General features: G+C 70.2%; 49 protein-coding genes and 4 pseudogenes (2 of these 53 only partly in view). 23 read left to right on the top strand and 30 right to left on the bottom strand.

Going from position 1 to position 57226, the window contains the following annotated elements; translation table 11 throughout:
* Both AC3WRT_RS11075 and AC3WRT_RS11070 read left to right on the top strand, forming a co-directional pair.
* On the top strand, positions 1-1141 hold the 3' portion of the coding sequence (locus AC3WRT_RS11075; protein ID WP_492721839.1) for a protein phosphatase 2C domain-containing protein. It extends 200 nt beyond the left edge of the window; the window shows 1141 of its 1341 coding nt (coding positions 201-1341); the start codon falls outside the window, past its left edge; it ends in the stop codon at positions 1139-1141.
* A gap of 32 nt (positions 1142-1173) precedes the next feature.
* A complete protein-coding gene (locus tag AC3WRT_RS11070; protein WP_492721838.1) occupies positions 1174-2367 on the top strand; it encodes a protein kinase domain-containing protein in 1194 nt (397 codons plus the stop codon).
* On the opposite strand, the gene AC3WRT_RS11065 is transcribed toward AC3WRT_RS11070, so the two are convergent.
* Together AC3WRT_RS11065 and AC3WRT_RS11060 are read right to left on the bottom strand one after the other, a co-directional pair.
* Entirely contained in the window at positions 2283-3245 is a 963-nt protein-coding gene (locus AC3WRT_RS11065) for an STAS domain-containing protein (RefSeq protein WP_492721837.1), read from the bottom strand. The two genes, AC3WRT_RS11070 and AC3WRT_RS11065, sit on opposite strands and share 85 nt — an antisense overlap.
* Positions 3246-3428: 183 nt before the next feature.
* Positions 3429-4139 (bottom strand): ANTAR domain-containing response regulator, encoded by a 711-nt coding sequence (locus tag AC3WRT_RS11060; protein ID WP_492721835.1) that lies wholly within the window; start codon positions 4137-4139, stop codon positions 3429-3431.
* 535 nt (positions 4140-4674) lie between these two features.
* On the opposite strand from AC3WRT_RS11060, the gene AC3WRT_RS11055 reads away from it, so the two are divergent.
* From AC3WRT_RS11055 to AC3WRT_RS11045, 3 genes are all read left to right on the top strand, one after another.
* Positions 4675-5376: a GAF domain-containing protein gene (locus tag AC3WRT_RS11055; RefSeq protein WP_492721833.1), complete on the top strand. Its 702-nt coding sequence runs from the start codon at positions 4675-4677 to the stop codon at positions 5374-5376.
* 156 nt (positions 5377-5532) lie between these two features.
* Positions 5533-6867: a carboxylate-amine ligase gene (locus tag AC3WRT_RS11050; RefSeq protein WP_492721831.1), complete on the top strand. Its 1335-nt coding sequence runs from the start codon at positions 5533-5535 to the stop codon at positions 6865-6867.
* A gap of 4 nt (positions 6868-6871) precedes the next feature.
* Positions 6872-7987, top strand: coding sequence for an amidohydrolase family protein (locus AC3WRT_RS11045; RefSeq protein ID WP_492721829.1), 1116 nt, complete (start codon positions 6872-6874; stop codon positions 7985-7987).
* Positions 7988-8722: 735 nt separating this feature from the next.
* Here AC3WRT_RS11045 and AC3WRT_RS11040 read toward each other — a convergent pair.
* The 5 genes from AC3WRT_RS11040 to AC3WRT_RS11020 all read right to left on the bottom strand — a co-directional run bounded on the left by AC3WRT_RS11040 (position 8723) and on the right by AC3WRT_RS11020 (position 12480).
* Positions 8723-9070: a YtxH domain-containing protein gene (locus tag AC3WRT_RS11040; RefSeq protein ID WP_492721827.1), complete on the bottom strand. Its 348-nt coding sequence runs from the start codon at positions 9068-9070 to the stop codon at positions 8723-8725.
* 456 nt (positions 9071-9526) lie between these two features.
* A complete protein-coding gene (locus AC3WRT_RS11035) occupies positions 9527-9895 on the bottom strand; it encodes a DUF1622 domain-containing protein (RefSeq protein ID WP_492721825.1) in 369 nt (122 codons plus the stop codon).
* 333 nt (positions 9896-10228) lie between these two features.
* Positions 10229-10711, bottom strand: coding sequence for a nucleotidyltransferase domain-containing protein (locus tag AC3WRT_RS11030; protein ID WP_492721824.1), 483 nt, complete (start codon positions 10709-10711; stop codon positions 10229-10231).
* 182 nt (positions 10712-10893) lie between these two features.
* Positions 10894-11469 carry a GNAT family N-acetyltransferase gene (locus AC3WRT_RS11025; RefSeq protein WP_492721821.1) on the bottom strand — a complete coding sequence of 192 codons (576 nt, stop codon included), beginning with the start codon at positions 11467-11469 and terminating at the stop codon, positions 10894-10896.
* Between the two features lie 27 nt (positions 11470-11496).
* The gene (locus AC3WRT_RS11020) at positions 11497-12480 is read right to left on the bottom strand and encodes a TIGR03621 family F420-dependent LLM class oxidoreductase (RefSeq protein WP_492721819.1); all 984 of its coding nucleotides are present in this window, start codon (positions 12478-12480) and stop codon (positions 11497-11499) included.
* Between the two features lie 143 nt (positions 12481-12623).
* On the opposite strand from AC3WRT_RS11020, the gene AC3WRT_RS11015 reads away from it, so the two are divergent.
* The 3 genes from AC3WRT_RS11015 to AC3WRT_RS11005 all read left to right on the top strand — a co-directional run bounded on the left by AC3WRT_RS11015 (position 12624) and on the right by AC3WRT_RS11005 (position 14126).
* Positions 12624-12860 carry a BrnT family toxin gene (locus tag AC3WRT_RS11015; protein WP_492721817.1) on the top strand — a complete coding sequence of 79 codons (237 nt, stop codon included), beginning with the start codon at positions 12624-12626 and terminating at the stop codon, positions 12858-12860.
* A gap of 10 nt (positions 12861-12870) precedes the next feature.
* Positions 12871-13116, top strand: a complete 246-nt coding sequence (locus tag AC3WRT_RS11010; protein ID WP_492721815.1) for a hypothetical protein — start codon at positions 12871-12873, stop codon at positions 13114-13116.
* Positions 13117-13886: 770 nt separating this feature from the next.
* The gene (locus AC3WRT_RS11005) at positions 13887-14126 is read left to right on the top strand and encodes a hypothetical protein (protein ID WP_492721813.1); all 240 of its coding nucleotides are present in this window, start codon (positions 13887-13889) and stop codon (positions 14124-14126) included.
* A 295-nt stretch (positions 14127-14421) separates the two neighbouring features.
* Here AC3WRT_RS11005 and AC3WRT_RS11000 read toward each other — a convergent pair whose 3' ends face one another.
* Positions 14422-15060 (bottom strand): hypothetical protein, encoded by a 639-nt coding sequence (locus AC3WRT_RS11000; RefSeq protein WP_492721810.1) that lies wholly within the window; start codon positions 15058-15060, stop codon positions 14422-14424.
* 264 nt (positions 15061-15324) lie between these two features.
* Between AC3WRT_RS11000 and AC3WRT_RS10995 the strand changes: the two genes are divergently transcribed.
* Complete coding sequence (locus tag AC3WRT_RS10995) at positions 15325-15852, top strand: hypothetical protein (protein ID WP_492721808.1); 528 nt, start codon at positions 15325-15327, stop codon at positions 15850-15852.
* Positions 15853-16079: 227 nt separating this feature from the next.
* Here the strand turns inward: AC3WRT_RS10995 and AC3WRT_RS10990 are convergent, their stop codons facing one another.
* The 3 genes and pseudogenes from AC3WRT_RS10990 to AC3WRT_RS10980 form a co-directional block, all read right to left on the bottom strand.
* Complete coding sequence (locus tag AC3WRT_RS10990; protein WP_492721804.1) at positions 16080-17039, bottom strand: NmrA family NAD(P)-binding protein; 960 nt, start codon at positions 17037-17039, stop codon at positions 16080-16082.
* A 43-nt stretch (positions 17040-17082) separates the two neighbouring features.
* Positions 17083-19284, bottom strand: coding sequence for a helix-turn-helix transcriptional regulator (locus tag AC3WRT_RS10985; RefSeq protein ID WP_492721863.1), 2202 nt, complete (start codon positions 19282-19284; stop codon positions 17083-17085).
* 168 nt (positions 19285-19452) lie between these two features.
* Positions 19453-19908: pseudogene (locus tag AC3WRT_RS10980) on the bottom strand (ATP-binding protein); the annotation flags it as partial.
* A 501-nt stretch (positions 19909-20409) separates the two neighbouring features.
* Between AC3WRT_RS10980 and AC3WRT_RS10975 the strand changes: the two are divergent.
* Positions 20410-21540: an alpha/beta fold hydrolase gene (locus tag AC3WRT_RS10975; protein WP_492721802.1), complete on the top strand. Its 1131-nt coding sequence runs from the start codon at positions 20410-20412 to the stop codon at positions 21538-21540.
* 244 nt (positions 21541-21784) lie between these two features.
* On the top strand, positions 21785-22048 hold the full coding sequence (locus AC3WRT_RS10970) for a hypothetical protein (RefSeq protein WP_492721800.1): 264 nt from the start codon (positions 21785-21787) through the stop codon (positions 22046-22048).
* A 6-nt stretch (positions 22049-22054) separates the two neighbouring features.
* Here the strand turns inward: AC3WRT_RS10970 and AC3WRT_RS10965 are convergent, their stop codons facing one another.
* The 10 genes and pseudogenes from AC3WRT_RS10965 to AC3WRT_RS10920 all read right to left on the bottom strand — a co-directional run bounded on the left by AC3WRT_RS10965 (position 22055) and on the right by AC3WRT_RS10920 (position 33188).
* Complete coding sequence (locus AC3WRT_RS10965; protein ID WP_492721865.1) at positions 22055-22282, bottom strand: hypothetical protein; 228 nt, start codon at positions 22280-22282, stop codon at positions 22055-22057.
* Positions 22283-22462: 180 nt separating this feature from the next.
* Positions 22463-22696, bottom strand: a pseudogene (locus AC3WRT_RS10960) (SprT-like domain-containing protein); the annotation flags it as partial.
* 135 nt (positions 22697-22831) lie between these two features.
* Positions 22832-23498, bottom strand: a pseudogene (locus AC3WRT_RS10955) (cobaltochelatase subunit CobN); the annotation flags it as partial.
* 714 nt (positions 23499-24212) lie between these two features.
* Entirely contained in the window at positions 24213-24692 is a 480-nt protein-coding gene (locus AC3WRT_RS10950) for a MarR family winged helix-turn-helix transcriptional regulator (protein ID WP_492721798.1), read from the bottom strand.
* Positions 24685-25611: an LLM class flavin-dependent oxidoreductase gene (locus tag AC3WRT_RS10945; RefSeq protein WP_492721795.1), complete on the bottom strand. Its 927-nt coding sequence runs from the start codon at positions 25609-25611 to the stop codon at positions 24685-24687. The genes AC3WRT_RS10950 and AC3WRT_RS10945 overlap by 8 nt, the downstream gene beginning before the upstream one ends.
* Positions 25608-27812 carry an LLM class flavin-dependent oxidoreductase gene (locus AC3WRT_RS10940; protein ID WP_492721793.1) on the bottom strand — a complete coding sequence of 735 codons (2205 nt, stop codon included), beginning with the start codon at positions 27810-27812 and terminating at the stop codon, positions 25608-25610. Before AC3WRT_RS10940 ends, AC3WRT_RS10945 begins: the two co-directional genes overlap by 4 nt.
* A 239-nt stretch (positions 27813-28051) precedes the next feature.
* Positions 28052-28180, bottom strand: a complete 129-nt coding sequence (locus AC3WRT_RS10935) for a hypothetical protein (protein WP_492721790.1) — start codon at positions 28178-28180, stop codon at positions 28052-28054.
* Between the two features lie 411 nt (positions 28181-28591).
* The gene (locus AC3WRT_RS10930; protein ID WP_492721787.1) at positions 28592-29575 is read right to left on the bottom strand and encodes an NAD-dependent epimerase/dehydratase family protein; all 984 of its coding nucleotides are present in this window, start codon (positions 29573-29575) and stop codon (positions 28592-28594) included.
* Complete coding sequence (locus tag AC3WRT_RS10925) at positions 29572-32169, bottom strand: alpha/beta fold hydrolase (protein WP_492721785.1); 2598 nt, start codon at positions 32167-32169, stop codon at positions 29572-29574. The genes AC3WRT_RS10930 and AC3WRT_RS10925 overlap by 4 nt, the downstream gene beginning before the upstream one ends.
* Complete coding sequence (locus AC3WRT_RS10920) at positions 32166-33188, bottom strand: 3-oxoacyl-ACP synthase III (RefSeq protein WP_492721783.1); 1023 nt, start codon at positions 33186-33188, stop codon at positions 32166-32168. Before AC3WRT_RS10920 ends, AC3WRT_RS10925 begins: the two co-directional genes overlap by 4 nt.
* A 596-nt stretch (positions 33189-33784) precedes the next feature.
* Here AC3WRT_RS10920 and AC3WRT_RS10915 point away from each other — a divergent pair.
* A pseudogene (locus AC3WRT_RS10915) lies at positions 33785-34051 on the top strand (integrase core domain-containing protein); the annotation flags it as partial.
* A 1084-nt stretch (positions 34052-35135) separates the two neighbouring features.
* Positions 35136-35798 carry a GNAT family N-acetyltransferase gene (locus tag AC3WRT_RS10910; protein WP_492721781.1) on the top strand — a complete coding sequence of 221 codons (663 nt, stop codon included), beginning with the start codon at positions 35136-35138 and terminating at the stop codon, positions 35796-35798.
* Between the two features lie 74 nt (positions 35799-35872).
* Here AC3WRT_RS10910 and AC3WRT_RS10905 read toward each other — a convergent pair whose 3' ends face one another.
* Entirely contained in the window at positions 35873-36478 is a 606-nt protein-coding gene (locus AC3WRT_RS10905; protein ID WP_492721779.1) for a hypothetical protein, read from the bottom strand.
* Positions 36479-36954: 476 nt separating this feature from the next.
* On the opposite strand from AC3WRT_RS10905, the gene AC3WRT_RS10900 reads away from it, so the two are divergent.
* The 3 genes from AC3WRT_RS10900 to AC3WRT_RS10890 all read left to right on the top strand — a co-directional run bounded on the left by AC3WRT_RS10900 (position 36955) and on the right by AC3WRT_RS10890 (position 38847).
* Positions 36955-37392, top strand: coding sequence for a VOC family protein (locus AC3WRT_RS10900; RefSeq protein ID WP_492721778.1), 438 nt, complete (start codon positions 36955-36957; stop codon positions 37390-37392).
* Positions 37393-37480: 88 nt separating this feature from the next.
* Positions 37481-38038, top strand: coding sequence for a DinB family protein (locus AC3WRT_RS10895; RefSeq protein ID WP_492721776.1), 558 nt, complete (start codon positions 37481-37483; stop codon positions 38036-38038).
* Between the two features lie 140 nt (positions 38039-38178).
* Complete coding sequence (locus AC3WRT_RS10890) at positions 38179-38847, top strand: response regulator (protein ID WP_492721773.1); 669 nt, start codon at positions 38179-38181, stop codon at positions 38845-38847.
* A gap of 13 nt (positions 38848-38860) precedes the next feature.
* On the opposite strand, the gene AC3WRT_RS10885 is transcribed toward AC3WRT_RS10890, so the two are convergent.
* A complete protein-coding gene (locus AC3WRT_RS10885; protein WP_492721769.1) occupies positions 38861-39163 on the bottom strand; it encodes a helix-turn-helix domain-containing protein in 303 nt (100 codons plus the stop codon).
* A 66-nt stretch (positions 39164-39229) separates the two neighbouring features.
* Between AC3WRT_RS10885 and map the strand changes: the two genes are divergently transcribed.
* Both map and asnB read left to right on the top strand, forming a co-directional pair.
* A complete protein-coding gene (gene map, locus AC3WRT_RS10880) occupies positions 39230-40006 on the top strand; it encodes a type I methionyl aminopeptidase (RefSeq protein WP_492721766.1) in 777 nt (258 codons plus the stop codon).
* A gap of 164 nt (positions 40007-40170) precedes the next feature.
* Positions 40171-42114, top strand: a complete 1944-nt coding sequence (gene asnB / locus AC3WRT_RS10875; protein WP_492721764.1) for an asparagine synthase (glutamine-hydrolyzing) — start codon at positions 40171-40173, stop codon at positions 42112-42114.
* A 49-nt stretch (positions 42115-42163) separates the two neighbouring features.
* Here asnB and AC3WRT_RS10870 read toward each other — a convergent pair whose 3' ends face one another.
* The gene (locus tag AC3WRT_RS10870) at positions 42164-42793 is read right to left on the bottom strand and encodes an LURP-one-related family protein (protein ID WP_492721763.1); all 630 of its coding nucleotides are present in this window, start codon (positions 42791-42793) and stop codon (positions 42164-42166) included.
* 77 nt (positions 42794-42870) lie between these two features.
* Here AC3WRT_RS10870 and AC3WRT_RS10865 point away from each other — a divergent pair, with 77 nt between their 5' ends.
* From AC3WRT_RS10865 to AC3WRT_RS10855, 3 genes are all read left to right on the top strand, one after another.
* A complete protein-coding gene (locus AC3WRT_RS10865; protein WP_492721761.1) occupies positions 42871-43146 on the top strand; it encodes a hypothetical protein in 276 nt (91 codons plus the stop codon).
* A 158-nt stretch (positions 43147-43304) separates the two neighbouring features.
* Positions 43305-47438, top strand: a complete 4134-nt coding sequence (locus AC3WRT_RS10860; RefSeq protein ID WP_492721759.1) for an AAA domain-containing protein — start codon at positions 43305-43307, stop codon at positions 47436-47438.
* A 62-nt stretch (positions 47439-47500) separates the two neighbouring features.
* Entirely contained in the window at positions 47501-47926 is a 426-nt protein-coding gene (locus tag AC3WRT_RS10855; RefSeq protein ID WP_492721757.1) for a tetratricopeptide repeat protein, read from the top strand.
* A gap of 90 nt (positions 47927-48016) precedes the next feature.
* On the opposite strand, the gene mscL is transcribed toward AC3WRT_RS10855, so the two are convergent.
* The 5 genes from mscL to AC3WRT_RS10830 all read right to left on the bottom strand — a co-directional run bounded on the left by mscL (position 48017) and on the right by AC3WRT_RS10830 (position 52160).
* On the bottom strand, positions 48017-48382 hold the full coding sequence (gene mscL / locus AC3WRT_RS10850) for a large conductance mechanosensitive channel protein MscL (RefSeq protein ID WP_492721755.1): 366 nt from the start codon (positions 48380-48382) through the stop codon (positions 48017-48019).
* 165 nt (positions 48383-48547) lie between these two features.
* The gene (locus AC3WRT_RS10845; protein ID WP_492721754.1) at positions 48548-49246 is read right to left on the bottom strand and encodes an SAF domain-containing protein; all 699 of its coding nucleotides are present in this window, start codon (positions 49244-49246) and stop codon (positions 48548-48550) included.
* On the bottom strand, positions 49246-50151 hold the full coding sequence (locus AC3WRT_RS10840; protein ID WP_492721752.1) for an S-methyl-5'-thioadenosine phosphorylase: 906 nt from the start codon (positions 50149-50151) through the stop codon (positions 49246-49248). The genes AC3WRT_RS10845 and AC3WRT_RS10840 overlap by 1 nt, the downstream gene beginning before the upstream one ends.
* Before the next feature lie 73 nt (positions 50152-50224).
* On the bottom strand, positions 50225-50596 hold the full coding sequence (locus AC3WRT_RS10835; RefSeq protein WP_492721751.1) for an FmdB family zinc ribbon protein: 372 nt from the start codon (positions 50594-50596) through the stop codon (positions 50225-50227).
* Positions 50597-50639: 43 nt separating this feature from the next.
* Positions 50640-52160, bottom strand: a complete 1521-nt coding sequence (locus AC3WRT_RS10830) for a potassium/proton antiporter (RefSeq protein WP_492721750.1) — start codon at positions 52158-52160, stop codon at positions 50640-50642.
* Between the two features lie 271 nt (positions 52161-52431).
* Here AC3WRT_RS10830 and AC3WRT_RS10825 point away from each other — a divergent pair, with 271 nt between their 5' ends.
* Complete coding sequence (locus tag AC3WRT_RS10825) at positions 52432-54966, top strand: penicillin acylase family protein (protein ID WP_492721861.1); 2535 nt, start codon at positions 52432-52434, stop codon at positions 54964-54966.
* Between the two features lie 67 nt (positions 54967-55033).
* Here the strand turns inward: AC3WRT_RS10825 and AC3WRT_RS10820 are convergent, their stop codons facing one another.
* A complete protein-coding gene (locus AC3WRT_RS10820; protein WP_492721748.1) occupies positions 55034-55648 on the bottom strand; it encodes a 5-formyltetrahydrofolate cyclo-ligase in 615 nt (204 codons plus the stop codon).
* A gap of 59 nt (positions 55649-55707) precedes the next feature.
* Here AC3WRT_RS10820 and AC3WRT_RS10815 point away from each other — a divergent pair, with 59 nt between their 5' ends.
* On the top strand, positions 55708-57226 hold the 5' portion of the coding sequence (locus AC3WRT_RS10815; RefSeq protein ID WP_492721746.1) for a UTP--glucose-1-phosphate uridylyltransferase. Its footprint extends 1124 nt past the window's final position; 1519 of the gene's 2643 nt are visible here — the first part of the coding sequence; it begins with the start codon at positions 55708-55710; its stop codon lies beyond the right edge, outside the window.

Below are 57226 nucleotides of genomic sequence, written 5' to 3'. Positions count from 1 at the left end.
CGTCAACGCCGAGGGCGTCGATCCGGTGGAGTCGAGGCAGTCGCGGTCCTTCGCCGAGGCATGGGACCCCGAACAGGAGGATGAGGAGTCGACAACGGTGACCCGCTCGCCCGCCGGACCTCGCGTCGCGTTGGGGTTCAACCTCGCCAAAATTCCTGACCGCGGGGAGGACTCCGACCCCATCGTCCGGCACGGCCGGCACCTTGGCCTCGTGGCCGTATTCGACGGCATGGGCGGTGCCGGTGGCACCCTCTACGAGACCCCGGACGGGCCCCGCACCGGTGCATACCTGGCCTCCCGGGTCGCCCGGGACGTGGTCGAGCCGCGGATGCTGCGGCTGCTCGACCCGGAGTGGAACCTCGACGGACCCGCCACAGCGCGCGAGCTGCAGCGGTCGGTGAGGCAGGCACTGGTCGACACGCTTCGCGAGCTGAAGGCCCCCGCCAGCGGGCTGCGGTCGCGGCTGATCCGAGCCCTGCCGACGACCATGGCGATGATCGCCTTGCAGCGTCGCGACTCCGACCCCGACCGCTGGACCGGACACCTGCTCTGGAGCGGCGACTCGCGCGTCTACGTCCTCGACCCCATGACAGGGGCCCACCAGGTGACCACCGACGACATCCGCGATGCCGGTGACGCGATGGTCAACCTGCGCCAGGACTCGGTGGTGAGCAACGCGATGTCCGCGGACACCGACTTCGTGGTGCGGTACCGGGAGATCGAGGTCGAGCCTCCGTTCGTTGTGATCGCCGCCACTGACGGCTGCTTCGGCTACCTGCCCAGTCCCATGCATTTCGAGCACCTCGTCCTGGCAGCGCTGCGTGACTCGGACGACGCCGACGGCTGGTCCGCGGCGATGCAGTCGGCCGTCAGCGCGGTCACCGGCGACGACGCCGCCATGGGGCTGCTCGCGGTGGGCGCCGACCACGACGACCTGCAGCAGCTGTTCGCGGCGCGGACCATCGAACTGGAGCGTCGGTGGATCGGGCCCCTCGACGACCTCCGGACCGAGGTGCTTCGCGCTGAGCAGGCGCTGCAGCAGGCGCGTCATCGGCAGACGACCGACCTGGCCCGGCTCTGGGGCGAGTACAAGCCCGAGTACGAACGCTTTCTCGGCGCACCAGACGGGGGAGAGGTGTGATGGCGAATACTGACGTTCTGCGTGCTGGTGACATGTTGCGGGGATACCGGCTCCTCGGGGACTTCCGGGTCGTCGGCGCAGGGCTCAGTGAGTGGACGTTCGCCGAGCAGGGCGGGCGGATCTACTTCGTCAAGCGCTTCCTGAGTCCGACGTATCCAGACGACGCGGCACCCGGCAGCGCGCGGACGAAGGCGAGGAAACGCGAGCGGTGCGCGGCGTTCGAGGCGCACCACCGCGGCATCCAGGTCGCCATGGCGCCGCTGACCTCGTACGGCGGCAACCTCATCGCCACCCTCGACTTCTTCCGCGAGGGTGCGAAGTACTACAAGGTGACCGAGAAGGTGGACCTCGCGGGGCTGACGCCGGGCGACGTGGCTCGACTGAACTTCCCTGCCCAGCTGGTGCTGCTGAAAACTGTGGCCCACAGCCTGAAAATCCTGCACGACCTGAACATCGTGCACAGCGACCTGAAACCCAGCAACGTCCTGATCAAACGCACGGAGCTCGGCTACACCACCAAGCTCATCGACTTCGACAGCTCCTACATCGTCGGCAGCCCGCCACCTCCCGAGGAGATCGTCGGCACGATGACGCACTACTCACCGGAGCTGGTGCGCTACATCCAAGGTGCCGCCAACCCCGACGAGTTGACCGAGGCGTCGGACATCTTCGCCCTGGGACTGATCTACGCGGAGTACCTCACCGGATCTCTGCCGCCGTTCAACCCGGCCTACCCGCAGGCCGCGATCGCCGTGCTGCACGGTGAGCGCCTTCGAGTGGCCACGGACCGCGCGCCCGAGGAGGTCGTCGACCTCGTGGAGCGGATGATGCAGCTCAACCCGGGCACCCGGCCGTCAGTAGCGGAAGTCCACGCCACGCTCATGAGCGTCCGCAGCAGCCGGAGCACCGCAGGCCGCTTCCCGGCGCCACCTCGGCCACCGATCCCGGTGCGGTCAACCCCAGCGGCGCCTGGCGCCCCACGCACCACCACCTCCGCAGCGCCGCCGGCACCGGCCGCGGCACCGGGGCCGGCACCAGCAGCGCCATCCAGCGGCTCCGGGCTTCGCGGCAAGGGACTCGGGATCGCCAGCAAGGGCACAGAACCACCGCGTGAAGTCCCCACCGATCCTCCCGGCGACGCTCACCCCACCTCACCACCGGTGCACCGGGGCTCGGGCCTGCTCGGACGGTTGATCTCCCGCATCGACGAGCGGCGCTCACGATGAGCGCCAGAACACCAGTGTGGCGGTGCGCCGTCTGCGAAACCGTGAACCAGGGGGGTAGCAGCTGCGCGGCATGTGGTGCCGTCATGACCCGCCGCTCGCGCGCAGTGAACGCAGCCCGCGCCAGCATCTCCCCCCTCCCGCCAGCCCCACCTCCGGAGGGGCTTCCCCAGCCGGTCCAGCGGGCCATCAATCGCGAGCCGCTGGACGAGGACGCATGGCCCTACGAGGAGCAGGACCTCCGGATGATCCCGGTGCCGGGCGGCTGCATCATGATCAGAACCCCCCGCGGGGGAGAGCGGGGCGGCTGGTGAACCGCGTCCGTGACTCCGGAGTGGCCGCAGCGCGACTTGGGTTTGCCGGCCCGCCCCCTGGCGGCCTGCAAGATCGGTGGTCGCTGCCAGTGCCGGATCGAGGTCAGGCGGCGAGGTGCCCGGCGAGGCGGTCGTGATGCTCCTGGCTGGGTCGTTGAGGCCGGTGATCGTGACGGCCTTACCTATGGCGGCGTACTTGTGGGTGATGGCGTCGAGGGTGGCGACGGTCGAGGCGTCCCAGATGTGGGAGCGGGACAGGTCGATGACGATGGTGGCTGGGTCGCCGACGTAGTCGAACTGGGTGATGAGGTCGTTGCTGGAGGCGAAGAAGAGCTCGCCCTCGAGGGCGTACAGGCGGGTGTTCTCGTCGGGGTGGGCCACGTCGATCACGTGGGTGAAGTGGGCGACGCGCCGGGCGAACATGACCATGGCCATGAGGACGCCGACGATCACGCGGATGGCGAGGTTGTGGGTGGCGACGACGACCGCGACGGTAGCGAGCGGGACGAGGGCCTCGCTCTTGGGCGGCCTGCGCAGTCCCGGACGTCGCCAGGGTAGAAGGCTCAAGAGGGGTGCCCAAGCTCTAAGCAGAGGAGCGGGCGCGGAAGGCAGTACGCGGCGCAGCGGGCGCGGACCCTGCCAGATCTGCGGCGCACGTAGTTCCAGCGCGCACGGACTGAGCGGGCGATCACCTCGAGCACCAGCGGCAGGGCCGGGTGGGTCCTTGCCACGGTGCCAGGCAGCGAACCGCTACGGCATGCGACCGCGACGCAGGCCGTGGGGCGGTGCGTCCGGCAGGGCGCCGGTCTCGGTGACGGTCTGCGCGATCTCGTGCAGTTTGCGGTTGAGGTGCTGACTGCTCTCGCGCAGCAAATCGAAGGCCTCGTCCTCGCGGATCTTGTAGGCCTGCATGAGAATGCCGATGGCCATGCCGATCTGCCGGTTCGTGCTGAGCGCTCGGGTGAGGTTGGCGGCGCGGTCGGCCCGTTCTGCATGCAGCAGCAGCACGCGGGCGTGGGCGGCGAAGAGGGCGGCGAGCCCGAGGGAGTCCTGGAACGCGTTCGGTTGTCCCGCGTAGGTGTTGACCGCCACCCGCTCGGGGTCATCGGCCAGGCGCAGCGACAGGACGGCGCGCACGGGGGTGCCGGCCAGGGTGGCGGCGGTGAACGCGGGCCAGCGGGTTTCCTCCGCCAGGTCCGGAACGGACACAACGCTGAACTCGGTGGCCGCGTCGATGCACGGTCCCTGGTGGAGCCGGTGCTGCATGTCGTCGACGTCTACGGCCACGCTCGCCGAGCAGGCGAGGCTGCGCGGCCCCTTCCCGGTGGGCCATGAGGTAATGCCTGCCCAGTCGCAGCCGGGTATCGCGAACACGGCGAGCTGGACCAGCCGCTGCAGCGCCGTGGCATGTCTCCCGCCCGCGCGTAGGTACTCGTTCAGCCCGACGAACTCCTGCGCCAACTCGGTTGGCTGCCCGCCTTGACCGTTCGCATCCAGGGGCTCTCCTGGCACCATGGCGCCTACGCCCACCTGTTCTGAGCTTCCTCCGTGCATCAGTCCCCGCCTTGAGCCGCGCAGACGCCCATCCCGCGTTGGAGATCCTTCCGGGTACGCCCACGAGTGCCTGGTTCTACCGTTGTCCTTCCGGTCAAGGATATCCGCGCGGAGACGGTCTGACGGCTCACGGCGAGTGCGACCGGATCGCGCGCTGGTGGAGGCGCCGCACCCCGCACGGCGGCCAGCCCCGAGCGCGCTCGATTCCGGTGGGCGTAGCGCTTCTGGTCGTGGCGGCCTGTTCTCGGCGGCTTTTCCGACGGAGGCCGAGGAGCGGTCCCCCGAACCCTGCGTGACCCAAGACGATTCCTTGACCCATGCACAGCGGCCTGGTCGTTCCAGCCGTGCGGCCCTTCTCGGATTCCCCCCATGGTGGACCGGCGGCGCCTTGGGTCGAGTGGCCCGTGCGCTGATGACAGGTCACATCGGGTAGGCGGTGAGCATGGAGCCGATCCCGGAGACGCACGAGGCGCTCGAGGAGCTGGAGCGGTACGGCGACGTCGAACTACGAGGAGACTTGCAGCGCCTCACGGAGCAGGCCAAGCAAGGCGTCCCGGGGCTGGTCGGGGTCAGCCTCAGCCTGGTCACCGAGGACCTGGTGCTGACCTTCGTGGCCAGCGACGTCGACATCGCGGCGCTCGATGCCGTCCAGTACGCCGACGACGGCCCCTGCCTGGACGCCATCCGACAGGAAGCCATCATCGAGACCGACACCGAGGCCCTACTCGACGAGGGTAGGTGGCAGCTGTTCGCCCAGGCCAGCGCCGCGGCGGGGATCCACAGCAGCCTCTCGATGCCGTTCCGCCGACAGGGCGTCGTGACCGGCGGCGTGAACCTCTACGGCGAGCGGCCAGACTCCTTCACAGGCCATGTCGAGCAGCTCGCGGACCTGTTCGGTGCCTGGGCTCCGGGAGCAGTGACGAACGCGGACCTGTCATTCGCGACCCGGCTCGAGGCGGTCAAGAGCCCTGAGCGGCTCAGGGGGCAAGCGCACCTCGACCAGGCCATCGGTTTCCTGGTTGCGGCGCGCGGGCTGGAGCCGCGAGCAGCCGAGGACAGCATCCAGGCGGCGGCGGCCCGGGCCGGGGTGGCCGTCCACGTGCTCGCGCGCGCCTTGGTGGAGGCTCTGGACCCGCACGGCTGACACAGAGAACGGCTGCCCGCGAGTCGAGTCGCCCGTCCACCGCTCTTGCCGTGGCGAAGCGCCGACACCCGGTCGGACGTTACGGGGCGCGGCCGCTGGGTACCCGTTGGCCATCGTCGAAGAAGCGGCGCGACTGACGTTGGTTCGAGGTGCGCCGTGGATCAGCCGGTATTCAGAGGAACACATGCGGGACCGGAGCTGGCAGGTCCGGGACGGCGGACGAGCCGGCAAGTGACCGTGGACCGACCCGAGGCGGGTCCTGATCAGGAGCGGACCGCTCCATTCTCGGGTCGATCCGCTGGTGCTGACCCCCCGCTGGATGCACGGGTACCGCGTCTTCCGCGGCGCCGGGTCCGGCCGCCCTGGCGGCGGCTGCCCCGACCGGAGGCCACCGCCTCGGCGTTGGAGTGGCGCCGCGGTGGTCAGTTCACGGTCGGTGCCGAGGACGAGCTGATGTTGGTGGACGGCGATGGCCACCTGTTGGGTGCGACCGCCGCGCCGGTGCTGGCCGAGCTGTGTGCTGGCCGTCAACCCGATGGTGACGTGACCGGTGAGATCTTCATCGACCAGGTCGAGCTCAACACGAGGGTGTGCCCGGACGGGGAAGGCGTCGCCGCGGCGCTGGGCGGCCTGCGCCGGTGGTTGACGGCCAATGGGGCCCGGCCGATGGCGGTCGGGGTCCACCCGGACGCGCCGTTCGGGACCGCGCACATGGCGTCCTCCGCCCGTTACGAGGGGATCTTGACGGAGCTGGCGGGCCTGTTCCGGACCCCGACCGCGGCGTTGCAGATCCACGTCGCACTACCCGACATGCAGACCGCCATGGTCGCCTACCGAGGGTTGCGCAACCGCCTGTGCCGGCTGCGTGCCCTGTCGGCGAGCTCGCCGTTCCGGCACGGGCAGGACTCCGGGCTCGCCTCGGCCCGGTCCGCGATCACCCGCTCCTACCCGCGGACCACCATCCCGCCGGTCCTGCGGTCCTGCGAGGAGTACCTGAGCACGACCGAGCGAATCGTCGCTGCCGCAGGCATCCCCGACTACACCTACGTCTGGTGGGACCTGCGTCCCCAGCCCCGGCTCGGCACCCTCGAGGTCCGGGTCATGGACGCTCAAGCCTCACTCGCGACCGTCGCCGGCCTAGCTGCGCTGATCCAAGGCCTGACCCGGCACACGGTGCAGGTCCCGGACCGCGTTGACCTGCCCGACGACGTCCTGGCCGCCAACGACTACCGCGCCTGCCGGCACGGGCTCGACACCGTCGTCGTCGACACCGACGGCGCGTTGCGCCCGTTGCGCGAGGTCGCTGTGCGCACTCTGGCCGAGGCTCGCAGCGCACTGGCGCCGGACGGGCTCGACCGCCCCTTGGACGTCGTCGAGTCGATGCTGCTGAGCCCGTCCGTGCCGGACCGGCAACGCGACCGGTGCCGACAACACGGGATGCCGGCCCTGCTCGCCGATCTCGTCACCCGCACCACCGACCAGGACGGATGAGCCGATGTACGCCGACGACCTGATGCAGCCCTGGCTCGACTGCCTCACCGACAGGATCCCGGAGGTCCAGATCTTCGACGCGCACACCCACGTCGGCGGGAACGATCCCAGCGGCTTCACCGCCAGCCTCGATGAGCTGCTGGAGGCGCTGGACGCCGTCGACGGCCGGGCGGCCGTCTTCCCGCTGGCCGAGCCGGACGGCTACCGGGACGCCAACTTGGCCTGCGCCAAGGCCGCCGAAGGCTCACCTCAGCGGCTGGTCGCGTTCGCCCGCATCACGCCCGATGAGCGTCCCACCGAGCTGCTCGAGGAGGCCTTGGCCGCCGGAGCACGCGGCGTCAAGCTGCACCTGTCCAGCGACGAGTTCAGCTTGTCCGACCCGCGGCTGGGCGGTGTCTACCAGATCGCGCACGAGCGCCACCTGCCGTTGATCGTGCACGCGGGGCCCGAGCTGACCACCCTGGGCGATGACCCGTTGCGCGTCTGCGCACGCTGGCCCGGGCTGTGCCTCATCCTGGCGCACTGCGCCCTCACCGACCTGGACCGCCTCAGCTACCAGCTCGCCGACACCCCGAACCTGTTCCTCGACACCTCATGGTGGACGCCCGCCAACGTGCTGGCGGCCATGAAGCTGGTGCCTCCGGGCCGCATCCTCAACGCCAGCGACCTGCCCTACTGCAGCCCGATGCACGCGACGTTCAAGACGATCCGCTGCGCGTGGCAGGTCGGCCTCGAGCCGGACCAGATCGCATCCATCATCGGTGGCCAGTTCGCGCGGCTGGTCGAGGGCGCCGCGCCGCTGGACCTCGGCCCGGCCCCAGCCGGCGAGCAGTCCCCGATCGGGCCGTCGCTGGAGACCGTGGCGACCAACCTGCTCGCCGCACTGGAGTCCACGCAGCGCGGTGAGGACCCCGGCGTATGCCTCACCGTCGCCCGACATGCCTGCACCGTCCGCGACGACGACCCGCAAGCCCCGGCCCTGGCCTCGGTGGTCCAGCTGCTCGACCTCTACGACGAGCACCAGAGCCGGATCCCGCAACGCAACCAGTTCAGCCCCGGATGGGACCTCATCTCCGCAGCAGCGTTCATCGCCCGCACCCCCGCCGCGCCCCTGCCCTGAGCGGCCGCTCGGCCCAGCCGCCAGATGCCTCCACGGACAAGCACACAGTGAAGACGCAGAGCCTGGAGGAGGTGATGCCAAGGAGAGCTCTGGGTTGGCTGCGCTGCAAGCGATCGCGGCTGTGACCAGTCCGCGCCGCCGGCACGCGGGGCCTTGCGTAGGCAGCGGCTGTGCACCGCCGAGTCACATGGATGAGCGACACCGCCGCCCTTTGCGCCCAGTCGGACGCATGAAGAAGGTGGTGAGCAGCGGCGTCGCGATGTTCCCGTACCCATCGTCTGAGGGGCGTCCCGGTCGGTTCTGCTTGGGTCGACGCCTTTCCCTCGGCGCAGCCGACCGAGCTTCGGGGACCCTCCTGCGGGCGTTCGGGGAGGGACCGATCCCGAATGGCGGGCGACCCGAGCGTCGAACGGTGTTTGTCCGGTCGGTGGTGGGGTTCGCAGGCATGACGTGGGCCGGCCGGACCAGCGTCTGCCTGTGCACGAAGCCAGAGCGGGGCATGGCTGGACCCCCCGGGACGGCCAACGGGGGCAAGCTACTGGACCCGGGCACCGGCTCGGCGCACACCTGCGGACGACACCGCAACGCGCACCATCGGCGCATGAGCGCGCATCCCTCTGGTCGCGGGAAGCTGGGGTCTGGTCGATGTCCCGGGAACCTGGAGGGGCGTCATGGGCGTCCCCTCGCTCGAAGAGTCGGACTCGGAGTCCGGCGCCCCGATCAGGTGGCAGGCTCTCAGGGCAGCGGACCCTTGGGCCCGTGGTCCTTCTGGAACTGCACAGCCTGCTCGACAAGGTCCTCCGCGTTCTCCTGGCGCGAGTCCGCGGCGCCGGCGTCGGTAGACCCCGAAACCGCCGAGGTGACCTTGTCGGTCGCTGTCCGGGCGGCACCGGCCACTTTGTCCGCCACGACCGGCGCCTGCTCGCGCACGAGCTGGGCACCCTGGTGCGCCTTCGCCTGCACGCGGGGGTCGTCCTTCAACTGGCCGATCGCGCGCATGAACTGCTCGTAGGGCTCCCGACCGGCCCGCGAGCCGAGCAGGAATCCGAGCGCGCCGGCGGTGACGATGAGCAGTCTCTTCATTGGGGGCCTCCGTGTATCGGGGTCGGTCGCCCTCGGCCGGGCGCCGACGATCTCTCTCAGCCATACCCCCCACCGCCCCGTTCGACATCAGCGCCCGAAGGGGTCACGCCCCGTTCCGGTTGGCCGGTTCGGCTCTCGTTGGTGGGCACGCCAGCACCGAGAAGCGATCTGGGTCCCTTGAGGCAGCTGAACAAAGGGGCCCACCCTGCGTTTCACAAAGCGCACTCGTCGGCACGGCCGCCCGGCGGCATGTCCGGTCAACGCCTCACGCCGATGACAGTACGTCTGGGTCGCCTCGACGACGGCGATCAGGCCGCCGGCGTCTCGGGTATTGACCACGCCCGCACGCTCCCCAAGACGTGCTTCGCCTCCAGGTCTGAGCGTGGGCAGTCCTCCGCGCCGCGCGAAACCACGAAGACTGGCGCGGAGGAACTGCTCGAGGTCGGCGCTGCGAGGTTACGAGGCAGTCTTACTGGTCGGTTCGTCCGTGGGGTCGTTCTGCCAGGGCCAGCGGCCGGTGATCTCGAGCTCGAGGGAGAAGCTGAGAAAGGTGCGAATCAGCACGATGAGCGCCAGGACGAGGACGCTGGCCAATGTCGGGGTCACGGCGACGGTGCGGATGATGTCGGCGGCCACGAGCAGCTCGAGGCCCAGCAGGATCGTGCGTCCCAGTTGTTGGCGGAACTGCCGGTAGGTGCCTGGCTGCTGTCCGCGGGCACTCTGGGCCGCTCGCACTGCTGCGACGACGGCTCCGATGACCAGAACTACGACCCCGGCGGTGTCCATGCCCTTGCCAGCTAGCTCGACGGCCTCGCTGAAGTCCACGTCGTCCCTTTCCCGTTCATCGGTGTCTCCCACTGCAGATACCCCGCCGGAGACTGCGAGGCAAGAGGATCCGAGGACGCGGCACGACTACGGTGGCAGCCCCGACGACTTCCGGCCAGCCGTCGGCGACGACCATCCCGCCCGCGGTCGGGACCGGGAACTGCTCCGACCACCGCTCGTAGGCGGTGGATGTGCCACGGTCGCGCGTTGCCGGCGCCCGATTCAAACGCGTAAGCCACGCTGATCGCGGCATGTGAGTGCGTTGGGATGCCGTGCTGTCCCCACCGGCTGCGCTCGACCCCAGCATCCGGAGGGCGTCGGCGTCGGCCACACTTAGGGCGTTTCGGCAACTGAGCGGAGGGCGTCCAGGTCGGCGCGGTCCTTACCACCGCCCCCCTCGTCGGGACGCGGAGTGCCCTTCATGGCCAGCATCATCTCCAACGTGAGGACTCTGACCGATAGGTCGTTCAAGGTCCGTCGTGAGAAGGCCAGCGGCCCGCTCGAGAGCACCATGGGTTGTCCGGGGACTGGCACGATGACACCGCCTTCTGCGCCGGGCACGACGAAGGTGAGCTGAAGCTCGTAGCCGTCGCGCGCGTAGTTGGTGCCGAGCAGGTCCTCCGCAGTCGGGGCATGGGTCCAGCCGGCTGCCTGGAGCGCCTCGTGGACGCGGCCCTGGTCGTGTCGCCAGACCAGGACGTCGATGTCGTCGTGCGGTCGGGTGAGTCGTCCCACCCACAGATCGACGGCCCACCCGCCGATGAACCAGTGCTCCAGGCCTGCCCCGTCCAAAGCGCGGGAGGCACTCCCGATCATTGACAATCCTCGGTCGTAGTCACTCGACTGCTGCGTCATGGCTCATTCAAGCGCGCTCGGCGCTGATCGACATGCACAACGCTTCGTGCCCAGAACTAGAGGGTGATGGGGGGTCACACGCGGCCCGCTCATCGACTCGACCGATCAGCGGCATGAGCGGAAGATTGAGAGCCTCAGCCGGCTCAGTTGAGCTGATGCTCCATGAACACCCAGTGGGACTTGTACTCGTCGGGGATCTCGCTCTCTGGGTAGGGAGCGATGTCGGTGAAGCCGCTGGCGCGGTAGAGACGGTGAGCAGCGGTCATGAAGTCCGGGCTGTCGAGGAGGACGCGCTGGTAGCCGGTGGTTCGAGCTTCGGTGATCAGCCGGGTGAGCAGGGCGCGACCGAGGCCGCCGCGCCGGTGCGGCGGGTCGACGTACATGCGTTTGATCTCGGCGGTCTCCGGCCCGAGGCGTTGCAGGCAGGCAATGCCGATTGCGACCTCGGCATCGAATGCCAGCAGGAGCCGGCCGTCGGGCCGCTGGAACCGTGCAACGGTGAGCAGGTCGTGCTCAACGGCCTCGCCAACCGGTAGCCGGAAGCCGTACCTTGCCTCGAGCTCGTCGTTGCCCCATGTCAGGTAGGCCAGCCATAGCCGCTCGACGGCGTCTCGGTCCTCGGGCAGCTGCGCCTCGCGGATGTAGGCCACTTTCGGATAGTAGCCGCCGGGAGAAGGCCGGAACGGGCGTCGACAATGCCCGACGCTTGGATCGGTCACCCGGCCCGCCCGTCTCGCTGAAGGGCTTCAGGCGTTGGCCAATCGCTCTACGACCGGGGTCAGCTCCCCGACCTCGCCGAGCATGATCGAGGAGATGCCCAGCTCCTCCCGCAGCTGCAGGAACTTCTCCACCAGCCGGTCGATGCTTCCGATGAAGAGATGTGGCGAGTCGATGACCTCCATCTCAGTGAGCTCCACGCCCGTCTGGGAGCGCAGCTCGTCGACCACCCGTCGGGCCTGCCCGTGTAGGTCATTCGTGACCGTGGTGGGCCAGACCGACGACGGGTAGATGTTGAGCTCCAGGGCCGGGAACCGCTCAGCGGCGCCCTGTCGGACCCAAGCGATCTTCTCCCGCGTGGCGGCGAGGGTCAGCGACTGCGGATCGATGCCGCCGGTAGCTCGAAGACGGGGCGCCAGCCCGACGATGTCGGCCTGCGCGCCGGCCAGGCGTAGCGTGCGTTGACCTCCGCCTCCGATGAGGAAGGGAGGGTGCGGGCGTTGAACCGGGATTGGTCGGGCGACGTAGTCGGTGATCGTGTAGTAGTCACCAGCGAAGCTGAAGGCCGAGCCGGAGAACAATCCCTTGAGGACGGTGATGGACTCGGCCAGCCGCTGCTGACGGATCGGTGCCGGTGCAAACTCGATCCCCACCGCGTCGTACTCGGCTTTGTTCCATCCGGCGCCGATGGCCACTTCCAGCCTGCCGCCGGAGAGGACGTCGATGCTGGCGAGGTCCTGCGCGAGCACCGCGGGGTGACGCAGGTCGTTGTTGAGCACGAACGCCGATACCCGCAGCGTGGAGGTCGCGGCCGCGACGGTGGCCATCGCGACGACCGGGGACAGCTGTTCAAGCAGGTGATCTGGCACGACGAGCGCGTGGTACCCCGTCTGCTCGGCCTCGACAGCATGCGCGGCCAGTTGCGGCCCGGTGAGGACCTCTCCCATCCCTGCCAGGAAGTGAAATGGGCGCATGGAGCCAGTATCGGCATGGACAGAACGCGGAGGAACCACATCCGGTCCTGTCGCTCTCGACCATCCAATGCCGACCGCGGAGCACATCGTCGCCCGCGATGATCGAGGCGGCCTGATCGCGGCATGTCCGTGCGTCAACTCGTGATTGACAGAGAGCAGTTCGTCAATCTATCCTTGACGTTGTGAAGGTGACGGAGTCGGCCCTGAAGCACGGGCTCGACGAAGCCGACATCACGCATGCATGGACCAACGCCATCCGGCTGGTCGAGTACGAGTACGACGGCGAGGACCGTCTTCTGGTGATCGGCCCGGATCGGCACGGTCGGATGCTGGAGCTGGTCGCCGTTCCAGCCGGACAACCCACCCGGGTCATCCACGCCGACCGGCTACGACCCAAGTTCTTCGACTACCTGAGATGAGGTGAATGACATGGCAACTCTGAAGACCAACCACGACCGCACTGGTTTGGACCAGCTCGACCCGTCGACTCACCCGGCTCGCGATGCCGCGTCCTTCCGCCGCATCATCGCCGCCAGGCATCAGCTCGCGGACGCCGAGGAGGAGCTGCGTGAGGCGGTCCGTGCAGCCCGTGCGGCGGGCGACTCGTGGACCGTGATCGGCGCGGCGCTAGACATCTCGCGTCAAGCTGCCCAGCAAAGGTTTGGCCAGCCCTGACGGCGGCAAATGAGGACGTCAAGCTGGTAGCAAATCGACGAGGTAGTGCGCTCCCATCACTCCGTCGCCGGCCCGGCTCAGCCGGTCCACATGGGTGACCCGGACGACAGGGCCGATCGTGTGCGTGTCTGGTGGCTCTCCCTGCACACGCACCATTTGGTGCTCGATGAGCTGGATTCTCTGAAGGCGCCAGTCCAGTCGTGAGTCAGGGATGGCGAACGCGTCCCACTCGTGGTCAGCGACGACTCCGAGCCAGCCTTCGGCAAGGCCCAGTCGGGCAGGTCCCGGCCGCCGAAGTCGGGCTCGTGGCCGGATGTTGTCGACATGCCCTCACTCTGCGCTGCTCGGCCGCGACTGTCCATGGTCACGGCCCGAAGCGCCTCAGCGTCCAAGGTTGCCCGGCAACTTCCTGAGAGTCGCGAGGACGGGCGCGAGATCAACCGGTCGCTGTCCCGGACGAGCTTCGCCCGGGCACTCGAGTTGATGCCGGCGGCGCAGCCGACTGCGCTCAAGGCTCGGCAGGGCTCCTCGTACACCTGGGCATCCTCATGGACCGCGCCGTATCCGGCGAGGCCAGCGGTAAGCGTCATCGCGTGACAGGCGCTGCCCCGCGCGGCTACGTCGCCGGACCCGTGGGATCGCGGGAAACACCGCATCTTGCGCGGTCGCATCCGGTGTTGACGCTCGGCAGAACAGGGCCGCATGGTTATCGTGCCTACAACCGCAGTGGGCCAGGCGAGAGGGCGCTAAGCGCCGATCGGCAGACACCGATGACACCCACCACTGCCACGTCGTCCGGCACCGGCAGCACGTCCACCATCGGCGTCCGAGAGCTGATCCGCGAGCTGGTCGGTCTGCAGGACCGCATGGAGGACGTTGGTCTCCGGGAACGCACCCGGCGCGGACCCGGCGACCCGCTGCGAAGCGAACTCATCGCGCTCACTCACCGCCAGGGTCAGGTGATCGCTGCGCTGCGCCGCTATCGAAGGCTCGCCTGGGCAAGCGAGTGAGAGCCCTCCGCCATCACATGTGTCCAGTACGGCGGCTCCGGCTTCGGCACGAGACTCGTCGATACGTGACTGCGTGGGTTGTGAATGCGGATGGGATGACGTGGCCGCGCCACGCCTGCCGGACAGCGGGCGTACATGCGTGCAGGCTTCCTCCTGAACTCCCAACCTCGCATGCATCTCGACGTCTGAGACGGCCGTCCCGGGAAAGTCGTCGACAAAGTCGCTGGCTGGAGCTCTGTGCACGGAGGTCGAGCTCTGTGCACGGAGGCACGGCTCTCTCGCGGACGCGCGCCGTTCAGCGGTGAGCAGCGGTGCTGGCTGCCTTCTTGACGGACGCGACCACACCAGCGCCGGAGGCGAGCACACCGCTGTTGGCCAAACGGCCGAGCAGACCCTTGGAGGCCTCACTGGCGCGCTGCTGCTCGCCCGCGAAGGCGCTGACAATGACCAGGGCGCCGGTGAGGGCTGGCACCGCCCACTGGAGCACCGCGAGCTGCCGTTGGGCACCGCCGACATCCTCGGGCGTCAGCGCCGGTGACGGTTCGGTGCCGGACTCGACCGGCACGTCCGGACGCTCGGCGACCTTGCGTCCCAGCATCCGGCTGTAGCCCGTGGCGGCCAAGGCGGCGACCGTTAGACCTGTCTTGACCACGACCATGCTCGGTACACCACGCTGGCCGCCGATCCGGGCGGCGTTGCCTTGGAGCTGACCGACGCTGCCAACCAAGTGTGTGCCGATCGCGGCCGCGTTGACTGGGGTCCACCGGTCCCAGCCCGCGTTGGCGACGGCACCGACATCGTGAGGTGTGGTGGCCTTTGCGGCGGCGGTGTTGAGCGCGACGGCGTTGGCCAACGTGCCACCGAACCAGGCGGCCAAGCCCAGGTCGTGCATCGATCGGGTCACGGTGTTGCGAGCCATGGGCTTCTCCTGCATGAAGTGAGGGTGATGAAGCGCGAAGTGGCCGACGGCGGTCCCACCGGCCGATGGTGAGCGCCTACCCCGTTCTTGGTGTGACTCACAGCGGTCCGGCCGATACGGAGGCCACGCCGAGAGCGATGCTGACCGCCAGCCTGCTCGGCACCGTCGGAGTGAGGCAGTTCACGCTGTGTGGGGCGGGGACTTGGGCGGCGCACAGAGGGTCTGATCGCCGGCGCCACGGGGTAACCGCAGTACGTGCGTCATCGACCCTGGACCCGAGTGGGCGTTCTGACCGTCGGCGGCCATCTCGCCTTCGAACTCGTCTGCGGTGTGGGTGTGCCGTTGGCTTCCCGGGTGGGGGTCACCGTTGCGACGACGGGGTACCTGGTCTCGTCTGTCGCGGCGTACCGGGCGGCCGGCCGCCTCTCACCTCCGTGTGGGGACCGGCGGTTCGCGGTGGCGAACGGTTTGTTCGCGTCCGCGATGATCAATCACTTCACCGTCTGGCCCCGGAGCACCCTGGCGGGGCTGCCGTGGCTGACGGAGTGTGAAGGGCTCGGTGGCCGGCTGATGGGTCCCTACAACGCGCTGCTGTACGTCTCCACGGTCGCGGCGGTCGGTGGGGCGGTCGAGAACCGACGCGCGTGGCGGTGGTTCGCCGTGACCCTACTGATCGCGGTGCCGCTGCTACGGCGGGAGACCCCTCCGGAGTACCTGCGGCTGCTCAGCCAGGCAGCGAAGAGGCCACGCTGGTGGAACCGCCGACTGGCCGCCGTTGCCCGCGCCGGCCGGCCGACGCCGGCTTAACGCTCGTGTTCACCAACGCCTCACGGGCGTAAGTCGCTGTGACGGGGAGGGGGCGACGTAGCGGTCATCGTCACCTTGGCAGTGGTGAAACCCGCCGAGCAGGCGCGGATCGTCCCGATTCCGGGAACCGGACGCGCTCACGGGCGCACGGCGCATGAGGGTCGATGAGGCCGCTCGTCGTCTCAGGAAGGACGAGTGGGTTACCCGGAGGGCCGGGATCTTGCCGCCTACCGAGCCTGCGCCGTGGCGGCGATTCTGCAACGTGTCCGCTCGACCCAGATGTCGAAGCCGCTCAGCGACGGGTTGAGAGCGCGGGCCACGGCGATGTCCCGCAGTCCTGCGTGTTCGGGCACCTCTGCCATGAACTGGAACATGTTGGCGGCGATGTCGATGCCGGGGAAGGGCAGGGAGCGGAAGGCTTCTAGTGGCATCGGCTGGTAGCGGACCCGCTCGCCGAACACCCGCGAAAGTCCGTCAGCGAGTCTCTCGCCCGTGGTGCACTCAGCTGCGAGCCCGACTGTGCTGCCGCGGTGCTCCTCTGGTTGCTGGAAGATTGCGTAGGCGCAGCGGCCGATGTCCTCGGCGGCGATGCCTGGCAGCGCGGCGTCGCCGAGCGGGATGGCCAGAGTGAGGACGCCGTCGGGTCCCCGCTGCGGGGCGCCTCTGCCGAAGACGAACGCGTCCCAGTGGGTCGGCGGGAGCAGGTAGGTCGTGGGGACACCGGAGCCCTCGAACGCCCGGTTCCCGTCAGCCTTGGCATCGAACGGCGGCACCTTGTAGCGGTCCATGACCGTGGGCATCCGCTCGTCCTCGAGCGGGTACCACCGGCGGGTGTCCTCCATCGTGGACCAGATCGCATGCCGGACGCCCGCCGCAGCGGCGGCGCTCGCCTGGTTGCCGGCCTGTGCGGTTTCCCGCTGGGGGGAGAGGTGCTCCCAGAACGTCGTCATGCAGAAGACGCCGTCGACGCCGTCGAACGCGCGGACGAGGCTGTCGGCGTCGTCCAGGTCTGCCCGCACAACGGTCGCCCCGAGGTCGGCGAGCGCGCGGCCGGCCGAAGAGTCAGGGGTGCGGGTGATGGCGCGGCAGGTGAAGCCGCCCTCCGCATCGAAAAGGATGGCCCGGGCCAGCCCGCCGGCGGTTGCGCCGGTCGCACCTACCACTGCAAGTGTCTTGTCTTCGCTCATGCCTCGACGCTAGGAGCACGACGACGCCCGCGCGTCGACCGATCTACTCAGTCGGGGTACTCAGCTGGCTGCGTTGCACCCAGAGTGCAATCTGGCTGCGGTTGCGCAGGTGCAGCTTGTCGAGGATGTGCTGGACATGGTTCTGCGCGGTGCGCTCGGAGATGTAGAGCTCGGAGGCGATCTCGCGGTTGGTGTGTCCTCCAGTGACGAGCACGGCGACTTGTTGCTCGCGCGGGGTCAGGGGAGTGTGCGTCGTCGCATCGAGGTGGCTGAGCAGGGCAGACGCCTTCTGGAGGATCGGCGGCATCCCCAACGCGGTGCAGCGTCGTTGGGCGTCCGAGGCCAGGGAGCGTGCGCGAGTGAGGTCCCCGGGTGCGCAGCGGCGGCTCAGTGCCCGTGCGAGCTCGTACTGCGCCTCGGCTTGGAACCCTTCGGCGCCGTTGGCGGCACAGGACTTGGTTGCGGCTTCCAGGTCGGCTATCGCGTCGTCGACCAGGTCGAGGTGTGTTGCGCCGATACCCAGCCACAGCTCGGCCGGCCCGAGGTACGCCATCGCGTAGCGTCCGTTGACGATGTGGTGGCCGCGGAAGGCTCCTAGCCTGGCCCGCAGGGTCGTCACGTCGTCATCGGCCCCGACGGCCGTTGCGGTGAGCAGCCCCATCGCCCAGGTGAACAGGGCGCCGTGTGGCGTCTCCTGCCACTCCGACGCCGGGCCGAGACGGCGGTAGAGCCGCGCCGCCTCCGGGATCCGTCCCAGGTCGGACAGCACCGCGGCCGGTCCGAGCGTCATCACGATGCCCTCGATCGGCCAGTCCCGTTCGGCGGGGTCCTCGCCCATCCCCAGCGCTTCGAGGGTCGGACCCGAGTAGCCGATGTGATGGCCGAGGTTGGCCAGGAAACCGCCGTGGAGCAGGAACGCTGGCGGGTAGCCGGTAGCCGCCACTGTGGCCAGCGCCTGGTCGCCGTACCGTTGGGCCTCGCCCAGCTGGCCCTGTGCCTGGGCCAGGACTGCCTGGCAGCGAAGCACCCGCCAGCGGGAGATCGGCCCTCCGATCCGGGTGGCCCAGCGGGTCATGCCTTCGATCTCTCGCCCCGCCTCGCGGATCTCACCGCGTTCGCACGCGGCGTCGAACCGCCACTCGGCCGCCGACATCAGAAGGTGAGGGCGCTGCGTCCGAGTGCCCAGTTCTGCAATCCGGCCGGCGTTGGCTTCGCGTTCAGCGAGCCCGTCTGGGCCGGAGCGGACCATGTGGTGGCCGACGAGAGCGGCCTCCAAGGCCTTGACGTCTCGACTGTCGACGACCAGGGACAGCGCCTCGGCGACCGCACGTTCGGCCTCCTCGATGTCGGAGAGGTGGTCGCACACGACGGCGTATGCCGCGAGGACGCGGGCTCGCCAGCCTGCCTGCTCAGGGTCGAGTGCGCCGAGCGCCTGTTCGCACAAGTCGCGGATCCGCCGGTCGAGCGGAGCGTCGAAAGTGGGGTTCACGACCAGTGCCGACTCGGCGAGCAAGTCCGGGAGGCCCAGGCGAATCGCCACCTCCATGACCTGCTGGCAGCTGTGGAGCGCGCCGGGCATGTCGGCCGCAAGCGCTTGTGCGGACGCCAGTCCCAGCGTCAACCGACACAGCGTCTCCTCATCGGCCCCGCTGGCCAGCGACAGGGACTGCCCGAACCAGCGGCACGCCTCCTCGTACGCGTGTCGCCGCAACGCCTCCCGGCCTGCCTGATCCGTCCAGTAGACGGCGGCGGGAGTTGAGCCGCCAGCCACCGCAGCCTCGGCCCAGTGGCGCGCCAGGGCGAAGACGGCCGGTTCGTCGTGGTGGTCGGTGTGCTGCCAGCCAGCGTGTTGAGTTTCGATCGCCTCTGCGGCCCGCCGATGAAGCGACGCCCGTCGCGCCGTGTCCATGGATGCGTCGATGGCGTCCCTGACAAGGGCGTGGCTGAACCGCCACTGTCCCGGCTGGCGCCCCGGGGCCACCACGGCGGCGGCGGCCGCCTCATCGAGCGCCGCAAGGACTGCCAGCACTTGCCCACCGGTCATCGCCGCCACGAGCAGGACCGGGAACTCCACGCCGACGACTGCGGCCGCCTCCAAAGCAGCGCTGGAGGCCGGCGTGAGGTGGGAAAGCCGAGAGCGGACGCTGTCGCGTACCGATCGCGGGACGGCGGAGAGGTCGCCATGATCGGCCAGCTGGCGGGCAAGCTCAGCGGCGAGAAAGGGATTGCCGGCCGTCGCCTCCATCAGCACGGTGAGCTCGGCCGCGGTGAGTTCCCGGCCTGCGATCGACGCGACCTGCTGCGCGACACCGGCTGGAGAGAGGCCGCGCAGCTCGAGCTGCCTCGTGTGCGGCTCCCGGACGAGCTCGGACACGGGCCCGGACGTCTCGCGGCACGTCAGCACCACGAGCAACTGCTCGTCCCGCGCCGTCCGCGCCACGTGACGCACGAGCAACTGAGAGCCGACGTCCGCCGCATCGGCGTCATCGAGCACGACCACCAGCGGGGAAGTGCGGGCTGCCGCCAACATCACCGCTGTGACGTCGTCAAACCACCGCATTCGTTCCTCGACCGACGGCTCACCGGCCATCGCCCGCAGGGCGGCGACAGCACCCGAGTCCGCGAGGCCGGCCGCTTCGAGGGCCGCGACCACCTCGGCCCAGAGCCGGTAAGGCGGCCCGCCATCCGTGCCGACCGCCCGACCCCACACCACGACAGCACCTCGGTTACGCGCCATCGTGGTGAGCTCGTCGGCCAACCGGGTTTTCCCGATGCCGGGCTCACCCACGCACACCAGGACACGAGCACGGCCGCCCTCAGCATCCTCAAGACAGTCGAGAAGCGCAGCCAGCTCTGCGTCACGCCCCACCAAGATCGACACCGGCGGCCCCCTTCATCCGCGGCCTCCGAACTCAGTGTGGCTGAACGTCGGAGATCTAGCCACCGACCGCGTTTGCGGTGCTCGCGTCGTCGAGGGGTCGGTGACCACACGCCGCCTCCCGCGCGCTTACCTCTCTAGCGGCCTCCGGCGCGGTGGTCGACCGACAAGGGTCTAACCACCTTCTCGCCAGCCTTCCGGGTGGAGCGGTAAAGCTGGCATCCCTTCGAGCAACCCGCCCATTGCCATGACCGCTCGCCGGCAAGGATCGGATGTTGCCCTCGACTCGGAAACCCCCACGGCACCGACCTGCTCGCGGACGTCTTCGTACTCGGCCTCGGGGTTGAGTGCGGCGAGGATTGCGGGGTCGAGTCGGTGTGACTGGGGCGGTGGGAGGGATGGTGTCCGCCCCGCCTCGTCCTCTTTGCCGTTCGTTTCGAGATGGGGCAGCGTCCCGCGGAGCGATAGTGGGTCATGCCGGCGCATCTGCCCGTGTTCACCACGCCCCAGGGCGAGGCGCTGGTGCTCCGCGCCTACGAGGGCGTCCTGCGCCGATGGCCGAAACCGTACGAAGAGCTGGACGTCCCGACGAGCTTCGGCACGACGCACGTCGTCGCCGGTGGGCGCCCAGAGGGGCCGCCGGTCGTCTTCCTGCACGCGATGTTCGCCACCGCGATGTCCTGGTACCTCACCGTCGGTTCACTGGCGGCGACCCACCGGACCTTCGCCGTCGACGTGATGGGCGAGGCGAACCGGAGCCGCCCGACTCGCGTGATCCGATCGCTCGCGGACTACGAGCAGTGGTTCCGGGAGCTGACCGACGTGCTCGGACTGCGGGACGTGTCCTTGGTCGGCAACTCAATGGGCGGCTTCGGCGCAGCCACGCTGGCGATGCGCCTGCCCGAGCGCGTCACGAACCTGGTGCTCATCGACCCGGCCGCCACCTTCCACTCCATCGTCCCCTTCTACCGGCACATGTTCCTGCCCAAGGCGATTCACCTGCTCCTGCCCCGGCTACCCGGCGCGGACCGCTCCGTACGCCGCAGCCTGGACTGGGCCTTCGCCGGACTACGGAGCCAGGGCCCGTGGTACGACCTGTTCGCGCTCGTCATGAGATACGGCTCGACCCAGTCGCGGGTCTTCCCGCGGGTGTACGACGCGGCGGCGCCGTCACGCTGCACGCAACTGCCCGCTGCGCCACCCCGTGTCGGGCACCTCGCTGCAGTACCGGTTCCTGTCGGGAGAGTGGACCTGGCCCGGCCCGGAGGACCCGTCGGTCCTGCCGAGCCTCCCCCCGGCGTGGATGCAGCCGATGACCTGCCAGCTCGGCAGCGTCCACGTCGGCTACGTCTTCTACGACGACGGCACCGGCACGACCACCTCCTACCCGGCCGTCCTCACCGCCGGCCGACGCCGACCCGGACGGCTGGCTCACCCTCCACGGCCACCCGGTCACCGTGCCGCTGGCGAACCCGCCCGGCGCCTCGACCGTGGTCACGGTCAGTCCGTCGACGTTCCTGCGGACCTTCGACCTCGCCGTCGTCAACACCGCGGCTATCACGTCGCTGCACCCGCCGAAGTTCGGGTCGGCCCTTACCAAGGCCGATGCCGGCCGGGACCTGACGCCCGCCGAGCGCGAGCCGGTGCGCCGCTACGCCCTCGCCTTCGAGGTGCGCGGGGGCGGTGGCACCCCCCGGGCCCGTCCTGCGGTCGGACCACCTCGCGGCGGTCGTCTCCGACCACTCACCCGTGCAGGTGGCGCTCGGCCTCGAGGAGCTTTCACGCGAACGCGTGCAACCCGCTCTCGAGCGTCAGCACCATCCACCTGCTCGCGACGGTCGACCACCCGATGCTGCGCGAGTGCGCCGTGACGATCACGAGCAACGCCGACACGGTCCATTCGAGCGCGTCACCCGGCACGAAGGCGACGCTGGCCGGCGCCTACACCCTCGGCATGGCAATGCCGTGGTTCCGCGGCCACCACACCGGCCCGCACAGCGGCACCGGGACCGGCGGGCAGGCCGTCGACGTAAGCACCGACCCGGCGTGCGCCTACGCGGTCAACCTGTCGTGGTCGACGCGTCAGTGGAACGAGACCGGCCACCCCACGCAGGTGCTCTACTGCCACTGACGCCGTTCACGCCGTCTCGGCACGAACCGCCTCGACCCCGGCGAACATGACTGAGATGCGGCCCTGCGGAAGATCGACGACGTACCTCGTGCGGCGGCGCTGCAGGACCTTGCCCTCCACGCCGAAGTACTGGCCCGGGACCACGACACGGACCATGGACCCGGGACCGAACCTCGTGATCCGCTCGTTGCCGTTGATGGCTGCCAGCTCAGCGACGAAGTTGGGGTGCATCACCGCGCGACGCCCGCGGTGGCTCCATGACAGAACTCGCTCCGCAGTCGGCGCGGACTCACAGCGACCGCACAGGAGAACGCGCTCCGGTCGACGGTGACGTCGTGTCTCGAACCCGCAGCGGCACGTGCCCAGCCATTCGCCCGGGATCGACGGCACGTCCTCGGATGTGCACCGCTCGCCGCTGCACCCGATCGCCGTGGCGGTCCGGCGCCAGACCTCGTCGTGGCCGTGGCTCGGACCGACCAGCGCGTGGGCAATCTCGTGCAGAAGGGTGTCGCGCACTTCTTCGTCCGGGTGCAGCTTCGTCAGCGGGCCACTCAACGAGATCTGACGGCGGGATGACCTGGTCGCACCAGCTCGACGCTTCGCTGTGTCGAAGAGGAGCGTCCAGTCGTGCAGACCATGCTGGTTCATCAGCTCACGGCCGAGGCGCCATGCTGCCTCAAGTTCCACATCTGCTCCCGTCATCAACCCGTGGAGCACGGTAGATCCACCCTCGCGCTCCCACTGGGTGGACGCGCCGGGTAGTCACCGTCGCGGTGTTGGCGGTCATGCCTCCAGGCCTCCCTCGACGTCGAGGTAGACCTGCTGCAGGTCGCCCATCAGCTGCGGGTCCGGCTCCTCCCAGAGCCCGCGGTCGACGGCCTCGTGCAGCCGCTCGATCATCCCGTTCAACGCCCACGGGTTCGCGTGCTGGAGGAAGTCGCGGTTCTCCTTGTCGAGGACGTAGGTCTGCGCCAGCTGCTCGTACATCCAGTCGGTCACGACCCCGGCCGTCGCGTCGAACCCGAAGAGGTAGTCGACGGTGGCCGCCAGCTCGAGGGCGCCCTTGTAGCCGTGCTTGCGCATCGCCGCGATCCATCGCGGGTTGACCACGCGGGCGCGGAAGACGCGGGCGGTCTCCTCGGTGAGCGTGCGGGTGGGCACCGCGTCGGGTGTCGTGGAGTCACCCGACGTATGCCTTGGGCTCACGCCCGGTCAGCGCGCGGACCGTCGCCACCATGCCGCCGTGGTACTGGAAGTAGTCGTCGCTGTCGGCGATGTCGTGCTCGCGGGTGTCGATGTTCTTGGCGGTCACGTCCATCCGCGCGTAGGTGCGCTCCATGTCGCCCCGAGCCGGTATGCCGTCCAGCTCGCGACCGTAGGCGAAGCCGCCCCACGTCGCATAGACCTCCGCCAGGTCGGCGTCGGTGCGCCAGTTGCGCGACTCGACGAGCGGGCAGTTTGGCGCCGCCGCGGTCGCCTGTGTACTCCGGCGTCGGCCGCGCACCGCCACCATCACCCGGTGCCGAGCTCGGACCGCTGGTGGGGTGGTTCCCGCGCGGTCGGGTCAGGCCCTAGTGGGCAGGGGCCGACCCTACAGTTGGGGCATGCGCGGGTTCAGGTGCGCGCGGCGGTGAAGGCGGCCCGGAAGAGGTCTGCTGCTTCCTGCGTTTTTAGGGCGCTTTACCTATCCGAAGTAAAACCTTCCAAAACAGATAACGCGTCCCGCCGGAGCCGCCGAGCGAGGCCGCAGCTCGACGTCCGCTTCTCGGCATGACAGGAAGAGTGCTTCCGCGTTCCGTCAGCGCACTGAGGTCGACCCCACCCGCCGGCGCACACCCGCCGGGCTCACCGCGGCACCGCAGGTCAGCGCGTTTCAGCCATACGCCACGAGGGCGGGGCATGGCTGGAACCCCCGATGTAGAGCCCGCTGCAACGAACGCTGTAACCCTCGCTGTAACGACGGCCTACGGCCCGCCAACGGACACAGGCTACTGGACCCGCGCGGCGGTCTCGTGCATGACTGCCAGCGGCGCCCGGACGCGCACTACCTGCGGCATGTGCGGTAAACGTCTCACATGGATCTCGACGCCGCCCTGGCGGTCATCGGTCGCTGAGCCGCTCGGTACACCGGTGGTTTGTGCCCCGAAGATAAGGCGTCGGGCCGTCAGAACTCCGGGTCCGTCTCGCGCGAGGTATGCCGCTCGACGTTGTCGAGTACCGCGTCCGCGGCTTCTCGCATGGCGCGAGCCTGAGCGGGTGTCAGGGCGGAGAAGAAGAGTTCGCGCACGCGAGCGACGTGGGCGGGCGCCGCGGAGCGGATGGCGGTGACACCAGCCTCGGTGAGGCTGATGAGGGGTGCCCGGAGGTCATCGGTGCAGGTGTCGCGGCGAACGTAGCCCCGTTGCTCCATGCGTCGGATGTGGTGGGCCAGGCGACTCTTCTCCCATTGCAGCTCGTAACGGAGCTCGCGAGCCCGGACGGCGCCGTCCGATGCCTCGGAGAGGACGGCGAGGACCTCGTAGTCGGAGATGGACATGGCGGAGTCGACCTTCAGCGCCTGGGCGAGGGCGGCGGTGAGCTGGGCGTGCATCCGAAGCAGGCTGCGCCAGGTGTGGTGGTCCTCGTCATTCAGCCACTCAGTCACGACGGAGGGTCCCTCGGGCGCTGGCTACCAGTTCCTTGACTGCGGGTGCCACGTCAGCAGCGTAGGTCTGGGTCAGACTGGCGTCGTCGGAGGCGAGGATGAAGCCGCTCGTCCCGTAGGTGAGGGCGACCTCGGCGAGTTCCTCGGCCCACTGGCTCGGCGGGCCGTTGAGGAAGCCCCGCCGAGCGGCTGCGAACTGCCCGGTGATGTTGAGGAAGCGGCGTACCTCGCTCGGCTCGCGCCCTGCGGCCACCGCGGAATCGTCGATGTGACGGTTCATCTGCGTCAGCTGATGCAGGCCGTTCTGGAGGTACTGCATCGAGGGCAGCCAGCCGTCCGCTGAACGGCCGACCACACGCAAGATGCGCGGCTTGTAAGCGCCGACCCAGATCCCCACCGGGTGCGCGGGTGCCGGGCCGCGTTTGGCGCCATGGACGTCGTAGTGCTTGCCGCGCACCGACAGGACGCCAGGGTCGTTGGTGTTCCAGACGTCCCGGATGATCGCGATCGCCTCCTCCAGCGCCTCGATGGACTCTCCGGGGGTGCGTCGGGGGCCACCCATGCCGGCTACGCCGTCCCAGAAGGCGCCCGCTCCGATGCCCAGTTCGACTCTCCCACCGCTGAGCAGATCGAGGGTGGCGATGGCTCGGGCAAGCACGGCCGGCGGGCGGAGCGGGAGGTTGGTGACGTTTGCGGACAGGTGGATCTGCTCGGTGCGAGCCGCGGCGTAGGCCAAGAGCGTTGAGGTGTCGTGGAACTTCGCCACGTAGGGGTGGTCCTGGAAGGTGACCAGGTCCAGGCCCGCCCGGTCCGCGACGACGGCCTGCTCGACGGCTTGGTGCACGGGGTGGTTTGTGGGGGTCACGAAGGTGCCGAAGAGGAGCTCGTGGCCGTAGTCGGTGTTCGTGCCGGTGCTCATGAGGCGTTCCTGGTGTCATCGTGGGCGGGTGTGATGTTGAAGTTGTCCTGGAACAGGTTGTGAGGATCGAGCCTCGCCTTGAGCCGACGCAACCGGTCCAAGGTGGCCGGAGGGAAGGCGTCGCTGATCCGGTCCGGATGGCGGTCGCTCTCGAAGCTGAGGTAGAGGCCTGAGGACTGCCGGCGTACGGGCTCGAACCACCGGTCCAACCGCTGGGCATTGCCACCCATCACGGTGAGGGCGAACGTGGCGTCACGATGTGCGTAGGCGGTGGCGTCCGGCGCGACGTCGGAGACGGCGCCGCCGACGGTGCGGATCTGGTACCAGTGCGACGCGCCGCTGCCGATCAGCTCGGCCGAGGCGGATGCGAAGCCTGGGGTGATCTCGCGGGTGAAGGCGGAGCGTGAGACCGGCTCTCCGCGCCCGTGGTGAGGAGTTTCCGGGAACATGTTCATCACCGCCGCGTACGGGGCGACCACGACCTGCTGCTGCACGAGCGGCGCGATCTCGGCGAACGGCTGCAGCTGCTGGACGATCACGTCGGGGTCCGACGAATCGACCATGGCCATCAGCTGTGCAACGCCTTGGCCCAGGATCAAGAACGGGGTGGTGTCACGGGGGGTGTCGGCGACGACACGACCGAACGCCTCGAGAAACGCCGCCGGATCGGGAGCTTGGAACGCCAACTGGGCCCACCCGATCTCGTCCACCTCATCGACGACGAACTCGAACGCAACCGCTACCCCGAAGTTCGCGCCCGCGCCACGCACCGCCCAGAACAACTCGGCGTTCTCGGTGGCACTGGCTCGCACGGCAGTGCCGTCGGCTAGCACCATCTCGACCGCCCGGAGGTGGTCGATGGTCAGACCGTGCTTGCGAGAGAGGAACCCTATTCCGCCCGCAGTGGCGAGGCCGCCGACGCCTACCCCGCCGTAATCGCCGGAGCTGAGCGCCCAGCCGTGTGGCTGAAGCGCCCGTGCGACGTCGCGCCAGCGAGCCCCCGCCTCGATACGGACCAACCTGGCCGGTTCGTCCAAGACGGTGATGGCATCGAGGGAGCCCACGTCAATGACCAACCCGCCGTCGTTGGTCGAGCGGCCGCTGACGCCGTGCCCACCACTGCGGATCCCCAATGGCAGGTGCCTGTGCTCCCGGGCGAAGCGCACGGCACTCGCGACCTCGGCCACGGTGCGCGGCCGCAGCACCAGGCCAGGGTTGCCGCCCCGCAAGTACGTCGAGCGCACACTGCCGAACGCGGCATCGCCCGGCTCCACCGCTGTTCCGGCCAAGTCTGCGGGGACGTTGTCGTAGGCGATGCCCGGCTGGCGCCGCGACCGCACGTCGGCTCGACGCACCGGACGAGACGACAGCGAACCCGGCGGCAGCGCGAGTGCAGCTCCCTCACGGACCGGGGGAGCGATGTCGCGGATGAACGCCCGCAACGTGGCCTCGTCCTCGTACTTGGCCTGGCTCCCGACACGGATCACCATTGAGCTCACACCCATGTCCACCACCAGCGCAGTCAAGGTGCTGACATCGGGGACATCAGTGCTGTCCAGCATCACCGACCGCCGGACCTCGCGCACATCGCGTCCGGCTTCGACTGCGGCACCGTCCACGACGGCGTTCAACGCCGCCATATCTCCCACGCCGACCTCGTCGAGATCGACCGACCACCCGTCGGCGACGCGACCAGCCAGCGCTGCTACCGCGGTACTCGAGCCATGCAGCCAGAGCGGGACTTCACGCTCCAGGGCCGGCCCCGGTTCGGCGTCAGCAAGGTGATGGTGGGTCCCGGCCAGGCTGACCCGGCCGGGCCTGGTGTCCTGAAGCGCTCGGATCACCGCGAAGGCCTCGGCGACACCGTCTAGGTCTTCGGTGGCGGACCCTGATCCGAGCATCAGCCCCCCGCGGCCACCAGACAGCAGCTGGAGGCTGCCCGCGCTGCGAGCGAGCACCGACGCGGGGCGAGCTGTGGCGTCCAGTCGCCCGGCGACAACCTGCACCAGCGTCGTCCGCGCGGCCGCCCACGTCGCCAAGGTCAACGCGTCCGCGCCGTCCGTCTCGAGCCGGTCCGGAAAGATCACGGCGTCATAGCCGAGCTCCTCGGCAAGCGCGGCAAGCGCTCCTGCGACGCCGGGCGAGTCGGCGGCGCCGACCACCTCGACGCCGAACTGCACTGAATGGCCGTAGTTCGTCACAGCAGTATCCCAAAGAGAGAGGTTGACATGTCAACTAGATTATCGCGATCAGGTTGACACATCAACCTAGGTTCGACGTGGTCGAGTGGAGACCGGGAGCCCGTGGAGCGACCGTGGTGCCGGTCTACTTGAAGTCGAATACCAGCAGGGACGGACCAGGAACCCGCGAGGGAAGCCGCTGCGGCCACCACGGGGACGTCCGGATCTCGGCACGACCGATCAGCGGCATCTCCGGATGTTCACTTGGTGAAGTGGCGGCCGGTCTCGCGACCGCTGACCACGTCGTTGGAGACACGCCAGCACGACCATGACGCGGCAACCACTGTGGCGTCCTCCACGGCAACGGTGATCCAGGCGTCCGTCAGCATCCGGGGGCCGCGCCTGCCACGCGACCGTGCCGTCGGGAAGCCGACAAAACGACGGCCGCAAGGTAGCCGTCCTCGGTCTCCGGCAGCCCCAACTCCCAACCGTCATGGGGCAGGTAGATCCGTTGCTCACCCTGGCGAGGATGTCGCACGGGGAGCGCGTCGCGGCGGGTGTCCTCGTGAGTGATCCGTCCGGGCAGGCGGTCCGTCCTTGTCGGCCGCACCAGTCATCGCTCAGGAATCGTGACGGGCTGGTGATCACGTCATGGCACGGCCGGCCCCATGTTGAAATCCACGGGTCCGCCGATCGCTGCGCGGCTGTCGCCGCAGCAGAAACGCGCGGGGACGACGACCATGTTCTCTGCATCACACCACTGGACCGAGCGCGTATGCCCCCCGGCCGAGCTCCGGTGGTCAACGTTCGACGGCACGACTGAGCTCGGTGAGGCCTTCAGCGAGCGACACCCGTGGCGTCCACGCCAGGGCGGACCGGGTGCGGCGCTGATCGAACCAGTGTGCCGTCGCCAGCTGCTCGGCGAGGAAGCGGGTGAGCGGCGGGTCACCTGGCGTTGGTAGGCCGGGCAGCGCCAGCCGGGCGGCCCACACGGCGTCGACTGCGACTCCAGCGATCGCGGCGACGGGGAACGGGACGTGGCGCGTGGGCGCGGCCACCCCCGAGGCACGGCAGATGTCGCCGATGAGCTCGCCCACGGGGCGCGGCTCGCCGTTGCTCACGACGTACGCCTCGCCCCGTGCCGACTCACACCGGTCGAGCGCTGCGACGAGAGCGTCGACGGCGTTGCTGACGTAGGTGCTGTCGACGAGGGCGGCGCCGGAGCCGACGATGGGCAACCTCCCCGAGCGGGCTCGCTCGACAATCCGAGCGATGAGCTGTGTGTCACCCGGGCCCCAAACGAGGTGCGGGCGCACGGCCACGACCGCCAGCGGGCCGCCGTCTGCGGCGAGGGCCACCTGCTCGCCCAGGGCTTTGCTGCGCGCATAATGACCGCGAGCTCGCGGCGGGTCGGCGGGCTCGGCGCCGATGCCGACGAGGGCCGCCCCGGCGTGGGCCACCGACGGCGAGGAGACGTGGACGAGCCGGCCGACGCCGACGGTCCGACAGGCCTCGACGACATTCGTCGTTCCCTGCACATTGGCGTGCTCGTAGTCCCGCCACCGGCCGGCGACGTCGACCTTCGCCGCGAGGTGCACGACGGCGTCGTGGCCACGCACGGCCTCCAACACGGAGGAGGCGTCCGCCACGTCAGCGAGCACCTCCCGCAGGCGCAGCCCCGACGGACGACGCTGCAGCACGGTCACCTCGTCACCGCGGCCAGCGAGGGCCTCGGCCGTCAGCCGGCCGAGGATCCCGCTCGCTCCGGTGACGAGGACCTTCACGGGCGCGCCACCCGCCCGCCCTCCAGCGCGCGAGCGGCCCACCGAGCCACTCGCGTCCGGTCGATCTTCGACGAGTGGCGGATGTCGACCGGCAGGTCCTTCGCGACGAGGACGGCAGCCAGCGGAACCCCCGCTGCCGACCGAACGGCAGACGCCAGCTCAGGCCCGGCGAGCCCGGGGCGGGCGCCGGTGGACGGCACGACGACGGCGACGACCTGCTGCGTACCGACCGGCCCGACGCCGACGACGGCAGCCATCGAGACCTCGTCGAGGCGCCCGATCCGCTCCTCGGGCCCGACCGGGGTGACGGGCCCGGACGCCGTGTGCACTACGTGCACGAGCCGGCCCTCCACCCAGAGGCGTCCGTCGTCGTCGAGGTGACCGACGTCGCCCGTGCGGTGCCAGCCCGTCGTGCGGCTGCTCTCACGCTCGGTGGCCCACAGCTGGTCGTAGCGGTCCTTGACGTGAGGCGCGCGAACGAGCACCTCGCCGCTCACCGCGGGGCCGGTGGTCGGCTCGGCGTCGACGTCTCCCATGTCGTCGAACGCGCTGATGCCGAGCAGGACGCTCGGCAGCGGCCCACCGACGCAGATCCCCTCGCCCGGCCCGACCGCCTCGAGCTCGGCCAGGGAGACGTCGGTCACCGGAAGCGCCTCGGTCATGCCGTAGGGGGTGTGGAGCTCCGCCTGCGGCACGAGGGTCTGCACGTCGAGAAGCAGGGCGAGCGGGACTGGTGCACCGGCAGAGATGAGCAGCCGTATGCCGTCCAGAGCCGCACGATGTCGTGGTGTCAGCTCGTTCGCGGTTGCGACGACGTTGCGCAGCGCTGCCGGGGAGGCGAAGACGACGGTGCCACCGACGGCCGACACGGCCTCGGCGAGCGCGACCGCGGTGAGGGTGCCGGGCGCCGTGACGTCCATGGCAGGCACCGACGACGCGAGCCCGAGCGCCGGGCCGTAGAGGGCGAAGGGCGCGAACGCTGCGACGAGGCGGTCGTCGGCGGTGAGCCCGTAGGCCGTGCGCAGCAGGTCGAGCTGCGCCCGCACCTGGTGGTAGCGATAGACGACACCCTTGGGAGGCCCGGTCGCGCCCGACGTGAAGAGGACGGCGCACTCGGCGTCGTCGGCCGGCGTCGCGGGGAGGGGCCGGCCTCGACCCAGGCGTGCCAGGTCTGCGAGGCCGAGGGGAGCGCCGAGGGCTCGCCGGGTGGCCTGGTCGAGCGGGCCTGCGGCGATGAGGTGCCCGTGCACACGCATGGCCCGGGCGAGGAGCAGCCCTCTGGCGATCCCGATGACGTGGTCCGGGGCGGCGCCGCGCAGGGCACGGCCCATCCGGGCGACCCCCAGGCCTGCATCGGCGACGACCACGGACGCGCCGGCCCGCCAGCACGCATACACCGCAGCGGTGAGGTCAGCGCCCGGCGGGACGAGGAGCGCGACCCGGTCACCCGGGCGCACCCCCGTCGCCACCAGGCCGCCGGCGAGGTCCCGCACTGTCCGCTCGAGGAGATCGAAGGACACCCGGCGTCCCTGGCCGCCCAGCTCGACGACCGCAGCGGCCTCGTCTCCGGCCCTTTCCGTCAACGCGGCCCAAAGTGGCGCTGCCGCCCCGGGGGCATCGTCCTGACTCGCCCGCTCGCGGACCGGGCTCGGGAGCGACGACGCGCTCCCAGGGACGGGATCCGCTTGTGACACAGCGTGCCCGAGCCAGCGCCAGAGGTCGTCGGCGAGCTGCGGGGCGTCCTCGATCACGAGGTGCGAGGCCTTCTCGTACCGGTGGACGTCGGCATGCGGCATACGGGACCGGAGGTCGCGCAGGTAGACGTCGGAGAAGACCGGGTCCCGGGGACCCCAGAGCAGCAGCGTCGGCACATCAAGGCCGGTAATGTCCTGTGCGATGGCGTCGAGCGTCGGGGCCGTGGGGTGCGACGGGTCGAGCGGGATGTCCGCCACGAAGTCGCCGATGGCTCGCCGGGCGGCAGGGGAGGCGTACGGCGCGGCGAGCGCATGACGCACTCCGCGGGGGAGCGCCGGTCGAGAGAGGGCGGAGGTGACGCGGACGAAGGTTGGGGTCGCGACGCAGACGGCCTGCCGCACCCCCTCGGTTCGGGCCATCCGGATGAGCGACGGCGCTGCAGCAGTCGAGGGCTGGTGCACGGCGGTGTTGGTGAGCACGACGGCCTTGAGCTGCTCCCGGTGAGCGAGCGCCCAGCCCAGCGACACGGGACCGCCCCAGTCGTGGGCGAGGGTGACGACAGGGCCGGTGATGCCGAGCTCGTCGGTGAGGTTGGCGAGGTCGTCGACCCGCTGGGCCAGCGTGCGCGGATCCGTGCGTTCGGACAGGCCCATGCCGAGCTGGTCCACCGCGACGACGCGCCAGCCGGGAGGGGCTGTCGCGATGACGCGCCGCCACAGGTAGCTCCACGTGGGGTTGCCGTGTACGCAGAGCAGGGTGCCGTGCTCTGCGTCGGCACCGTTGTCGAGCAGGTGCCAGGTCCGGGGTATGCCGCCCGCGTCGGGAGCGACGACCCGGCGCGACCATGCGGGGTCGACTCCGGGCCACGCTGTTGCCGGCGGCTGGGCGGGCGGGGTCACCAGGCGATCTCGAGGCACGACACGTTGAGCCCCGAGCCGACCCCCATCATCAGCACGCGGTCACCCGCGACGAGCGAGTCCGCCTCCATCGCCAGCGTGAACGCCACGGCAGCCGGACCCATGTTGCCCCGGGTCGGGAAGGTCAGCGGCAGCCGGTCCGGCGGGATGTCGAGCGCATCGCACATGGCCCGGACGTGCACCTGCGATATCTGGTGCGCGATGTAGCGGTCCATGTCGGACCAGTCGAACTCCGCGCGGGCGTCCTGCCACGCGGCCCGGGACAGCGCGATGCCCGCCTCGAGCAGACCCCGCGTGTCGGTCCGCATCCACTCAAGATCACCGACGCAGAGGTCATGGTGCTCCGTGCCGGCGCGAGCGACGCCACCGACGATGCGGTGACCCTGCGGGTGCAGATCTGCCCGGCCGAGCACCATTGCGGCCGCGCCCGACCCGAGAGTCAGGGTCGCGAACTGCGACAGCACGTCGTCGGCCGTGGCGTCCGGACCCGAGAGGCGATCGAGGGTGACCTCCTGGGTGTGCCGCGAGCTCTCACCGTTGACGACGAGGGCGTAGTCGATCTGCCCCGAGTCGATCATCGTGGCAGCCAGGTGCATCCCGTTGACGAAGCCGAGGCACGCGTTGGCGAGGTCGAAGTTGAGGCACGAGGTCGGCATGCCGAGAGCGTGGTGGATCTGGACCGCCATGGATGGCTCCAGGTGCTCCCTCGAGACACTCGTGTTGACCATGAGGCCGACACGGGAGGCGTCGACCCCCGCCTCCGCGAGGGCCTTGCCACCGGCGGTCGCCGCGCCCTCCGTGAAGCTGACGCCCTCAGGCCACCAGCGCCGCTCGTAGATTCCGGCGAGCCGCGCGAGCATTCCGGGCTTGAGACCGACGCGCTCGTAGGTGGTCAGCAGTCGCTGGTCCATCTCGTCCGAAGTCACCACCACGGGGGCGTCAACAGCACAGATTGACAGCACCGCAGCTTGAGCGTGACGGTACGTCGCGTTTCCGCTCATCATGGACCCTCCCGTTGACGTGTCGGGCGCTGGCCCAAGTGACGTGGTCCCTCATTCGACCACGTCACGCTGCCCGCATGGACCTCTCAACTTCATCTGGTCGTCGTCTGGGAGTACGGGGCTCTCGACCCGGGCAGGGGCAAACGGCGGCGGAGCCAGCTGCCGGGCGGCCATCACCTTGAGGTCTGGCCTCCTTCTACAGGTACCGCGACCGTGTCGGCGAGATCGCTGGCGTTGCCATGTGGGCCCCCGTGTACCGACCCGAGTCTGAGGTCGACGCCGGCGACGGCGCGCGCCAAAGGACTCCTCGCGGGCTCGAATCCGACCGCTCTCTGCGCCCTTCTCGGTGTACGTTTCGTGGCTCGGCTCGGCCGCAAGCTCAAGTGAGCACCGCGGTGCTCGTCGAGTACATCGACGAGCACCGCGACCGGTTCGGGGTCGAGCCGATCTGCACAGCCTGGACGGCAGCCGGCACGCAGATCGCCCCGAGCACGTACTACGCGGCCAAGTTCCGCGCGCCGTCGGCGCGGTCGGTGAGCGACGAGGCCACGCTGGCTCGGATCGTGACGATCCACGCCGAGAACTACGGCGCAGTTCAGTACCTCGCCGTCCGCTACACCCAGCGGCTGGCCGACGCGGGCGCCGTCGCCTCGGTCGGTTCGACCGGTGACTCCTACGACAACGCCCTGGCCGAGGCGTTCAACTCCTTGTTCAAGGCCGAGCTCATCCGCAACCGCGGTCCGTGGCGTTGCATCGATGACCTCGAGATCGCGGTCGCGGAGTACATCGACTGGTTCAACCACCGACGCCTCCACGGCGAGATCAGGCTGATCCCGCCCGTCGAGCTCGAAGACCAGCACTACCGTCGAAACCCCACGGCGGCTACCGTCGTCGCGTCAGTTCCGAGCCTCCACCAAACCCGGAACGGGACAGATTTCAGGCGGGGCCGCTGCCCCCAGGCCAATGTCAACGAGCGTCCCGCGTGAGCGGTCGGGCGCGCGGAGGTGCAATCCGCCTGAGCCGCGGTCCAACTCATCGCGCCCGTTTTACACCTGTCACATGCGCCGCCGTGGCGAGCACCATGAATGATGGATACTCACCCGCACAGGGCGCCCGGCCAGGAAGAGCGACGCAAGGGCCGGTGGACGTGCCGCCTGCATATCTGGCACCGATGGCGCACGCATCGGTATCCCGACGCGACGGAGGTCGGCGCTCGATACCAGGAGTGCATCGACTGCGGAAAGCAGCGTGACGTACCCATCGGGACGGGCGTCATTCCGTAGTGCCGCTCCGTGGTGGACCCCCTGCCCGTCGGGCCGCGCGCTCGGGAAGAGCCACGGGCGGTCGGCGGCATAGATCCTGATGTCGTGAGGCATCCTCCCTCCGTGAGGGGTTCTATCAAGGGACGCAGGAGAAGACGGGGCCGAGCTCGGCGCCTGCGCGAGTTAGGCGATTGCGCCCAGCGCCGGCATCCGCCGGTGGAACACCCCGCACTGGGAATGATCTGGGCGGCATGTGTGGCGAGTGCGCGGACGAGTCCGAGCACCACCAGCGAGACTCCACCGCGCCCGGCTGCCACCTTTGCTGTCCCTCGTTGCCCTGACAGCGTCGAGCCTCCGGATGTTGCTGGGCGAATGGCGCCTGCTCCCCTCTGCTCGGTCAACCGCTGACCCGCCGCTGCGTCGAAGCGGTGGATGACCGCCTCGTTGGCGAGGCTGGCCATCCAGAACCGCGCCCGGACCGCTCGTCCCCGCGGCGTTGAACACCGGCGCGTCGAGCGCGTCCTCGGAGCAGGCGCTCGTGGCCCGTTGTCGTGGCGCAGCGTTGCGGAGGCGCGGAAAGTCGGTGGCGCGACCGGCGATCAGTTGCGACGATACGCCCCTGCTCGCGATACGCCGGCCACCCGTTTCGGCTACGCCCCAACCGTGGAAGCAGAGTGACGAGCTGATGAAGAACTACCCCCTCCTCGACGTCAGGGTGAGCACGCCCACCTTGGAGCTGCGCTCGGCCACAGACGACCTGCTCGATCAGCTCGCGGATACCGTGCGCGCAGGCAAGACCCATGCCGACCCCGCACCGTACGACGACCCGATGTCCTTCTACGAGACCGATCCCGACCTGAGGGTGGCCAAGTGGCTCCGGGCTGTCTGGCGCCGCCGCGGAGCGGTTGAGCCCGATGCGTGGCGGCTCTACTTCGTCGTCATGGTCGACGGCCAGCCAGTCGGGGAGCAGACGTTGACCGGGGCGAACTTCTCCACCCTCGGAACCGTCACGACCTTCTCGTGGCTGTCGACAGACGTTCGCGGTCGAGGACTGGGCCGTGAGATGCGGGCGGCCATCTTGCACCTCGCGTTCGAGGGCCTCGCGGCGAGGGAAGCAGGCAGCGACGCCTTCGTGGACAACGAGGGCTCCAACGCGATCTCTCGACGCCTTGGCTACGAGCCCAACGGGTTCGACTGGGCAACGCGCCAAGGCGAACCCGCCCTGCTCAACCGGTGGCGACTGACCAAGGAGACGTGGGAGCAGCGACGCCGCAATGACATTCAGCTCCACAACATCGAGGCGTGTCACGCATTGCTGCCCCTGTCCCCACGGGTGACCGACAGGTGATCCGCCGAAGACAGTGGACCACCAGCCACCTCGATCGCGCGCCGGGCCGCAGTGGCGGCCGCTCGCTACCGGTGTCAGACGGGCACGAGACGGAGCGAGTCGAGAGTCCGCTGCTGGTCCGCCAAGGCATGAGGGCTCGTGTCCGGGAACCATGACCGCTCGACGACGACCCGTTCGCCATGAACGACGACGATCCACAGTTCGACAAGCTGGTGCTGGGCCGCCATCGGCCGGTAGGTCATCAAGCCGTTGTTGTCGCACAGGCTCGCCTGCACGTCATCGAGCCGCGCCACCAGATGAATACCGGACCCACCGAACCGTGCGACCGGTGCCATGGGTTCGATCACGGTGAACGGGTACCTCGAGAGAATGGCACGGGCCAGGTCGACCGGCGTCGGTCCCGGCTCTGCCTGCCCGGGTGCCTGGTCGTGGCAGGGTCCCAGCGGGATCACGTCCAGTTCCATGACGCGGATGCCAGCGTCCTCACGCACGTAGGACGGCACCAGCGTCACGACACCCTGCTCGAAGAGCCACCAGGTGTCGCCGGAAGGCGTCAGCTCCACCGTCAAGCGAGAACGCGGCACAGTGGGGTAGAGGTTGCCGGGCATGGGCAGGCGGTACGTCGCTCCGGGCCGCAGGGCCTGGACGGTCCGGAAGGCGTATGCGTCGCGGTCCACCACGTGCGGCGCCTCACTCATCCGGTAGCTCCGGGGAACGGCCTGCGGCACGGCCGTTGCCTCGACGCCGGTGGCCGAGGTGGCCGGCCCGCCAGACCCCGAGCTGGCTCCGGTCACTCCTGCGGCAGGTGCCCCTGTGCAGGCAGCCAGACCCACCACGAGCGCCGCGGCGAGGAGCAGCCTGCTCGCGCGCTGCCGCGGATCCAGCTGCCGCACCGCCGGAGACGTACCTGGCCGGCGACTCTCCGTGCCGGCCACGGCGCCTCCTGCTGAGCCATGCGGACCGACGAACATGGGGCCCGCTCATAGCCAGTGTCCTCCCGGACCGTCCGAGGGCACACGCGTTCCCGCGGCCTGATGCGGGACTACGTCGTAGGGCAAGCGCAACTGAGCGTTCGGGTTTCACGACCGCTCCTCGGTCTCACATTCGCTCTGCCAGGGCGACGAGGCGAGCCCGTCGCTTCGGTAGCGTGCGAAACGTGTCCATCAAACTCGAGAACGTCGGCATCGCCGTCCACGACCTTGAGGCGGCCATCGCCTTCTTCACCGACCTCGGGCTGACCGTCCTCGGTCGAGACACGGTCAGCGGCGAGTGGACCGACACCGCCGTGGGACTCGACGGCAACCACGCCAACATCGCCATGCTGCAGACACCGGACGGCCTTGGTCGTCTCGAGCTCTTCGAGTACATCCACCCCAGCGCCATCGAGACAACGCCCACCCGGCCCAACGAGATCGGCATGCACCGAGTCGCCTTCTCGGTCGACGACATCGACGAAGCCCTCGAGATCGCCGCCCGGCACGGATGCCGGCCGCTGCGAGGGGTGGCCACGTACGAGGACATCTACAAGCTGACCTACGTTCGCGGACCCAGCGGCATCATCGTGATGCTCGCCCAGGAACTCAAGAAAAGCTGAACCGGGCGGCGCGCCGAGGCGGTGAAGGAGCGACCGCCGCAGAGAGTTGAGGTTGCCGGGCACCTCGGCACCTGATGGGCTGCCAGGTGTGACCGAGCACACCGACCGCATCCGCCGCGCCTTCTGGGTCGACCCGGCGACCGACCCGCGCAACGCCCTCGAGCAGCCGATCGGCGAGACCGCGACGCTGCGTCACTACCTCGAGCACTACCGGATGACCTTCGAGATGAAGTGTGACGGGCTCACGCCGGAGCAGCTGGCCGCCCGCTCCGTCCCGCCCAGCACCATGAGCCTGCTGGGGCTCATCCGGCACCTGGCCAAGATCGAGCACCACTGGTTCCGTCGCACGCTCGAGCAACAGGAGCACCTGCCTGTCCTCTACGAGACGGAGGACGAGCCGGACCTCGACTTCGACGACGCGGTGGGCACCGAGAGCTGTGTCGCGGAAGCCTGGGACTCCTGGCATCGCGAGGTGGCGCATGCCCGAGAGGCCTATGACCGGTACGGCGATCTGGGCGAGGGCTTCGTCCCGGGCGAACCCTGGGCGGTGCGCGGAGTCATCGTGCACCTGATCGAGGAGTACGCCCGACACTGCGGGCATGCCGACCTGTTGCGCGAGTGTGTTGACGGCCGCACCGGCCAGTAGGCGCAGGGGCGGCCGCCCGGGCGGGCGTCGTCACGGCATACGCCCTTTGTGTGGGGTGGGGTCGACGCCCCGATGGCGTATGCCGTGCGGCGCCGTCTGTCCTGCCCCTTCCGCGGGAGCCCCCGGGTTAGGGTGCCTGGATGCCCCATGACCCGGTGCAGGGCCGCGACCGCCGACGCGGAGCGTCGACTCTCGACCTCGAGTCGCTGCCGTGCGAGGTGCGCTCGGCGGTCGAGGCCATGGTCGCAGGGCACGAGGTGACGCTCCGCCGCGAAGGTCGCGACCTCGGGGTGCTGACCTTCCGCCCGAGCGTCCTCGAGGGCGCCGTCGTGTCGGGGCCGCACGTCGTTGCAGGGGAGTCCGCCCTACCCGAAACGGTTCCCGACGGTGTCACCGTCGTGGCTACCGCTACGAGGCTGTCCGACGCGGCGCGCCGTCGGCTCTCCGACGAGCTGGGGCCCGACTACATCGTCCTCGATCTGCTGAAGGCACCGACGACGGCGGACGTGGTCCTGACCCATCCCGTGAGTCCCCAGCTGCTCGGCTCACTCCGGATGAGCTTCCCGAACGCCCGGATCATCGTGACCGAGATCGACGACGAGGAGCTCGGCGTCAGCCAGCCGGGGCCGGTGAGCCGTCTGCTCGATGCCGGGGCGTCGGCCTACCTGCCGCCGAGGCCGCTGCGCGAGGTCGCGTCGAGCGTGCATGCGTTTCTCACCGGGTCCGGCGCGCCACAGCTCACGGCGGGCGCTCCCACGACGGTGTCGCCCACGGCCCTGCCGGCGCCGAATCGCCAGGCGGAGGAGTAAGAGGGGTGGAGGACTACGAGGCCAGCGGCTGGCGTGCCTTGCGAGGTGACGCGGCTGAATCTCCCTCAGTTCCAAGGTGATTGATCTCAGCCCACACCGCATCGAGGGAGAGGTCGAGGACCTCTGCGATCGCCGCGATGGTCGGGAAGGCCGGGGTGGCCACGCGGCCCGACTCGATCTTGCGGAGCGTCTCCGGGGAGACGTGGGCATCGAGCGCGGTCTGGAGCATCGAACGGCTTCCCCTGGCGCGGCGCAAGAGGGCGCCGAGGCGCTGTCCGCGCTCCAGCTCTTCGGGGGTGAGCGGCAACCTGACCATGGCCCGATTCTAATCCCGGGATAACATGGCCGGGATAGTTATTGGACCGTTGGGGAGGTTCCCGCGATGATCGAGATCTTGAGCGCGACCGAGGTGTCCCGGGCCAAGGAGACGGGCGCCCTGGTCGCCGACATCCTGCAGGCGCTGAGGAGCCGCAGCGCCGTCGGAACGAACCTGCTGGACATCGACCGGTGGGCGAGAGCCATGATCCTCGAAGCCGGCGCACAGTCCTGCTACGTCGACTACGCGCCGTCCTTCGGTCGCGGTCCCTTCGGCCACTACATCTGCACGTCCGTGAACGACGCGGTCCTGCACGGGCTGCCCCACGACTACGCGCTCGCCGACGGCGACCTGCTCTCCCTTGACCTCGCCGTATCCAAGGGCGGCGTCGTCGCCGACTCCGCCATCAGCTTCGTCGTGGGCGACTCGAGGCCGCCCGAGAGTGTCGCGATGATCGCTGCGACCGAGCGCGCACTCGCCGCGGGGATCGCTGCCGCAGGCCCCGGGGCTCGCATCGGCGACATCTCCCACGCCATCGGCCGCGTCCTGTCCGACGCCGGGTACCGGATCAACACCCAGTTCGGCGGTCACGGTGTCGGGTCGACGATGCACCAGGATCCGCACGTCTCCAACACCGGACGCCCCGGGCGGGGCTACATACTGCGCCCGGGGCTGCTCCTCGCGCTGGAGCCGTGGGTCATGGCCGACACCGCCGGCCTCGTGACGGATGCCGACGGGTGGACGCTGCGCAGCGCGACCGGCGGCCGGACCGCCCACAGCGAGCACACGATCGCCATCACCACCGACGGAGCCGAGATCCTCACGCTGCCGATGCCGGCGTGACCGAGGAGGCGGGAGCCCGATGCCGGGACACGCGCGTCAGGAGTCGCGGCTCGCGCGGCACGGGTCCTCAACGCCACTGGACGGCGCCTGACAACCGGCCACAGGAAATTCCCAGCCGGTTGCGCACATCATTGCCCGTCACACGAGGACGCAGGAGGACGGGCATGTGCGGAATCGCCGGATACTTCGGCCTCGAGCCGGACGCCCAGCTGCTGGAACGGATGGCAGCCGTCCAGCAGCACCGTGGCCCCGACGACCGCGGCACGCACCTTGACGGTCCGGTGGGCCTGGCGCACCAACGCCTGTCGATCATCGACCGCGAAGGCGGCAGGCAGCCGATGGTCACGGCCGACGGCCGCTTCGTGATGGCATACAACGGCGAGGTGTACAACTACCGCGACCTGCGTGACGAGCTGGAGGGGGAGTCGCGCACCTTCGTGACCCACAGCGACACGGAGGTCGTGCTGCAGGCGTATGCCGCCTGGGGCCCCGAGGCGTTCGACCGCTTCAACGGCATGTTCGCGATCGCCGTCTGGGACGCGTCCGAGAAGATGCTGACGCTCGCCCGCGACCACTTCGGGATCAAGCCCCTGCACGTCGCCCGGGTGCCGGCCGGGCGCGGCACGCTCGCTCACGGGCAGAGCGAGGCGTGGCTCTTCGCCAGCGAGATCAAGCCGATCCTGGCCAGCGGCCTGCACGACCGCGCCCCCAATGAGCGCGCCATCTACCGCTACCTGCAGCACCGGGTGCACGACGACGGGCAGGAGACCTTCTTCGCCGGCATCGAGCGGCTGGTGCCGGGCGAGATGGTCACGATCAGCGCCGGCGGCCTGGAGCGCAGCCAGTTCACGAGCCTGCAGGAGGACCTCCTGCAGGACCGCCCGGCCGCGAGCGGTGCCGGCCCGGAGGCGGTCGCCGCGCTGCGGGACGGCCTGATGGAGTCCATCTCGTTGCGCCTCCGGTCCGACGTCCCGGTCGGCACGTCCCTGTCTGGTGGCCTCGACAGCTCCACGATCGCCGTGGCGATCGACCGGCTGCTCATCGCCGGCGACCACGCGGCCGACGCGGTCGGCCATCGGCAGCAGACATTCTCGGCCGTGTTCACGGGCTCGCGCAACGACGAGGAGCGGTGGGTGGACGACGCCGTCGACGCCTGCGCGGGACCTGTGCAGTCGCACCGGGTCCGACCCACGTCGCAGCAGTTCCTCGCGGACGTCGCCGACTTCGTGCGAACCCAGGAGGAGCCCGTCGTCTCGACCGGGCCGTACGCGCAGTACCAGGTCATGCGGGAGGCGAGCCAGCACGTCACCGTCATGCTCGACGGCCAAGGCGCGGACGAGATGCTCGCGGGCTACGTGCCGCAGCACGTGACCTATCTGCGCAGCCTGATGCGGACTGACCGGCGTGACGGGGTCAGGGAGCTGTTCGCTGCTCGGGACATCTTCGGCGCCCAGATCCGGGCGCGGGTGCGCGCCCGCGTGCAGGGCGGCCAGTCCACCCGCAGCCTCCTCGCGCCGGACTTCGTCGCAAGCCACTCCGACGACTCCTACGTGGTGGAGGCGGCGGACCTGCGCCGACGACTTGTGCACGACCTCTTCGTGGCTTCCCTGCCCGCGCTGCTGCGCTACGAGGACCGCAACTCCATGCGCTTCTCCCTCGAGGGGCGCGTGCCCTTCCTCGATCTGGGCCTCGTGCGCGCCGTCTTCGCGATGCCCGACGACGCCGTCATCAAGAAGGGATGGAACAAGCGCGTCCTGCGCGAGGCGGTGCAGGACCTCCTCCCCGCGTCGATAACCCGCCGCCGCAACAAGATCGGCTTCACGACGCCTCAGAACGAGTGGTTTCACGAACAGCGCGACTTCGTCTACTCGGTCATCCTGTCCGAGTCCTTCGCCCGGCGCCCCTACTTCAACCAGGCCGAGATCGTCACGGCGTTCGACCGCTGGCTGGCCGGCAAGGGTTCGCTGGACTCGATGGCCTTCTGGCGCATCGTCAACGTCGAGCTCTGGCTGCGTGAGTTCTTCGACGCCGCACCCGGCTCCGAGCCGCTGCCAGAGGCCGTCGAGGCGGCGCCCACCGCCCGTGACGCCTCAGGCGTCCTGCTCTGACGACGGACCTCCGACGATTGACGCAACGAGCCCTCTCATCGGTCGCTGTTCAGCGGGACTGCAGGGCGTCCAGCGCGACAGCCATCGCCATGCCGACGCGCCAGTCGATCGGCTTGCCGTCGGGAAGCGCCGGGAGCGTCACGTGGTAGACGTCCTTGAGGCCGGCTTTCTTCGTCGAGCTGAGCGCGACCGACCCGTCAGGGTCGGCGAAGTCGAAGTGGAAGAGCCAGGGCGAACCGAGATCACCGACCACCGGCACGAAGTCCCAGACGCGCCGGATGAGAGCCACCTTCGCATTGCGCTCCCGGCCCACGAACTCGCGTCCATCAGGCAGCCCCAGCCGCCACGTGGAGTTCAGGAGCGAGGCCGTGAACTGCTTCTTGAACCAGCCGATCGGCTGGCCCACGCTGTCGGTGACGTCGTAGGTGGAGCCGAGGTCCAGGCGCTTGCGGGCCTTGAAGCCGAAGAGGGGGTGCGTCCTGGCCGAGTCGGTGTAGAAGGTGACCTGCTCCTTGGCGGCCATCCGCTTCTGCTCGGCGAAACAGAGCAGGCCCAGCTCCTTGCCATTCTCGTCGGCTCTCATGATCTCGTAGCGGTTGACCATCAAAGTCAGCTGCTGGCGGAGTACGTATCGCTCCGCGGCGGCGTCGGGGTGGGCGTCGGCAACAGGCTCCGTCATGGGCCTACGCTCGCACGCTTGCGCCGCGGCCGTCACCATCCGCCCGCTCGTCCTCACCTTTCGACTAACCTCCCCGGATGCAGAGGGGAACGCGTGAACGTGTCAGGCTGCTCGCCCTGGGCGCCGGAGTCTTGACCGTCGGTGCCGGCATCGCGGCCCTCAACTGGCTCCACACGTGGCGGGCCTTCCGGGACCTCGACGCGACCGCGCGGGCGGGACGGCCGAGCGCCGTGACCGTCGCGTCGCAGGGCATGGTGCGGCAGTGGATCGCCGTCGCTCTCGTCGCTCTCGTCGCTCTCGTCGTGGCGGGAGGGTCTGCTCTCGTCGCGCGTCGCCGCACCACCGACGCCTGACGGCACCGGCAGCCGTCAGCACTGTCTTCCGAATCCCTCATCCCGGGTTGCTGGGCGGTTTGTGCGGATTCAGCGCCCGTCTCGGAATCCAGCCGGAAACCTTCGCGCCACGGCTGTCGGTCGCCGTCGCACGCGGCTTCGTTCGTTAGCCTGCTGGAATGACCGACGCCCTCAGGACCGACCCCGCCCTCCCGGCCGAGTCGCCCTCGGGCGACCCGCGCGCCGACCGCGTCGCGGCGGCCGTCAAGACCTGGCAGCGCACCCTGGTCGACCTCGGCGGGCGCAACACGCTGCTGTGGTACCGCGACCTGCCCTCCGGCACGCTCGACCTCACGACCGCCCACCCGGGCGGCGTCTCGATGCTGCTCGCCGGACGCCGCACCCGCCTGTCGGACCTCGTGCGCGAGCCTGCGGCCTTCGAGGAGGCGCGCCGACGCGCCCGTGCGATCCGGTCCAAGGCGCTCGAGCTGCGTGAGGAGCGGGGCATCGCGGCCGGCTTCATCGCCGTCGGGATGGCCACCTGGTCCGTGCCGCGCGCCGCCCGACCCCCGGCCTCGCCCGTGCTGCTGCGCTCGTGCGTGCTGCGCACCACGGGCGCCGCGCAGGAGGACTTCGAGATCGACCTCGGTCCCGAGGCAGAGCTCAACCCCGTCCTGCGGGAGTACCTCCGGTCCGAGCAGGGCATCGAGATCGACGCGGACGCGCTCGCCGACCTGGCCACAGCCGGCAACGGGTTCGACCCCTACCCGGTGTATGCCGCGTTGGGCCACGCGTGCGAACGCGTGCCCGACTTCGAGATCACCCCGCGCCTGGTCCTCGGCACCTTCTCCTACGCCAAGCTGCCCATGGTCGCCGACCTCGCCCTACAGGGCGGCACCCTCGCCGACCACGACGTCGTCGCGGCGCTTGCCGGCGACGAGTCGGCCCTCGCAGCCGTGCGCCTGCGCCTGCCCGACAGCGAGCCCGACCCCGACCCCGAGCACGAGTTCCTCGTGCTCCACGCCGACTCCTCCCAGACCGCTGTCATCGACGCCGTCCGCGCCGGCGCCCACCTCGTGGTCAAGGGCCCGCCCGGGACGGGCAAGTCGCAGACGATCGTCAACCTCATCGCCTCCCTCGCGGCCGAGGGCAAGTCCACCCTCTTCGTCGCCGAGAAGCGGGCAGCGATCGACGCCGTCCTCAGCCGGCTCGACCGGCTGGGCCTGGCCGACCTCGTGCTCGACGCGTACGACGGGCCCACGAACAAGCGCGCCACGGCGCAGCAGTTCGCCCGGAGCCTCGACGCCGCGCTCGAGAACGACGCCCGCGATGCGGACCGCACCACGTCCGCGCTGCGCGAGCGCCGCACGCGTCTGCAGGATCACGTCCGTGCCCTGCACCAGGTGCGTGAGCCCTGGGGCGTCTCGGCGCACGAGGCGCAGGAGGCCCTGGTCGAGCTCGGCACGCGTACGCCTGCGCCCACCTCCCACGCCCGTCTCGGCAGCAAGGAGCTGGCGGACCTCAGCCGCACCCGCGCCGTCGAGCTCGGACGACGGCTGCGCGACGCCGCCGGCCTCGGCGCCTGGACGCGGGACGGCGACGACCGGTGGTTCGGTGCGCGCATCCTCACCGGCGACGACGCCGCCCGGGCGCTCGACATCACGACCCGGCACAGCACCAGCGGGCTCGACGACGTCGCCCGCAGGCTCAACTTGATCCTCTCGGAATCCCATGTGCCGCAAGCGCACTCGCTCGAGGACTGGAAGTCGGCCTTCGAGACGATGGCGAGGGTCCGCGAGACGCTCGAGGTCTTCCGGCCGGAGGTCTTCGACATCCCGCTCAAGGAGCACATCGCGGCGACGGCCACCCGTGACTGGCGTGAGGCCCGCGACGTCGACATGGGGTGGGTCGCCCGCTGGAGGATCCGCCAGCAGACGAAGCGACTGCTGCGTCCCGGACGTCCCCCGGCCAACCTCCACGAGGACCTCGTGTCGGCCAGCGAGCAGCGCGAGCACTGGTTCCAGCTCGTCGGCGGCGGAGGCCGGCCGGAGATCTCGCCGCGCCTCGACGAGGGACTCGCCCTGCTCCGTGAGCTCACGACCGACCTCGAGTGGCTGGACGACCGGCTGCAGCGGGGTCCCGATGACCAGACGCTGACGGCCCTGCCGCTGAGAGAGCTGCGGGAGCGGCTCTCGGCCCTGGCGAGCCGGCCCGACCGCATCGCCGTGCTGCCCCAGGTCACCAGCGCGCTCGACGAGGTGCGTGCGGCAGGGCTCGGTGCCGTCGTCGACGACCTCGCCCGGCGCGGCGTCGCCACCGAGCAGGTCACCGCCGAGGTGGAGCACGTCTGGTGGGCCTCCGTGGCCCAGGAGCTCACCGTCCGCGACCCTGCCTACGGCGCCCATGACGGCGCGGGGCTGCGCCGCGACGTCGCCGAGTTCGTCGAGGCAGACCGTGCGCACCAGTCCGCCACCGTCGGACGAGTCAGGGCTGCGGTGGCCCGCAACGTGCGCGAGGTCCTCGCAGACCACCCGGCCCACGAGTCGCTCGTACGCGCCGAGGCCGGCAAGGCCCGCCGTCACCGGCCGCTGCGCGACCTCGTGCCGCAGGCCTCCGCTGCGCTCACCGCGATCAAGCCCTGTTGGGCGATGAGCCCGCTCGTGGTGGCCTCGACGCTACCTCCGGGTCGCTGGTTCGACGTCGTCATCTTCGACGAGGCGTCCCAGGTGCAGCCGGCGCAGGCCATCTCGGCCATCTCCCGCGCCCGCCAGGTCGTGGTCGCCGGCGACGAGCGCCAGCTGCCGCCGACCAACTTCTTCACCGTCGTGTCCGACGACGAGGGCGACACCACGACCCCGGCCGACGAGACGCTCACCGAGGGGTTCGAGTCAGTGCTCGACGTGCTCGCGGCCGCGCTGCCAACCCGCAACCTCAGCTGGCACTACCGCAGCCGCGACGAGCGGCTCATCGCCTTCGCCAACCAGGCGATGTACGACGGGCGGCTCACGACCTTCCCGGGCACCTCGCTCGGCTCGGCCGTCGCCTTCGAGCCGGTCGAGGGACAGGCCGTGGTCCAGCCCGGCGTCGACACCATCGAGACGACCGACGGCGAGGTCGCCCGGGTCGTCGAGCTCGTCCTCGAGCACGCGCGCACCCGCCCGGCTGAGTCGCTCGGCGTCATCGCGCTCGGTATCAAGCACGCCGACCGCCTCGAGGACGCGATCACCGACGCACTGCGCACCGCCCCCGACGTCGCCGCCTTCTTCGACGACGCCCATGACGAGCGCTTCTTCGTCAAGAACCTCGAGCGGGTGCAGGGCGACGAGCGGGACGCCATCATCCTGTCGATCGGTTACGGCAAGACGCCGCACGGGAGGGTGCTGCACCGGTTCGGCCCGCTCAACATCGAGGGCGGCGAGCGACGCCTCAACGTCGCAGTCACCCGGGCGCGGGCGCGGATGACGGTCGTGTCGGCGCTGCGGGCGGCCGACCTGGACCCCAGCCGGCTCAAGGCCAGGGGGGCGCTCATGCTGCGTGACTTCCTCGCGTATGCCGAGAGCGGGGGGAGCGTTTGCGACGAAAGCACGCTCTTCGCCTCCGCTCCAGCCACCGCCGACCCGCTGCGCCACGACCTCGCCGAACGCCTCCGCCGCGAGGGCCTCACCGTGCACGAGGACTACGGCACGGCGAACCACCGCATCGACATCGCGGTCGAGGACCCCTACCACCGCGGACGCGGGCTCGTGGCCGTGGAGACGGACGGCGACCGGTATGCCGCGTTGCGCAGCACGCGCGACCGGGATCGTCTGCGGCCCGAGCAGCTCGGGCGGCTCGGCTGGGTCCACGAGCGGGTCTGGAGCACCGACGTCTTCCGGGACCCGGCTCGCGAGATCGCCCGCATAGTGACGCTCGCGCGCACCTCGTCCCGGCCCGACGGCAGCCCGACCGCGGCGCCGTCCCAACCGACCTCGGTGGCCGAACAGGCCGCCTCCTCGCTGTCGGCCGCTCGCAACGGCGACGCGTCCCGGAACGGAGACGAGCCTGCCGACCAGGCGGCAGCGTCACCGGCCGCCGATGGCGCCTCGACGGAGGCGGAGTCGGCTGCCGCTCCGACGTCGAAGCGCAAGCGCCGCCGGGTCTTCCGGAAGGGGACTGGCGCGGCCGAGAGCACCCCCGAGGCTGAGTCGGGGGAGCCTGGTGCCGCCCTCGGGCGCAGCAGCGACGAGCTCGACCTCGGTTGGGGCGAGCGGCCCTCTGGCGCCGGGCTCGGCGACCGCTGGCTCGAGGAGCAGCGCCCTCCGCACTACGAGTGAGTCCCCGGTTGGGGTGGGCGAGCCCGCGGAATGAGGCGACCTCGTGCCGCGTTGAGGGGCACATGACCATGACGACACCGTTCTCGCTGCGCCTCTCCTGGGCCCAGGGCCTCTTCGAGCGAGGGGAGCACGCTGCGGCTGCCACTGCGCTCGCCGAGCTGGTGGACGAGGTCGGGTCGTCCCGCGCGGCCGGCGCGGACGCCGACCCCGTGCTGCACTCGGTGACGGACCTGCGGCTCATGCTCGCTCGGGCCTACTTCCAGTCGGCCCAGCTGGGCCGGGCCCAAGCCACGCTCGAGCGGGTCATCGAGGAGTCGCCGACCGACCCCTACGCCCACCTGCTGCTGGGTCGCACGCTCCAGCGTGCCGGCCGGCACGCCGAGGCCGCCCGCCCACTCGCCCTCGCGGAGGTCCTCGGCGGCTACGAGCGGCCCCAGGCCTACGGCAGTGCTCGCGGCGCCGAGAGCCCCGAGACCGCCGACGTCTGATCCCTGGACCTGACGCTTCTGGGACCCAGCCGGGACGGAGAGTGCCCACTCGACGTGATCGTCGAGTGGGCACTCTCGTACGGGATGCGGTCAGCGGGCGCGGAGGCTGTCGCGGATGTCGGTGAGCAGGATGATCTCCTCGGACGGAGCCGCCGGCTCCGGCTCGATGCCCCGCTTGCGTCGCTCGGCCAACTTGTTCATCGGGAGGACGACCAGGAGGTAGACCGCCGCGGCGACGATGAGGAAGCTGATGAGCGCGGTGATGAAGGCGCCGAGCTTGACGTCTCCGGGCTTCCAGTTGGAGAAGTCGGGAGTGCCGCCGACCTTGCCGATGAGATCCATGATGACGGCTACGAACGAGGTGACGACCTGGGCGAAGGCGGTGCCGATGACGACGGCGACTGCGAGGTCGACGACGTTGCCCCGCATCAGGAAGTCCTTGAAACCCTTGAGCATGAAGCGTCCCTTTCTGTGCCCCTGGAGGGGTGATCTCGATGCCTCGGGGTGGGCGTCGCGGTGCGATCTCGACCCCTGGGCCTGCCTGGTCCTGCGAGCCTGCGGCCCGCCTGCGACGCTGCTGCCTGAGTGGCTGGTGTGACGAGCACTCCGGGCGTGCCGAGCCTACTGCGTGCGGGCGGGCCCGCGCCTGATGGCGATGACCAGGCTCTGGCCCGCCTCCAGCGCACTCAGGCCGCGGGCGACCTCCGCAGCCTGCGTCGCGTCGAGCGCCAGCGTCACCCGCGCCGGCGCTGCGCTGCCCAGCCCGGTGACCTCCTCGGCATCGTGGACGGCAAGGACCACGACGTCGGTTGCGGCCCGAACGCCCGACCCGGTGGTGTAGAGGTCGACGCGGCTGCCCGGCCGCACGCCGACCGAGGCGGCATCGAGGACGGGGACGCTGATGGCGACCCGGTCCTCGGGCTGGCCCGCGAGCAGGTCACCGCCGACGAGTCGCCCGGGCGTCAGGACCTCCTGCGGCGTGAGCGGCGCCGCCGCGACCCGGCCGACTGCCTCCTCGGCCGTCGTGAGGGCAGACACCGGCCGCTGCCCCTCCGGTCGCACGGCTACCGACACGTCGTCGGGACCCAACGTTCGCCCGGCCGCGACGTCCCGGACGACGACCACCGTCGGCACCCCTGCCCCTCCGGCAGGGGTGGGGCGCAATGCCCCGACGGTGACGAGCACGGCGAGCCCGGCCAGCGACGCTGCCGCCCAGCGGCGCCACCGGGTGCGTCGCGCCCGGCGCCTGCGTGGTCCGTCGGGCCAGGCCGCAGCCCCGCGGTTCCTGCGCCAGCGTGACCCTGCGCGCGGGCCGGCCATCAGGGCAGCAGGAACGGCAGCTCGACACCGTCGAGGCTGCGTCGGCACGGGCAGGTCGCGGTCTCGTCAGGCTCGTGGGCCGGCAGCTGGCCGATGGCGTCGCGCAGGATGCCGGTGAGGTGCTCGATGTTCGTCGCGAAGACCCGCAGCACCTCCTCGTGGGTGACCGCGTCGCCGCCCTCGACCCCGGCGTCGTGGTCGGTGACCATGGCGATCGTCGTGAAGCACATCGCCAGCTCGCGGGCCAGCGCCGCCTCGGGCATGGTCGTCATACCGACGATGCCGAAGCCGGCCTGCTGGTGCATGAGCGACTCGGCGCGGGACGAGAAGCGCGGGCCGTTGACGACCACGAGCGTGCCGTCGGGGACGACCTGCAGGTTCGAGAGCCGCGCGGCGTCGACGGCGACCTGGCGGCCGTTGGGGCAGTAGGGGTCGGCGAAGCCGACGTGGACGACCGGACCCTCGCCGTCGTAGACGGTGTGCGCCCGCCCCCAGGTGCGGTCGACGACCTGGTCGGGCACGACGATGGTGCCGGGACCGTGCTCCGGCTTCAGCGAGCCGACGGCACAGGGGGAGAGGATCTGGCGCACGCCCACCGCTCGCAGCGCCCAGAGGTTGGCGCGGTAGTTGACCCGGTGCGGCGGGAAGCGGTGCCCCTTGCCGTGCCGGGCGACGAAGGCCACACTGCGCCCCTCGACCTCGCCGACGACGAGGGGGTCGCTGGGACGCCCGAACGGCGTGTCGACCTCGACCGTCTCGTAGTCGTCGAGGAACTCGTAGAGCCCGGACCCGCCGATGACGCCGATCTCGGCGCGCGTGCCGGGCCCGCGTGCGTCCCGGGCGTCCGGCACGTCCGACGCGTCCGCGACGGCGGGATCGGACACGGTCGTCTGCTCACTCGTCATGCCAGGAGCCTAGGGCTGGCGCTGGGCCGGCCGGACGGCATACGCCCCCGGGTGGGGACAACGTCCCCGAGCGTCAGGAGGGTGTGGACGACGAGCCGGAGGTGGAACCCGAGCCGCTCGACGGGGCCGAGGAGGCCGACGAGCCGGAGGTGGTCGATGCCGTGGACGTGCCGGAGCCGCTCGACGAGTCGGACGACGGCGACGCCGCGGCATCCTTCTTCTTCTCGCCCGAGCCTGCGCCGTCTGCCGCGGCGCTCTTGGTCGATGCCCGCGAGTCGGTCTTGTAGAAGCCGGAGCCCTTGAAGGCGATGCCGACCGGGTGGATCACCTTGCGCAGCCGCGGTTCGCCGCACGACGGGCACACCGTCAGGGAGTCGTCGGTAAACGACTGGCGGATGTCGAAGGCGTGGCCGCACTCTTGGCAGGCATAGGAGTAGGTGGGCACAGGGGTCCTCGGACGTCGGAAGGGGAACGGGCCGAGGGTCAGTCTACGGCCAGCCGGCGAGCCGCCCGCCGCGGCTGATCTCACGGATGCGGCGCTCGGTGCGCTGCCTGACCCGGGAGGTGGCCACGACGAGCAGCCGGTCCCCGTGACGGATCGTGGTGTGAGGCTCCGGCACGAAGCCCTCGCCCTGGCGCACGACCAGCGTGACGTTGGCGCCCTTGGGCAGGCGCAGCTCGAAGACGGCGACGCCGTGCAGCCGTGACTCGGCGCCGACGGTGACCTGGATGACGTCGGCGCCGATCTCCATCAGCGAGGTCGACTCGAGGTCGACGTCGACCGAGTGCACCTGCTCGGTGAGCCCCAGCCGCCTGGCCACCCACGGCAGCGTCGGCCCCTGGACGAGCATGAAGATGACGACGAGCATGAAGACGAGGTCGAAGATCCACTCGGTGTCGGGCGTCCCCACGACGAGGGGCACCGTGGCGAGCACGACGGGCACGGCTCCGCGCAGCCCCGCCCACGACAGGAAGAGCTGGTCGCGCCACGGCACCTTGAACCACGACACCGACGCGAACACCGACAGCGGGCGGGCGACGAGGAGCAGCACGAGGCCGATGACGACGGCCGGCACGAGCTGCTCGTCGAGCCGGGTCGGGTCCGCGAGCAGGCCGAGCAGGACGAAGAGCCCGATCTGGGCGATCCAGCCCAGCGCAGTCGCGAAGCTCTGGAAGGCCACCCGGTTGGGCAGGCCCATGTTGCCGAGCAGGAGGGCCGAGAGGTAGGTGGCGAGGAAGCCGGAGACGTGCAGGGCCGCGCCCACGGCATACGCCAGCACTGTGAGCGAGACGACGCCGATGGAGAAGAGCGCCGAGGACGCCCCTGCGACGCGATGCAGCCCCTGACCGCCGAGCCAGCCCACTGCCCCGCCGACGGCGGCCCCGCCGAGGAGCTCGAGGGCCGCGTGGAGCACCAGCACCCACCACGGGTCAGCCGTCCCGCCTGGCACCCCCTGGGCGGCGAAGGCGACGACGAGGATGACGACCGGGGCGTCGTTGAAGCCGGACTCCGCCTCGAGCATCCCCGACAGCCGCTTGGGCAGCGGAACGTTCCGAAGCACGGCGAAGACCGCGGCGGCATCCGTCGACGTGACGATGGCGCCCATGAGGAGCGAGATCGTCCATGACAGCGGCAGCAAGGTGTGCGCGGCCACGGCCACGACCATCACCGACACGACGACCCCGACGGTCGAGAGCACCGCCGCCGGTGCGACGGCGTCCTTGATGTTGGACCACGACGTCGTCAGGCCGCCTTCGGCGAGGATGAGCACGAGCGCGGCGTAGCCGAGCACCCGCGTGATGGAGGCGTCGTCGAACTCGATGCCCGCGCCGGCGTTGCCGAGCACCAGGCCGATGCCGAGGTAGATGAGCAGCGAGGGCAGGCCGGACCGGACCGAGAGACGGACGGCTGCGACAGCCACGAGAAGCACGAGCGACCCGACGAGGAGCACACGCGTCAGGTCGTCGAGGTCCATGGTCGACGACGTGATGCTTGCGAGTGCGGTCAACGGCAGCTCCTCAGGTCTGCCGCAATCCAACCATCCCGTCGTCCGCAGCCGCGCCGCGGTCCGTGGCGCCGAACGCGCCCCGGCGCGCGCCGAGGGCGCCTCCAGCGGCCCCTGAACGCCACTCGAGCGGGCTTTGTCGTCGGTTCGGCAACGATGTCGGCCGGCGCCCCACAGGCTGCAGGTCCGCCTCCCGACGGTGGCCTAGGCTCGTCGCGTGTCACGGTTGAAGCGCACTCGTCGGATCGTCCTGCTCGTCGCCGTCCTCGTCGTCATGGCGGTGGTCGCCGTCGGGATCCTGGCGATCGGGGTCGTGCGTCAGTCGTTCCCCGAGACCGCGGGCCGGCTCGAGATCGAGGGCCTGACGAGCTCCGTGTCCGTCCACCGCGACGACCGGGGCGTCCCGACCATCTATGCCGACAACGCCAACGACCTCTTCCGGGCGCAGGGCTTCGTCAGCGCCCAGGACCGCTTCTTCGAGATGGACCTGCGCCGCCACGTGACGGCCGGCCGCCTCTCCGAGCTCGTCGGCAGCGCCGGTCTCGACAGCGACAAGGCGATCCGTGCGATGGGGTGGCGTCGCGTCGCCGAGCAGGAGCTGCCGAGGCTCGCGCCGGAGACACGCCAGTACCTCCAGGCGTACGCCGACGGTGTCAACGCGTACATCAAGCAGGTGGAGTCGCCCGAGAAGATGTCGCTCGAGTACACCGTGCTCGCGCGACGCAACCCGGGCTATCGCGTAGAGCCGTGGTCGCCGGTCGACTCCCTGGCCTGGCTCAAGGCGATGGCGTGGGACCTGCGGGGCGACTACAAGGACGAGCTGGCCCGCGCCCGGCTCTCACGCACGACCCGCTCGCTCAAGCAGATCAACCTGCTCTACCCGCCCTATCCCGTCGATCGGAACCAGCCGATCCTGTCCGAGCAGGACTGGCAGCCGGCTGCCTCAGCGAGCGACCAGGCGGCCACGGTGGAGCCGGCGGCCCTGACGGCGATGCGCTCGTCGGACGGTGGCGCTGCCATCGACTCGGCGCTCGCCTCGGTCGACGCGGTTCCGGTGAGCCTGGGCCGCGGTGAGGGCATCGGCTCCAACTCGTGGGTGGTGTCGGGCAGTCGGACCACGACGGGCAAGCCGCTGCTCGCCAACGACCCGCACCTCTCGCTGTCCATCCCCGGGATCTGGGGCCAGGTCAACCTGCAGTGCCGCACCCTCAGCCCCTCGTGCCCCTTCCAGGTGTCGGGCTTCACCTTCTCCGGACTGCCCGGCGTGGTCATCGGCCACAACGCCAAGATCGCGTGGGGCATGACGAACCTCGGGCCCGACGTCACGGACTTCTACCTCGAGCAGGTCTCGGGCGACACCTACCTTCGCGACGGCGTCGACAAGCCGATGGAGAAGCGCCAGGAGGTGATCAAGGTCGCCGGCGGCGCCGACGTGCCGCTGACGGTGCGCTCGACCGTGCACGGCCCGGTCCTGTCCGACGTCGTCCCGGCCATCGATGCGGCGGGTGACCGCAGCGTCGTGCGCGGCGCGCCCCAGTCCAACCGGTATGCCGTGTCGCTCGCGTGGACGGCGCTGACCCCCGGCACCACGGCCGATGCGATCTTCGCGTTGAACCGGGCGACGGACTGGTCCGACTTCCGCAAGGCCGCGGCGCTCTTCTCGGTGCCGTCGCAGAACCTCGTCTACGCCGACACCGCCGGCCACATCGGCTACCAGGCCCCGGGCAAGATCCCGGTCCGTCGCTCGGCGACCCCCGGGGCGTCCCCCGGCTTCTGGCCGTCGCCCGGCTGGGACTCGCAGTGGGACTGGAAGGGCTATGTCCCGTTCGACGAGCTGCCGAGCACCTTCGACCCTGCCGAGGGATTCCTCGTCACGGCCAACCAGGCGGTGACGGCCAGCCCGACGCCGTTCCTGACGTCCGAGTGGGACTACGGCTTCCGGGCCCAGCGCATCCGCACACTTCTGGCCGCGACCCCGAAGGTCTCGCCGCAGGCGATGTCGCAGATCCAGGGCGACACCCGCAACACGTATGCGCCGGCCCTCGTCGAGCGCCTCCTCGCCGTGCAGGTCGACGACTTCACGGCTCAGGCACAGCGGCTGCTGCGCGACTGGGACGGCAGCCAGCCCAACGACAAGAGCCGCGACTCCGCTTCGGCGGCGTACTACAACGCCGTCTGGAAGTACCTTCTCGAGTACACCTTCGACGAGCTTCCCCCGGACATCGCGCCGGACGGCGGCAGCCGCTGGATGGTCGTCATGGAGCAGCTGCTGAAGGACCCGAAGAACGACTGGTGGGACGACAAGACGACGCCCGGCGTGACCGAGGGGTCCGGCGAGATCCTCAAGCGAGCGCTCGTGGAGGCCCGGCTCGACCTGGCGCGCGAGCTCGGCAAGGTGCCGGCGACGTGGCGCTGGGGACGCCTGCACCAGCTCGACCTCAAGCACCAGGTGATGGGCGCGGACAGCGTGCCGAACGTCGTCCAGAACCTCTTCGACCGCGAGGACATCGAGCTGGGCGGCGGCAGCTCCATCGTCAACGCGAACTCGTGGAACGCCTCCAGCCCCGGCTATGACGTGACCAGCGGCCCGTCGATGCGGATGATCGTCGACCTCGGCAACCTCGACGCCTCCCGCTGGGTCAACTCCACCGGGCAGTCCGGGCATGCCTACGACGACCACTACTCCGACCAGGTCGACGCGTGGGCCGCCAACGACACCTTCGCGTGGCCGTTCAGCCCGGCGGCCGTGCGCGAGGCGACCGACGACGAGCTGACGCTCGTGCCGCCGTCGCCCGCCGCTGCTCCCTGACGCGCGTCGCCCCACCGGGGGCGTATGCCGGGTGCCTCCTCCCCGGGGCGGGTGCGGTAGCAGCTCGTCAGCGCAGGCGCACCACGCGCCCGGTGGTCGTGACGTAGCCGTCGACGGGCACGTCGTGGGCGTCGACCGGCAGGTCCGTGTCGCTCTGCTCGCCCTCGTGCAGCAGCGTCACCACGGGGGCTGCAGGGTCGCGGTGGAGCAGCGCGCGGTCGTAGCAGCCGCCGCCCTGGCCGAGGCGGTTGCCGTGCCGGTCGACGGACAGGCCGGGGGTCACGACCAGGTCGCAGTCGGACAGGGCGTCGGTGCCGAGCCAGCCGTCGCGCTCGCCGGCATCCGGGGCGCGGCCTCCTCGGCTCGGCCGGCGCACGGTCGCGTCGTCGCCCGAGGCGCCCGCCACGGCATACCTCCACTCGAGCGAGAAGTCGTCGAGCACGACGGGCACGATGACCGCGTGGCCCGCCCCGAGGAGCGCCTCGACGAGGCGGCCCGTCGGCGGCTCGTCCCGGAGCGACTCGTAGACCGCGACCCGGCCGGGGTCGGGCACGAAGCGCAGCACGGCCTCGGCGATGGCCGAGGCGGCCACATCGCGCTCCGCCGCGCTCACCCTGGCGGCGATGTCCCGCCTCCGTGCGCGGGCGACGTGACGGAGGTCATGCTTCGAGGCGGCGTTCATGGCGAACCGTGCCGGTGGAGGGGCCGGGAGCGCATGCAGCCCATCGTAAGGTGATGGCCATGAGTGACCAGGGCCTGCGCGCATCCGTGGCACTGATGCGTGAGCGGGGCCTGGGCCCCGAAGCGATCCGTGTCTTCGAGCACTACTTCCAGCAGCTTCAGGCCGGGGCGCTCGGCACGATCCCCGAGGAGTCCATCGAGCCGCTCGGTGACATCCAGGCGCTCGGCGAGGTCCAGGTCTCCGACGATCGTGCCCGTGAGGCGCTCTCGAAGACCGCGGTCATCAAGCTCAACGGTGGCCTCGGCACGGGCATGGGCATGACGGGCGCGAAGTCGGCGCTCGAGGTCAAGGAGGGGTTGACCTTCCTCGACATCATCGCCCTGCAGGTGCTCGCCCTGCGCGAGCGGTGGGGCGTCCAGCTGCCGCTGGTCCTGATGAACTCCTTCCGCACGTCGGACGAGTCGCTCAAGATCCTCGCGAAGTACCCCGAGCTGCCGGTCGACGGGCTTCCGCTGGACTTCATCCAGAACGCCGAGCCGAAGCTGCGGCCCGACGACCTCATGCCGGTGCAGTGGCCACAGAACCCGGAGCTCGAGTGGTGTCCGCCCGGACACGGCGACATCTACGTCTCGCTCGTCACGTCGGGGGTCCTGGACGCCCTGCTGGAGAAGGGGATCCGCTACGCGTTCCTCTCCAACTCGGACAACCTGGGCGCGACCTGCGACCCCGACGTAGCGGCCTGGATGGTCGAGCACGGTGTGCCGTTCGTCGCGGAGGTCTGCCGCCGCACGAAGAGCGACCGCAAGGGTGGGCACCTCGCGGTCCGCAAGTCCGACGGTCGCATCGTGCTGCGCGACACGGCCATGGTCGCCGAGGGGGAGGAGCGCTACTTCCGCGACATCAAGCGGCACAGCACCTTCAACGCCAACAACATCTGGATCGACCTCGAGGTCCTGCGCGAGCGGATGACCCAGAAGCAGGGCGTGCTCGGGCTGCCGATCATCGTCAACCACAAGAACGTCGACCCCGCCGACTCGACCTCGCCCGAGGTCATCCAGATGGAGTCGGCGATGGGCACGGCCATCGAGGTGTTCGAGGGCTCCGAGGCGATCCTCGTGCCGCGCACCCGGTTCCGTCCCGTCAAGACGACCAACGACCTGCTCGTGATCCGATCCGACTTCTTCTCCCTCGACGACAGCTACCACGTCGTCGCCACCGTGGACGGGCCGGAGCCCTACGTCGACCTCGACTCCGCCTACCGCTTGATGTCCGGCTTCGAGAAGCGCTTCCCCAAGGGCGTCCCGTCGATGCGTGAGTGCACGAGCCTGCGCGTCATCGGTGACCCGGTCTTCGGTAGAAACGTGCGGTGCGTCGGCGACGTGCTCATCGACGGCTACCGTCGCGTCCTCGACGACGCCGTGCTCGGGGAGCTCCCCGCACCGGCTCCCGGTCCGGCGTCCCGGCCTGGCGACGTGCGCACGGTCGACGAGCACCTCAAGGCCATCCTCGCGACGCTCGAGCCGTCACCGACCGAGTCGACCCCGCTCACCGAGGCCCTCGGCCTGGTCATCGCGCGTG

This window comes from Terrabacter sp. FW104-15G4B (assembly GCF_058790095.1).
Note: the sequence above shows the minus strand (reverse complement) of the source record. Positions and strands in the feature narration are given on the sequence as shown.

Excerpts from the sequence above, each read along its gene's own strand:
- AC3WRT_RS10990 (WP_492721804.1), bottom strand. The coding sequence starts at position 17,039 with ATGAGCGAAGACAAGACACTTGCAGTGGTAGGTGCGACCGGCGCAACC.
- AC3WRT_RS11030 (WP_492721824.1), bottom strand. The coding sequence starts at position 10,711 with ATGATCGGGAGTGCCTCCCGCGCTTTGGACGGGGCAGGCCTGGAGCAC.
- AC3WRT_RS10890 (WP_492721773.1), top strand. The coding sequence starts at position 38,179 with ATGCCCCATGACCCGGTGCAGGGCCGCGACCGCCGACGCGGAGCGTCG.
- AC3WRT_RS10820 (WP_492721748.1), bottom strand. The coding sequence starts at position 55,648 with ATGAACGCCGCCTCGAAGCATGACCTCCGTCACGTCGCCCGCGCACGG.
- AC3WRT_RS11040 (WP_492721827.1), bottom strand. The coding sequence starts at position 9,070 with ATGAAGAGACTGCTCATCGTCACCGCCGGCGCGCTCGGATTCCTGCTC.
- AC3WRT_RS10840 (WP_492721752.1), bottom strand. The coding sequence starts at position 50,151 with ATGACGAGTGAGCAGACGACCGTGTCCGATCCCGCCGTCGCGGACGCG.
- AC3WRT_RS10985 (WP_492721863.1), bottom strand. The coding sequence starts at position 19,284 with ATGGAGGCGACGGCCGGCAATCCCTTTCTCGCCGCTGAGCTTGCCCGC.
- AC3WRT_RS10860 (WP_492721759.1), top strand. The coding sequence starts at position 43,305 with ATGACCGACGCCCTCAGGACCGACCCCGCCCTCCCGGCCGAGTCGCCC.
- AC3WRT_RS10845 (WP_492721754.1), bottom strand. The coding sequence starts at position 49,246 with ATGGCCGGCCCGCGCGCAGGGTCACGCTGGCGCAGGAACCGCGGGGCT.
- AC3WRT_RS10885 (WP_492721769.1), bottom strand. The coding sequence starts at position 39,163 with ATGGTCAGGTTGCCGCTCACCCCCGAAGAGCTGGAGCGCGGACAGCGC.
- AC3WRT_RS11045 (WP_492721829.1), top strand. The coding sequence starts at position 6,872 with ATGTACGCCGACGACCTGATGCAGCCCTGGCTCGACTGCCTCACCGAC.
- AC3WRT_RS11000 (WP_492721810.1), bottom strand. The coding sequence starts at position 15,060 with ATGCAGGAGAAGCCCATGGCTCGCAACACCGTGACCCGATCGATGCAC.
- AC3WRT_RS11005 (WP_492721813.1), top strand. The coding sequence starts at position 13,887 with ATGACACCCACCACTGCCACGTCGTCCGGCACCGGCAGCACGTCCACC.
- AC3WRT_RS10865 (WP_492721761.1), top strand. The coding sequence starts at position 42,871 with ATGCAGAGGGGAACGCGTGAACGTGTCAGGCTGCTCGCCCTGGGCGCC.
- asnB (WP_492721764.1), top strand. The coding sequence starts at position 40,171 with ATGTGCGGAATCGCCGGATACTTCGGCCTCGAGCCGGACGCCCAGCTG.
- mscL (WP_492721755.1), bottom strand. The coding sequence starts at position 48,382 with ATGCTCAAGGGTTTCAAGGACTTCCTGATGCGGGGCAACGTCGTCGAC.
- AC3WRT_RS10870 (WP_492721763.1), bottom strand. The coding sequence starts at position 42,793 with ATGACGGAGCCTGTTGCCGACGCCCACCCCGACGCCGCCGCGGAGCGA.
- AC3WRT_RS11070 (WP_492721838.1), top strand. The coding sequence starts at position 1,174 with ATGTTGCGGGGATACCGGCTCCTCGGGGACTTCCGGGTCGTCGGCGCA.
- AC3WRT_RS11055 (WP_492721833.1), top strand. The coding sequence starts at position 4,675 with ATGGAGCCGATCCCGGAGACGCACGAGGCGCTCGAGGAGCTGGAGCGG.
- AC3WRT_RS10910 (WP_492721781.1), top strand. The coding sequence starts at position 35,136 with ATGAAGAACTACCCCCTCCTCGACGTCAGGGTGAGCACGCCCACCTTG.
- AC3WRT_RS10935 (WP_492721790.1), bottom strand. The coding sequence starts at position 28,180 with ATGCTGACGGACGCCTGGATCACCGTTGCCGTGGAGGACGCCACAGTG.
- AC3WRT_RS11010 (WP_492721815.1), top strand. The coding sequence starts at position 12,871 with ATGGCAACTCTGAAGACCAACCACGACCGCACTGGTTTGGACCAGCTC.
- AC3WRT_RS10920 (WP_492721783.1), bottom strand. The coding sequence starts at position 33,188 with ATGAGCGGAAACGCGACGTACCGTCACGCTCAAGCTGCGGTGCTGTCA.
- AC3WRT_RS10825 (WP_492721861.1), top strand. The coding sequence starts at position 52,432 with ATGGCGGTGGTCGCCGTCGGGATCCTGGCGATCGGGGTCGTGCGTCAG.
- AC3WRT_RS10855 (WP_492721757.1), top strand. The coding sequence starts at position 47,501 with ATGACCATGACGACACCGTTCTCGCTGCGCCTCTCCTGGGCCCAGGGC.
- map (WP_492721766.1), top strand. The coding sequence starts at position 39,230 with ATGATCGAGATCTTGAGCGCGACCGAGGTGTCCCGGGCCAAGGAGACG.
- AC3WRT_RS10945 (WP_492721795.1), bottom strand. The coding sequence starts at position 25,611 with ATGAGCACCGGCACGAACACCGACTACGGCCACGAGCTCCTCTTCGGC.